This is a genomic window from Streptomyces sp. NPDC048415 (assembly GCF_040651675.1).
Lineage (GTDB): Bacteria > Actinomycetota > Actinomycetes > Streptomycetales > Streptomycetaceae > Streptomyces.
In genome coordinates this window covers 1-47,819 of record NZ_JBEZKJ010000048.1, presented here as the reverse complement: position 1 = coordinate 47,819, position 47,819 = coordinate 1, and the positions used below count along the sequence as shown (strand labels likewise).

General features: G+C 71.0%; 42 protein-coding genes. 23 read left to right on the top strand and 19 right to left on the bottom strand.

Annotated features, from left to right (window positions below; translation table 11 throughout):
* Nucleotides 1–553: 553 nt before the first annotated feature.
* Nucleotides 554–1,621, top strand: a complete 1,068-nt coding sequence (locus AB0D27_RS27460) for an RNA ligase (ATP) (protein ID WP_362513991.1) — start codon at nt 554–556, stop codon at nt 1,619–1,621.
* A gap of 57 nt (nt 1,622–1,678) precedes the next feature.
* Here the strand turns inward: AB0D27_RS27460 and soxR are convergent, their stop codons facing one another.
* Nucleotides 1,679–2,191 carry a redox-sensitive transcriptional activator SoxR gene (soxR, locus tag AB0D27_RS27455; RefSeq protein WP_362513988.1) on the bottom strand — a complete coding sequence of 171 codons (513 nt, stop codon included), beginning with the start codon at nt 2,189–2,191 and terminating at the stop codon, nt 1,679–1,681.
* A 107-nt stretch (nt 2,192–2,298) separates the two neighbouring features.
* Between soxR and AB0D27_RS27450 the strand changes: the two genes are divergently transcribed.
* On the top strand, nt 2,299–2,760 hold the full coding sequence (locus tag AB0D27_RS27450) for a MaoC family dehydratase (protein WP_362513986.1): 462 nt from the start codon (nt 2,299–2,301) through the stop codon (nt 2,758–2,760).
* Between the two features lie 10 nt (nt 2,761–2,770).
* Here AB0D27_RS27450 and AB0D27_RS27445 read toward each other — a convergent pair whose 3' ends face one another.
* The 3 genes from AB0D27_RS27445 to AB0D27_RS27435 all read right to left on the bottom strand — a co-directional run bounded on the left by AB0D27_RS27445 (nt 2,771) and on the right by AB0D27_RS27435 (nt 4,983).
* Nucleotides 2,771–3,397, bottom strand: coding sequence for a TetR/AcrR family transcriptional regulator (locus tag AB0D27_RS27445; protein ID WP_362513983.1), 627 nt, complete (start codon nt 3,395–3,397; stop codon nt 2,771–2,773).
* A 95-nt stretch (nt 3,398–3,492) separates the two neighbouring features.
* Nucleotides 3,493–3,747 (bottom strand): YiaA/YiaB family inner membrane protein, encoded by a 255-nt coding sequence (locus AB0D27_RS27440; protein WP_362513981.1) that lies wholly within the window; start codon nt 3,745–3,747, stop codon nt 3,493–3,495.
* Between the two features lie 84 nt (nt 3,748–3,831).
* The gene (locus tag AB0D27_RS27435) at nt 3,832–4,983 is read right to left on the bottom strand and encodes an acyl-CoA dehydrogenase family protein (RefSeq protein WP_362513979.1); all 1,152 of its coding nucleotides are present in this window, start codon (nt 4,981–4,983) and stop codon (nt 3,832–3,834) included.
* An 89-nt stretch (nt 4,984–5,072) separates the two neighbouring features.
* Between AB0D27_RS27435 and AB0D27_RS27430 the strand changes: the two genes are divergently transcribed.
* The 4 genes from AB0D27_RS27430 (at nt 5,073) to AB0D27_RS27415 (ending at nt 7,844) form a co-directional block, all read left to right on the top strand.
* Nucleotides 5,073–5,714, top strand: a complete 642-nt coding sequence (locus AB0D27_RS27430) for a TetR/AcrR family transcriptional regulator (RefSeq protein WP_362513976.1) — start codon at nt 5,073–5,075, stop codon at nt 5,712–5,714.
* A 124-nt stretch (nt 5,715–5,838) separates the two neighbouring features.
* The gene (locus tag AB0D27_RS27425; RefSeq protein ID WP_362513974.1) at nt 5,839–6,564 is read left to right on the top strand and encodes a winged helix-turn-helix domain-containing protein; all 726 of its coding nucleotides are present in this window, start codon (nt 5,839–5,841) and stop codon (nt 6,562–6,564) included.
* 64 nt (nt 6,565–6,628) lie between these two features.
* Complete coding sequence (locus AB0D27_RS27420) at nt 6,629–6,799, top strand: hypothetical protein (protein ID WP_362513971.1); 171 nt, start codon at nt 6,629–6,631, stop codon at nt 6,797–6,799.
* Between the two features lie 85 nt (nt 6,800–6,884).
* Complete coding sequence (locus tag AB0D27_RS27415; RefSeq protein WP_362513969.1) at nt 6,885–7,844, top strand: DMT family transporter; 960 nt, start codon at nt 6,885–6,887, stop codon at nt 7,842–7,844.
* 146 nt (nt 7,845–7,990) lie between these two features.
* Here AB0D27_RS27415 and AB0D27_RS27410 read toward each other — a convergent pair whose 3' ends face one another.
* The 10 genes from AB0D27_RS27410 to AB0D27_RS27365 all read right to left on the bottom strand — a co-directional run bounded on the left by AB0D27_RS27410 (nt 7,991) and on the right by AB0D27_RS27365 (nt 19,990).
* Nucleotides 7,991–9,073: a Zn-dependent alcohol dehydrogenase gene (locus AB0D27_RS27410; RefSeq protein ID WP_362513966.1), complete on the bottom strand. Its 1,083-nt coding sequence runs from the start codon at nt 9,071–9,073 to the stop codon at nt 7,991–7,993.
* Nucleotides 9,074–9,085: 12 nt separating this feature from the next.
* Nucleotides 9,086–10,474 carry an aldehyde dehydrogenase family protein gene (locus AB0D27_RS27405; RefSeq protein WP_362513963.1) on the bottom strand — a complete coding sequence of 463 codons (1,389 nt, stop codon included), beginning with the start codon at nt 10,472–10,474 and terminating at the stop codon, nt 9,086–9,088.
* Between the two features lie 99 nt (nt 10,475–10,573).
* Nucleotides 10,574–11,917, bottom strand: coding sequence for an ABC transporter ATP-binding protein (locus AB0D27_RS27400; protein ID WP_362513960.1), 1,344 nt, complete (start codon nt 11,915–11,917; stop codon nt 10,574–10,576).
* Nucleotides 11,918–12,130: 213 nt separating this feature from the next.
* Nucleotides 12,131–12,883 carry a class F sortase gene (locus tag AB0D27_RS27395; RefSeq protein ID WP_362513958.1) on the bottom strand — a complete coding sequence of 251 codons (753 nt, stop codon included), beginning with the start codon at nt 12,881–12,883 and terminating at the stop codon, nt 12,131–12,133.
* The gene (locus tag AB0D27_RS27390) at nt 12,870–13,481 is read right to left on the bottom strand and encodes a hypothetical protein (protein WP_362513955.1); all 612 of its coding nucleotides are present in this window, start codon (nt 13,479–13,481) and stop codon (nt 12,870–12,872) included. The genes AB0D27_RS27395 and AB0D27_RS27390 overlap by 14 nt, the downstream gene beginning before the upstream one ends.
* A gap of 98 nt (nt 13,482–13,579) precedes the next feature.
* On the bottom strand, nt 13,580–14,824 hold the full coding sequence (locus AB0D27_RS27385; protein ID WP_362513953.1) for an MFS transporter: 1,245 nt from the start codon (nt 14,822–14,824) through the stop codon (nt 13,580–13,582).
* Entirely contained in the window at nt 14,824–16,227 is a 1,404-nt protein-coding gene (locus AB0D27_RS27380) for a citrate:proton symporter (RefSeq protein ID WP_362513950.1), read from the bottom strand. The genes AB0D27_RS27385 and AB0D27_RS27380 overlap by 1 nt, the downstream gene beginning before the upstream one ends.
* Nucleotides 16,228–16,349: 122 nt before the next feature.
* Entirely contained in the window at nt 16,350–18,602 is a 2,253-nt protein-coding gene (locus AB0D27_RS27375; protein WP_362513947.1) for a molybdopterin oxidoreductase family protein, read from the bottom strand.
* Nucleotides 18,603–18,752: 150 nt separating this feature from the next.
* Nucleotides 18,753–19,370, bottom strand: coding sequence for a TetR/AcrR family transcriptional regulator (locus tag AB0D27_RS27370; protein WP_362513944.1), 618 nt, complete (start codon nt 19,368–19,370; stop codon nt 18,753–18,755).
* Complete coding sequence (locus AB0D27_RS27365) at nt 19,367–19,990, bottom strand: nuclear transport factor 2 family protein (protein ID WP_362513941.1); 624 nt, start codon at nt 19,988–19,990, stop codon at nt 19,367–19,369. The genes AB0D27_RS27370 and AB0D27_RS27365 overlap by 4 nt, the downstream gene beginning before the upstream one ends.
* A 228-nt stretch (nt 19,991–20,218) precedes the next feature.
* Between AB0D27_RS27365 and hmgA the strand changes: the two genes are divergently transcribed.
* Genes hmgA through AB0D27_RS27350 form a run of 3 tightly spaced genes read left to right on the top strand, consistent with a single transcriptional unit; the run spans nt 20,219 to nt 23,557 of the window.
* Nucleotides 20,219–21,535: a homogentisate 1,2-dioxygenase gene (gene hmgA, locus AB0D27_RS27360; RefSeq protein WP_362513938.1), complete on the top strand. Its 1,317-nt coding sequence runs from the start codon at nt 20,219–20,221 to the stop codon at nt 21,533–21,535.
* 49 nt (nt 21,536–21,584) lie between these two features.
* Nucleotides 21,585–22,334, top strand: coding sequence for a GntR family transcriptional regulator (locus AB0D27_RS27355; RefSeq protein ID WP_362513935.1), 750 nt, complete (start codon nt 21,585–21,587; stop codon nt 22,332–22,334).
* Nucleotides 22,335–22,375: 41 nt separating this feature from the next.
* A complete protein-coding gene (locus AB0D27_RS27350; RefSeq protein ID WP_362514026.1) occupies nt 22,376–23,557 on the top strand; it encodes a type ISP restriction/modification enzyme in 1,182 nt (393 codons plus the stop codon).
* On the opposite strand, the gene AB0D27_RS27345 is transcribed toward AB0D27_RS27350, so the two are convergent.
* Entirely contained in the window at nt 23,554–24,267 is a 714-nt protein-coding gene (locus AB0D27_RS27345) for a TetR/AcrR family transcriptional regulator (RefSeq protein ID WP_362513933.1), read from the bottom strand. The two genes, AB0D27_RS27350 and AB0D27_RS27345, sit on opposite strands and share 4 nt — an antisense overlap.
* Before the next feature lie 63 nt (nt 24,268–24,330).
* On the opposite strand from AB0D27_RS27345, the gene AB0D27_RS27340 reads away from it, so the two are divergent.
* From AB0D27_RS27340 to AB0D27_RS27330, 3 genes are read left to right on the top strand one after another with little or no spacing between them, the layout of a single operon-like run.
* A complete protein-coding gene (locus AB0D27_RS27340; protein ID WP_362513930.1) occupies nt 24,331–25,332 on the top strand; it encodes an ATP-binding cassette domain-containing protein in 1,002 nt (333 codons plus the stop codon).
* Nucleotides 25,329–26,111, top strand: a complete 783-nt coding sequence (locus AB0D27_RS27335; protein ID WP_362513927.1) for an ABC transporter permease — start codon at nt 25,329–25,331, stop codon at nt 26,109–26,111. The genes AB0D27_RS27340 and AB0D27_RS27335 overlap by 4 nt, the downstream gene beginning before the upstream one ends.
* A 49-nt stretch (nt 26,112–26,160) precedes the next feature.
* Entirely contained in the window at nt 26,161–27,381 is a 1,221-nt protein-coding gene (locus AB0D27_RS27330; RefSeq protein WP_362513924.1) for a CaiB/BaiF CoA-transferase family protein, read from the top strand.
* 505 nt (nt 27,382–27,886) lie between these two features.
* On the opposite strand, the gene AB0D27_RS27325 is transcribed toward AB0D27_RS27330, so the two are convergent.
* From AB0D27_RS27325 to AB0D27_RS27315, 3 genes are all read right to left on the bottom strand, one after another.
* Nucleotides 27,887–28,156, bottom strand: coding sequence for a hypothetical protein (locus AB0D27_RS27325; RefSeq protein WP_362032658.1), 270 nt, complete (start codon nt 28,154–28,156; stop codon nt 27,887–27,889).
* 115 nt (nt 28,157–28,271) lie between these two features.
* Nucleotides 28,272–29,072: an anti-sigma factor gene (locus AB0D27_RS27320; protein ID WP_362513921.1), complete on the bottom strand. Its 801-nt coding sequence runs from the start codon at nt 29,070–29,072 to the stop codon at nt 28,272–28,274.
* 64 nt (nt 29,073–29,136) lie between these two features.
* The gene (locus tag AB0D27_RS27315; RefSeq protein WP_362514024.1) at nt 29,137–29,679 is read right to left on the bottom strand and encodes a sigma-70 family RNA polymerase sigma factor; all 543 of its coding nucleotides are present in this window, start codon (nt 29,677–29,679) and stop codon (nt 29,137–29,139) included.
* Between the two features lie 241 nt (nt 29,680–29,920).
* Between AB0D27_RS27315 and AB0D27_RS27310 the strand changes: the two genes are divergently transcribed.
* The 4 genes from AB0D27_RS27310 to AB0D27_RS27295 all read left to right on the top strand — a co-directional run bounded on the left by AB0D27_RS27310 (nt 29,921) and on the right by AB0D27_RS27295 (nt 36,794).
* Nucleotides 29,921–31,459, top strand: a complete 1,539-nt coding sequence (locus AB0D27_RS27310; RefSeq protein ID WP_362513919.1) for a DUF4331 domain-containing protein — start codon at nt 29,921–29,923, stop codon at nt 31,457–31,459.
* Between the two features lie 110 nt (nt 31,460–31,569).
* Nucleotides 31,570–33,279, top strand: coding sequence for a tetratricopeptide repeat protein (locus tag AB0D27_RS27305; RefSeq protein ID WP_362513916.1), 1,710 nt, complete (start codon nt 31,570–31,572; stop codon nt 33,277–33,279).
* Nucleotides 33,276–35,120, top strand: a complete 1,845-nt coding sequence (locus tag AB0D27_RS27300) for a nickel transporter (protein ID WP_362513915.1) — start codon at nt 33,276–33,278, stop codon at nt 35,118–35,120. The genes AB0D27_RS27305 and AB0D27_RS27300 overlap by 4 nt, the downstream gene beginning before the upstream one ends.
* Before the next feature lie 45 nt (nt 35,121–35,165).
* Complete coding sequence (locus AB0D27_RS27295; RefSeq protein WP_362513912.1) at nt 35,166–36,794, top strand: serine/threonine-protein kinase; 1,629 nt, start codon at nt 35,166–35,168, stop codon at nt 36,792–36,794.
* A 62-nt stretch (nt 36,795–36,856) separates the two neighbouring features.
* Here the strand turns inward: AB0D27_RS27295 and AB0D27_RS27290 are convergent, their stop codons facing one another.
* Complete coding sequence (locus AB0D27_RS27290; RefSeq protein WP_362513910.1) at nt 36,857–37,666, bottom strand: SGNH/GDSL hydrolase family protein; 810 nt, start codon at nt 37,664–37,666, stop codon at nt 36,857–36,859.
* Nucleotides 37,667–37,979: 313 nt separating this feature from the next.
* Between AB0D27_RS27290 and AB0D27_RS27285 the strand changes: the two genes are divergently transcribed.
* The 7 genes from AB0D27_RS27285 (at nt 37,980) to AB0D27_RS27255 (ending at nt 47,689) form a co-directional block, all read left to right on the top strand.
* A complete protein-coding gene (locus AB0D27_RS27285; RefSeq protein WP_362513908.1) occupies nt 37,980–39,188 on the top strand; it encodes a S8 family peptidase in 1,209 nt (402 codons plus the stop codon).
* Between the two features lie 251 nt (nt 39,189–39,439).
* Complete coding sequence (locus AB0D27_RS27280) at nt 39,440–39,790, top strand: hypothetical protein (RefSeq protein WP_362513906.1); 351 nt, start codon at nt 39,440–39,442, stop codon at nt 39,788–39,790.
* A gap of 1 nt (nt 39,791) precedes the next feature.
* Nucleotides 39,792–40,886, top strand: coding sequence for a GNAT family N-acetyltransferase (locus tag AB0D27_RS27275; RefSeq protein ID WP_362513903.1), 1,095 nt, complete (start codon nt 39,792–39,794; stop codon nt 40,884–40,886).
* Nucleotides 40,887–41,261: 375 nt separating this feature from the next.
* Nucleotides 41,262–42,080 (top strand): glycosyltransferase family 2 protein, encoded by an 819-nt coding sequence (locus AB0D27_RS27270; RefSeq protein WP_362513901.1) that lies wholly within the window; start codon nt 41,262–41,264, stop codon nt 42,078–42,080.
* Nucleotides 42,077–43,090 (top strand): glycosyltransferase family 2 protein, encoded by a 1,014-nt coding sequence (locus tag AB0D27_RS27265; protein ID WP_362513898.1) that lies wholly within the window; start codon nt 42,077–42,079, stop codon nt 43,088–43,090. The genes AB0D27_RS27270 and AB0D27_RS27265 overlap by 4 nt, the downstream gene beginning before the upstream one ends.
* 20 nt (nt 43,091–43,110) lie before the next feature.
* On the top strand, nt 43,111–43,887 hold the full coding sequence (locus AB0D27_RS27260; protein WP_362514022.1) for a polysaccharide deacetylase family protein: 777 nt from the start codon (nt 43,111–43,113) through the stop codon (nt 43,885–43,887).
* A complete protein-coding gene (locus AB0D27_RS27255; protein ID WP_362513896.1) occupies nt 43,880–47,689 on the top strand; it encodes a lipopolysaccharide biosynthesis protein in 3,810 nt (1,269 codons plus the stop codon). The genes AB0D27_RS27260 and AB0D27_RS27255 overlap by 8 nt, the downstream gene beginning before the upstream one ends.
* The last annotated feature ends 130 nt before the right edge of the window (nt 47,690–47,819 follow it).

Genomic DNA, 47,819 nt, shown 5'->3' with positions numbered 1-47,819 from the left:
AGTGGGAGTCCGCGACGGGGTGCGGGAGCCACAGGTCGAGGAGCGGGCACAGTTCGTCGATGCGCTGTTCGCGCGCTGCGCGAAGTGGGAGTCCGCGACGGGGTGCGGGAGCCACAGGTCGAGGAGCGGGCACAGTTCGTCGATGCGCTGTTCGCGCGCTGCGCGAAGTGGGAGTCCGCGAGGGGGTGCGAGAGCCACAGGTCGAGGAGCGGGCCGGCCGTTCCCAGGCTGGCGGCGCATATCTCGAAGAGGTCGTACACGGGAGACGGCGGCTCGGGAGTTGTGAGGACGTCCTGACACGCGTGGACGATCGTCGCGGCCTGTTCGGCGGCCCAGGAGCGCCAGTCCACCCGGCTCAGCCCGTGGCTCCCCAGCCGACGCCGCCCAGGCTGCCGTCCGTCATCTCGGGCGCCCCCTGCGGCAGCAGTCGGCGGGCCGGCGAACCCGTTGCCGAAGATCCCGACGGTACCAGCCGCAAATTCCCTCGCTCCAGTCCTTTCCCCTGCGGAGAGTTGGGACGATGGAACCCAGCTGAGGAGCCCGAGGAGTCCCGATGTCGACGCTGCGCGTCACCGCCGAAGTGCTGACCATCCATGAACACCCGAACGCCGACGCACTCGAACTGGCCCAAGTGGGCCTGTACCGAGCCGTGGTCGCCAAGGGCGCCTACCGCACCGGCGAGCGGGCCGTGTACATCCCTGAGCAGTCCGTGCTGCCGGCCGAGCTGATCCAGGAGCTGGGCCTGACCGGCCGGCTCGCGGGAAGCGGGTCGGACCGGGTCAGGGCCGTACGGCTGCGCGGGGAGCTGTCGCAGGGAATCGTGTGCCGCCCGAACGCGCTCGCGGACGTCGACCTGGCGAAGGCCGCCGAGGACGGGACCGACTTCGCCGAGGCGCTCGGCATCGTCAAGTGGGTGCCGCCGATCCCGCCCACGATGAACGGCGAGATCGAGTCCGCGCCCGACCTGCTGCCTTGGGTCGACATCGAGAACATCCAGCGGTACCCAGACGTCTTCACGCCGGGCGAGCCCGTCGCCTTGACCGAGAAGTTGCACGGTTCGGCCTGTCTGCTGACGTACCTCGCCGACGAGGACCGGGTGCATGTCTCCTCCAAGGGCTTCGGCGCCAGGTCCCAGGCGCTGAAGGAGGATCCGCGCAATCTGTACTGGCGGGCCGTGCACGGTCACGGGGTGGCGCAGGCCGCGGCCCGGCTCGCGGAACGGCTGGGCGCGCGCCGGATCGGAATCTTCGGCGAGGTATACGGAGCGGGCGTACAGGATCTGTCGTACGGCGCCGACGGCCGCCGCCAGACGATCGGCTACGCCGTGTTCGACGTGTCCGCGGAGATCGACGGCGAGATCCGCTGGCTGGACGCGGCGGCGCTGCTGGACGGCGAACTCCCGCTGGTGCCGCGGCTGTACGAGGGGCCGTACGACATCGAGCGTGTCCTCGAAGTCGCCTCCGGCCGTGAGACCGTGTCCGGGCGCGAGCTGCATCTGCGCGAGGGCGTGGTGATCCGCCCGGCCATCGAGCGCTACAGCCCGGTGACCGGCGGCCGGGCGATAGCGAAGGCGGTCAGCCCGGCGTATCTGACGCGGAAGGGCGGCACGGAGTACGAGTAGTCGGACGTACGGAGCCCGGGGCGCCGCTCAGCGGCAGTCCTCGGCTCCGTGTGCTGCTCAGCGGCAGTCCTCGGGCTCTCTCTGCTGCTCTCGCGGCGTGTGCTGCGCTGAGGCGGCGCGTTCCACCAGGAGCCGGGAGCCAGTCAGGCGCTCGCCGAAGACGTCGTCGGGGTTGGAGAGCACGCAGTTCTCCAGGGACAGACAGCCGCAGCCGATGCAGTCCGTGAGGTGGTCCCGCAGCCTGCCCAACTGCTTGATGCGTTCGTCGAGTTCGGAGCGCCAAGCCTCGGAGAGCCGGGCCCAGTCCTCCCGCGTGGGGGTGCGCTCCTCGGGGAGTTGGGCGAGGGCCTCGCGGATGGTGGCGAGCGGGATGCCGACGCGCTGCGCGGCACGGACGAAGGCGACGCGGCGCAGCGCGTCCCGGTGGTAGCGGCGCTGGTTGCCTGTGGTGCGGCGACTGGTGATCAGACCCTTGGACTCGTAGAAGTGCAGGGCGGAGACGGCGGCGCCGCTGCGGGCCGCCAGCTGGCCGACCGTGAGTTCGTGGATCTTCTCGGGAATCTGGGGCACTCCTCGAACCTTACCGACCTCCTCCCAGCCGTGGAGCGTTGACAGGAGCCCTCCCCCCGACCATGCTAAGCAGTTGCTTAGACATAGCGACGCGGGAGGCCGGGAACATGGCAGAGCCGAGGATCTTCACGTCCGCCGACGATCTGAAGGCGGCGGTGGGCGAGCAGTTGGGTCACAGTGAATGGCTGGAGGTCGACCAGAAGCGGATCGACCTGTTCGCGGACGCCACGGGCGACCACCAGTGGATCCATGTGGACCCGGAGAAGGCGGCGGCCGGTCCCTTCGGAACGACGATCGCGCACGGCTATCTCACGCTGTCGCTGCTGCCCGCGCTCGTACCGCAGGTGATGCGCGTCGAGGGCATGAAGATGGGCGTCAACTACGGCTCGAACAAGGTCCGTTTCCCCGCACCGGTGCCGGTGGGGTCGCGGCTGCGCGCGACGGCCGTCCTCACGGAGGTCGCCGAGGCCGGCGGTGGCATCCAGGTCACGGCCGCGGTGACCGTGGAGCGCGAGGGCGGAGACAAGCCAGTGTGCGTGGCGGAGTCGGTGTCTCGGTACTACTTCTGACAGACCCGGCTTACTCCTTGGCCCCGACCATCCTCAAGACGAGGTCGGCATAGAGCGCGCCGACCTCGTCCGGGGTACGGGGTCCGTTCACGTTGAACCAACGCGCCACGTCGATGCAGAGCGACAGCACCGCGAGCGTGGTTCCCGGCACGTCCGGGACATCGAAGTCGCCCGCCGCCACGCCGTCCTGGATGATCCCGCGCACCTCGGCATCGACCTGACGGCGCAGGGCGATGATCTCGGCGCGCGCGTCCGGGCCGAGCGAGTCCAGTTCGTACTGCACCACCCGTGCGGTGGTGCGCCCCCCGGCGTGCCACCGGACGAAGGAGCTCACGGCGTCGGCGAGCCGCTCGGCCGCGCCGCCCTCGCCCTGCGCTGCCGTCCGCAGGATCTCGAGGGCCTTCTCGTGGCCGATCCTGCTGATCCGGTGGAGCAGCTCTTCCTTGGTCTTGTAGTGGATGTACAGCGCGGCCGGGCTCATGCCCGCACGGCCCGCGATGTCCCGGGTCGTCGTCGCGTGGTACCCGCGCTCGGCGAAGGCCTCCACGGCGGCGACGAGCAGCCGCCGGGCCGCGTCCGGGGTGACCTCGGCCCACGGCTGCATCTCGCCGCCGGGCGTCTCCTCCGCCGTACTCATCGCTGTTCGCCCCTTCTCCACTGGCAGGGTGAACACCATACCCCTGAACCTGAGCGGGCGCTTAGATTCCCCGCTCAGTCCCGGCCGCGCCCGGGTCAGAGCTTCTCGAAGGGGTCGTACACCCGCCCGCCGGGGCGGGTGGCGTCCTGACGGTCACGGATCACCTTGGCCAGTGTGAAGGACGACGTCACCAGGTAGAGGACGGCGATGGCCAGGAAGGCACGCACCCAGGCGTCGGCCTGCAGCCTGAAGATACCGAGGGCGGTCGCGGCCATCGCGACCGAGAAGGAGGCCACGGCCTGACCGTAGAAGGCGGCCGTGTTCTGCTGTTTGACGGGTGTCTCACTCATGGGACAAGAGTCGGCGGACGTGGTCGCCGCCACATCCGCCGGGATACTCAGAAGCGGACGCGGACGTACTGAGTACGACGTCGCTCAGAACGCCGAAACCCCCGTCAGCGCACGGCCTATGACCAGCTTCTGGATCTGACTGGTGCCCTCGTAGAGGGTCATCACGCGGGCGTCGCGGAGCAGCTTGCCGGCCGGATACTCGTCGATGTAGCCGTAGCCGCCGAAGACCTGGAGGGCGTTGTTCGCGGCGCGCACGGCGGCCTCGGAGGCGAACAGCTTGGCCGTCGAGGACTCGGTGGCGAACGGCAGCCCGCGGTCGACGAGATCGGCGACCCGCCAGGTGAGCAGGCGCGCGGCGTCCACGTCCACGGCGATGTCGCTGATCAGCTCCTGCACCAGCTGGTGATGGGCGATGGACTTGCCGAACTGCTCGCGTTCGGCCGCGTACGTCACCGCCGCGTCCAGGGCGGCCTGGGCGATGCCGACACAGCCCGCCGCGACCGACATCCGCCCCTTGGCCAGCGCGGACATCGCGACGGAGAAGCCCTTGCCCTCCGGCGCGATCATCGCCGAAGCGGGCACGCGCACGTCTTCGAGGACCAGTTCGGCGGTGGTCTGTCCGCGCAGCCCGAGCTTGCCGTGGATGGTTCGGCGGGTCAGGCCCGGGGTGTCGGTCGGCACGAGGAAGGCGGAGACACCCCGGTGGCCGGGCGCGTCGGTGGAGCGGGCGAAGAGGAGGACCACGTCGGCCCAGGTGCCGTTCGTGATGAACATCTTGGTGCCGTTGATGACGTAGTCGTCGCCCTCGCGCCTGGCCTTCGTCGACAGGTTGCCCGCATCCGATCCGGTGCCGGGCTCGGTGAGGCCGAAGCAGCCGACGTACTCGCCGGAGGTCAGCCCCGGCAGCCACCGCCGCTTCTGCTCCTCACTCCCCCACTGCGCGATCGACTTGGCGACCAGGCCCAGCGAGACGGAGACGATCCCGCGCACGGAGGAGTCGCCGCGTCCCAGTTCCTCCGTGACAAGGCAGTACGCGAGGTGGTCCCCGCCGCTGCCGCCGTACTCCTCGTCGATGGTGAGCCCGAGGAAGCCGACCCCGCCGAGCTTCTTCACAAGGGACTGGTCGACCTCCTCGGCGCGGTCCCACTCGATGACATGTGGGGCGATCTCGCGGTCCACGAAGTCCTTGGCGAGCTGCCGGACGGCCGACTGCTCCTCGCTGAGCTCCAGGTTCATGCCGAGTCACCCCACAGATAGCGGACATTGAAAGCCGTACATTTAAATTAGCACTGCTAGTTTCCGAGCGCAGCCCTACTATGTGCGCCATGGCCCGACCGCGCAAGCCCCTCCTCAACACCGACCGCATCGTCGAGACGGCACGGGCGCTGGTGGACGCCGAGGGCCTGGCGGCCGTCTCGACGCGCCGGCTCGCGGCGGAACTCGGGGTGAGCGGGCCGTCCCTGTACAACCACTTCCGCACCAAGGACCAGATCCTGGAAGCGGTCGCGGACTCGGTGAGCGCGCAGGTCGATCTGTCGATGTTCGAGGACGGGCGTGAGTGGCGTACCGCGCTGCACGACTGGGCCGTCTCCTACCGGGCGGCTCTGCGCGACCACCCCAACATCGTGCCGGTGCTGGCACGCGGGCCCGGGCGCCGGCCTGCCGGGCTGCGGCTTGCCGACGCGGTGTTCGGGGCGATGGTCGACGCGGGGTGGCCGGCCGCGCAGGCCACGTCGATCGGGGCGCTCATGCGGTACTTCATCATGGGGTCCGCGCTCGGATCGTTCGCCGGGGGATTCGTCGACGACGCGACCGCGTACGACCCTGCCGACTATCCCCATCTCGGGCAGGCCCATCTCCTTGCCGAGCAGCAGGAGAAGATCGACGAGCGGGCCTTCGAGGCGGGGCTCAGCGCGCTGCTGGACGGATTGGCGTCACAGTTCGAGCGGATGATGGGGCGGCGTTAGCCCGTCCGGCGTTTGAGGACGAGCGCGAAGCGCGACAGGGGGGTCTGGGGGCGCAGCCCCCAGGGACGGGCAGAGGCGGCGGGGGCGAGAAACCTTTCGGTGAGCGCCGAAGGGTTCGTGTCGCATGCTGGGTGGCATGACGAGGTCGAATGATCCGGTGGGGCCGGGGCTCGCGGCGCTGGCCGCTCTGATGGCGGACGAGACGCGGGCCGGTTTTCTACTGGCCCTGCTCGACGGACGGGCGTGGACGGCAGGCGAACTGGCACGGCACGCCGGAGTCGCACCGTCGACCGCCACCGAGCACCTCGGCAAGCTCGTGTCCGGAGGCCTGCTCACCGAGGAACGGCAGGGCCGGCACCGCTATGTACGACTGGCCGGCAGCCGGGTGGCGCAGCTCGTCGAGGACCTCGCCGCCCACGTCAGGCCGGACACCGCGCAGAGCCCCCGCACCCTGCGGGAGGCCGGCGCGGGGTCGGCGATGGCACGCGGGCGCACCTGTTACGACCACCTCGCCGGACGGCTCGGCATCGCCGTCACCGCCGCGCTGACCGGCCGGGGGCTGCTGCGCCAGGACACCGGGTTCGCGCTCACGGACGCCGGACTGGGGTGGTTCGACAGCGCGGGAATCCGCCTCGACCGCACCGGCCGACGCCCGCTCGCCCGCGCCTGCCTCGACTGGACGGAACGCCGCCCGCACCTCGCCGGTAGCGCCGGCGCGGCGCTGTGCCGGCACGCCCTGGACGCCCGCTGGTGCGTACGCATCGGCTCGGAGAGGGCGGTCAAGGTGACCCCCGAAGGCGAGCACGCGTTCGCGGAACTCCTCGGCATCGAGGCGATGGCGCTCCGCTGAGCGAGCGGTGTCCCACTCGCCGCCGGTGACCACCGCGCGGCAACCGGCCTCCCACTCGCGACCGGTGACCACCGCGCGGCAAGCGGCCTCCCACTCACCACCGGTCACCACCGCGCGGCAACCGGCCGACCACTCACCACCGATCACCACCGCGCAGCAACCGGCCGACCACTCACCACCGATCACCACCGCGCAGCAACCGGCCGACCACTCACCACCGATCACCACCGCGTGACAAGCAGCCCCCCCACTCGCCAGCGGTCACCGCGGCGTCCGGAATCCGCCAGATCTCCTCCCCTGTCCCGCCTAGCCTCAGGAGCATGATGAACACGCCCCGAGCTCTGCCCTCCCTCCGCCGTACGGAGCTGCTCGCGGCGGGAGCGGCGACCGTCACCGTCGGGCTGTGGGCCTCCGCCTTCGTTTCGATCCGGAGTGCGGGCGGGGCGTACTCGCCGGGTGCGCTGGCGCTCGGGCGGCTGTTGGCGGGAGCCGTCGTGCTCGGGGCCGTCTGTCTCATACGCCGGGAGGGGTGGCCGCCGCGCGCTGCCTGGCGCGGGATCGGTCTGTCCGGGGTGCTGTGGTTCGGCTTCTACATGGTGGCTCTCAACTGGGGCGAGCAGCGGGTGGACGCCGGGACGGCGGCGCTCGTGGTGAACATCGGTCCCCTCCTCATCGCCCTGCTCGGATCCCGGCTGCTCGGTGACACCATGCCGCCGCGGCTGCTGGCGGGCATGGGGGTGTCGTTCGCCGGAGCGGTCGCCGTCGGGCTGTCGATGTCCGGTCAGGGCGGTTCGTCGGTGCTCGGGGTGGTGCTGTGCCTGCTCGCCGCCGTGGGCTACGCGGCCGGGGTCGTCGCGCAGAAGCCGGTGCTCGGGCGGGCGAGCGCGCTGCAGGTCACCACGTTCGGCTGTCTGGTCGGGGCCGTCGTGTGTCTGCCGTTCGCCGGGCAGCTCGTTGCCGAGGTCGCCGACGCGCCCGTCTCCGCGACGCTGAACATGCTCTATCTGGGGGTCTTTCCGACCGCATTGGCGTTTACGACCTGGGCGTATGCGCTTGCGCGCACCAGCGCGAGCCGGATGGGGGCGACGACGTACGCGGTGCCCGCGCTTGTGGTGCTGTTGTCCTGGCTGTTCCTCGACGAAGTTCCGGGGCTCGTCACGCTGGCGGGTGGGGTGCTGTGTCTGGCGGGGGTGGCGGTGTCTCGGTCCCGGACGCGGCGTCCCGCGGCGCCGGCGCCGGTGCCGACGCCCGACCTTCGGCCCGAACAGGAACAGGCGTGATCTCAGTCGGCGTCAGCGTGTGCGGCTGAGGACCAAGCGGTTTTCGCCCCCTCCGCCCCTACCCCTCCCGAGTCTGGGGGGCTGCGCCCCCCAGACTCCCTCTCTCGCGCTTCGCGCTCGTCCTCAGACGCCGGACGGGCCGAAAGCTAGAAGACCACCAGCGCCCGGCCGCCCTTTCCCGCCAGCATGTTGTCGAATGCCGCCGGGATGCCGTCCAGGGCAATGTGGTCGGTGACCAGGGCGGCGAGGTCGAGGTGGCCCGCGCGGATGTGTTCGGCCAGCACCGGGAGGTCCCGGGCTGGGTCGGAGTTGCCGTATACGCAGCCCGAGAGGGTCCTGCCCCAGTGGAAGATCTCCAGGGCGTTGAAGGTGACCTGCTGGTCCTTGCCGCCGATGCCGACGACCGTGGTGCGGCCGCCGCGCCGTGTGGAGTCCCAGGCGGCTCGGATGGTGACGGCGCGGCCCACGCACTCGACGGCGACGTCGACGCCCTGTTTGCCGGTGAGGGCGCGGATGTCGCGCGCGGTGGTGTCGGAGGCGACGACGTAGTCGGTCGCGCCGGCGCCGCGCGCGAGGGACTCCTTCTCGGGCGAGACATCGACGGCGACGATTTTCGAGGCGCCGGCGATCCTGGCGGCCTGGAGGGCGGCCAGTCCGACCCCGCCGACTCCGAACACCGCGACGCTCTCGCCGGGCTGGACCCTCGCCGAGTGATGGACGGCCCCGTACCCGGTGAGGACGGCGCAGCCGAGGAGGGCGGCGTCGGTGAGGGGTACGCCGTCCGGTACGGGCAGAACGCATCCGGCGGCCACGACGGTCTCCTCGGCGAACGCGGCGACGTTCAGACCGGGGTGGAGGTCACTTCCGTCGGACACGCGTCGGGCGTACACGTCGCCCGCGCCGGTCAGCGCGTTGGCGCACAGCCACACCTCGCCCAGTGAGCAGGCGTGACAACTTCCGCAGGACGGGGCCCAGTTGAGGACGACTCCGTCGCCGGCTGAGACATGGGTGACGCCCTCGCCGACGGAGACGACGGTGCCCGCGCCCTCGTGGCCGAGGACGGCGGGGACCGGTACCCGCATGGTGCCGTCGGACAGGGACAGGTCGGAGTGGCAGACCCCTGCGGCGGCGAGCCGGACGCGGACCTGGCCGGGGCCGGGTTCGGGAAGGTCGATCTCGGCGATCTCCAGGGGAGCGCCCACGGCGGGAAGGACAGCGGCGCGGATCACGGGAAGGCTCCTTTAGAACTGAAGGGACTTGGTCTGGAGGTACTCGGACAGACCGTGTGAGCCCAGCTCGCGTCCCACTCCCGACTGCTTGTAACCACCGAAGGGGGCGAGGGGGTTGAAGCGTCCCCCGTTGATGTCGACCTGCCCCGTGTCGAGCCGCCGCGCGAAGGCGACCGCCTCGCCCTCGTCGCCCGCCCACACCGCGCCCGCGAGCCCGTACACCGTGCCGTTGGCGATGTGCAGAGCCTCCTCCTCGTCCTCGTACCGGATGATCGACAACACCGGTCCGAAGATCTCCTCCTGGGCGATGGTCATGTCAGGTGTCACGTCGGCGAAGACGGTCGGGCTGATGAAGTAGCCGTGCTCACGGGGGGATTCGGGGCCACCCGCGACGACGCGGGCGCCCTCGGCGACGCCCTTCTCGATGTAGCCCCGCACCCGCTCCCGCTGCTTGGCGTTGACGACCGGGCCGATGCGGTCGCCGTACTTCGTGGCCGCGGCGGCTGCCAGCTCTACCGCCTCCTCGTACCGCGCGGTGTGCACCAGCATGCGCGTCCAGGCGCTGCATGTCTGCCCGGAGTTGGACATCACGTTGGCGACGCCGACGTTGACGGCCTTGGCGAGGTCGGCGCTCGGCAGGATGACGTTGGCGGACTTGCCGCCGAGTTCGAGGGCGACCCGCTTGACCGCGGCGCCGGCGGTCGCGCCGATCCGCTTGCCGACCGCCGTGGAGCCGGTGAAGGAGACCAGGTCCACGTCCGGGTGCTCGGCGAGGGCCTGGCCCGCGACCGGCCCGAGCCCGGTGACGAGGTTGAAGACACCGGCGGGCACGCCCGCCTCCTCGACCGCCTCGGCGAAGAGCTGGGCGGTGAGCGGGGTGTCCTCGGCGGGCTTCAGCACGACCGTGCAGCCCGCCGCGAGCGCCGGGGCGACCTTGGCGACGATCTGGTGCAGCGGGTAGTTCCAGGGCGTGATCGCGCCGACGACACCGACGGGTTCCTGATAGACGGTCGAGTTGCCGACCTTCTCCTCGAAGGCGTACGTCGCCGCCAGTTCGGCGTACGAGCCCGCGACCAGGATCGGCACGCGCGCGTGCACCGTCTGCGAGAACGGCAGCGGTGAGCCGAGCTCGGCGGTGACGGTCTCGGCGATCTCGTCCTTGCGGGCCACGAGTACGTCACGCAGAGCGCCGAGCTTCGCGGCCCGCTCGGCGGGCGCCGTCGCGGCCCAGGCCGGGAAGGCGGCACGGGCGGCCCGTACGGCGGCGTCGACGTCCTCGGCGGTGCCCGCCGGCACCCGGCCGATCACCTGCTCGTCGGCCGGGTTCACGACCTCGATGGTGTCCGTGCCGGCGGCGGGGCGCCAGGCCCCGTCGATGTACATGCCCTCGTGTGCCTTCATCGTTTTCCCTCCGGGCGGGCCGCGTCGTCCGGACCCCAAACTAGCGATGATAGTTTTCGGGCGCCAGAGGGGCCCGCCCACACTGGTCTCCCAGGGAACTCACTCCTCCAGGTCCGGCAGCCGCTCCGGTGCGGGGCAGATGCGCACGCCGTGCTGGTCGAAGACGAACAGATGGGCGAGGTCGACGAGGAGGGGGACCTGCATGCCGTGGCGGAGCTCGAGGTCGGGGGTGGTACGGACGACGAGGTCGCCGGGCAGCCGGCCCTCGGGCGGCACCTGGTCGGGGTCATCGGGTTCCGCGTCCGCCGGGTGCTCCAGGACCACGACCGGGCCGGCCCGCAGGGCTCCGGCGCGCTCCCGCAGCCGGTCCAGGACGGTGCCCTCACGGCGCCGTCGCCGCGCCGGGCGGGTCGGACGCGGTGCCTCCAGCTCGGGTACGACGGCGGGCCGCGAGCCGGTGTTGAAGTGGACGAGCACCTCGTGCCCCTGGAACTCCACATGCTCGACGAGACCGCTGATCGCCACCTCGCCCGGCCGAGCCGCGGACGGCTTGGCGAGCCGGACGGCCTCGGAGCGCAGCCCGACGATGACCTCACGGCCCTGCTGCACCCGCAGCAACTGATGGTCCAGGATGAGGGGTTCGGGCAGCCGCAGGTACTGCTTGCCGAGGCTGATCGACATGGCTCCGTCGAGCGGGGCCCGGACGAGGCCCCGCAGCAGGTTGATCCGCGGGGTGCCGATGAAGGCGGCGACGAAGACGTTCGCGGGCAGCGCGTAGACCGTGCGGGGAGTGCCGAGCTGCTGGAGGACGCCACCGCGCAGGACGGCGACCCGGTCGCCGAGCGACATCGCCTCGGCCTGGTCGTGGGTGACGTACACCGTCGTGGCGCCCAACTCCCGGGTGAGCCGGGCGATTTCGGCCCGCAGATAATTGCGGAGTTTGGCGTCGAGGTTGGACAGCGGTTCGTCCATCAGGAAGGCGGACGGGTGACGCGCGATCGCCCGGCCCATGGCGACCCGCTGGCGTTCGCCGCCGGAGAGCTGGTTGGGGAAGCGGTCGAGGAGGTCCTGGATGCCGAGCATCCGGGCGGTGGCGTCCACGCGCGGGCGGGGATCCTCGCCGGGTGTCTCGATGCGCAGCGGGAAGCCGATGTTGTCGCGGCTGGTCATGCTCGGATAGAGGGCGAAGTTCTGGAAGACCATCGCCATGTCCCGCCCGGACGGCGGCAGATCATTGGCGTACTCGCCGTCGAGCCGCACCTCGCCCTCGGTGACCTTCTCCAGCCCGGCGATCATTCTCAGCACGGTCGACTTGCCGCAGCCGGACGGCCCGAGCAGCACGAGGAACTCGCCCGGCCGGATGTCGAGCGACAGCCGCTCCACCACGCGGGCGCCGCGGGTGTAGGACTTGCTGACGTTGTGCAGAGAGATGGCGCGTGTCATGAGGGGCCCCCGGGGGCTCACAGCGTGCTGGTGCTCCGCGGTCGAACGTCCCGTGCGGGCCGCATGGGACGTATGAGTCACGGAAGTTAACGGACCGCACACGCCCGGGGGAAGACGCGCGCCGGGATCGGAGGGTCCGGTTCTCCCCGGGAGAAAGCGGACGCTTCGGTTCAGCGGGTGGAAGGGGTCCGATTCCGCCGCGTACTTGCCCGTTCACCTGCCGTGCGACCGCCCCCGGGTCTCCGTCAGGTGGGCGAACACGATGATGTTGCTGGCGTAGCCCGTCTTCCGGTCGTACACGCCACCGCACGTGATCAGACGCAGCTCGGGGCGCCCCCTGTCGCCGTACACCTCCTTGTTGGGGAAGTGCGCCTTCTCGTACGTCCGCACGGCGTCCACCGTGTAGACGGCGGTGCGTCCGTCGGCGCGCCGGGCCTCGACGAGTCTGCCGGGTCGGAGCTGTCCGAGCGCGGCGAAGACGGCCGGTCCCGTCCTGGTGTCCCGGTGGCCGACGACGACGGCGGTGCCTCGCTCGCCCGGCGTCGGCCCGTCCACGTACCAGCCGACCAGTTTCGGATCCTCCACGGGCGGTGCGGTGAGGCGCCGGTCGCGATCGAGCCGTAGCGCGACGACCGGCGCCTGGAGGCCGAAGTACGGGATCCGCAGCGAGGTCGCCGGTGAGCGGGGCAGCGGTGCGGGCGGGGGCGTCGGCCGGGCCGGCCGGGTGGGCGGGGAGCGATGCGGCTTCGCGCCGCGGGCGTCGCCGCCGGGCGGGTGGGAGTCCGCGTGTGCTCCGGCCCCGGTGGAGCCGAAGGACGCGGCGCCGGCCGTGACCGGGGTCGCGGGTTCGTCGTCCCCCGCCCACCAGACGCCGCCCACCACCAGACCGACGATGATCATGAAGGTCCGCGTCAGGCGGTAGGCGCGCGTCCGGTACCAGGGCCTGCGTCGCCTACGCCGCGCCATCGGTGCGGCGGCGCAGCCGCAGGTACACGACTCCCCCGGCCACGACGAGGCCCGCGGCCGCGGCGCCGGCGACCGGCGAGAAGTCCTGCGGGTGGGCGAGACCGCCGCCGCCCGCGGGGGGCCCGCCGTGCGGTCCGCCGGGACGGATGAGCGTCGGGGCCGGGGTCGGGGTTCCGCAGTCGACCCTGAAGACCTTCTGCTTGCCCGGGCTGGTGGGGTGGAGTTTCCACGTCAGCTTGTACTGACCGTCGGGCAGGCCCAGCGTGTCCGGGAATGCGGGGGTCCGGCCATGGCCGGAGGGGGGGAGGTCGAGGCTGCCCGCGAGGGTGGTGCCGCCCACCACAAGGGGCTGGGTCACGATGGACCAGGTGATGTGCTGCACCGTGTCGAAGTTGAAGCCGTCGAGGTAGAAGCGGCAGACCCTGGGATCGTCTCGCTGATTGTCGACCGACGTGCCCGAGTCGTGGACCTTGACGTCGCCGTTGTCACCGGGAGCAGCGACGGCGGCCGGGGCTCCCAGCAGGGCGGTGCCCGCGACGGTGAGTGCCGCGAGTGCGGCGGTGGCTCCGGAGCGGCGTGGGAGGGGCGAGGTGGGCATGCGGGTTCCTCCGAGTCGGATTGTCATACAAACTCGCGTGTAACTGACTCCCTTTCACATTCGGCTTCCCGCAGGCCGTAACAGCGCCCTACGCCCCGTCAGATATCGCTCTTCCGGCGCAAGACAACCCCGGACCGCCGGGGCACACCGCGCACCCCGGCAGACTTCGACGGAGCGCGCAGCGCGACCCCCGACGACAGCAGCAACAACGCGCCGAGCATCAGGAACGGCGCGGCCACGCCCGCGACTCCGGCGACCAGGCCCGCGCCGGCGGGCGCGGCGACCTGGCCGAGCCGGTTGCCGGTCAGCCGCAGGGCGAGGGCGGTGGAGCGGGCGTCGTCCGGGGCGGCCTGGACGACCGTCGTCATGGACAGCGGCTGGCCGACACCAAGGCAGAAGCCGAGGACGACGAGCATCACTGCCAGGGCCCACACCGGCACCGGCAGCGCGATGCCCGCGCACAGCACACCCGCCACCAGGCACGTCGAGGTGAGCAGCGCGGCCCGGCCGAGCAGTCGCAGCATCGGTGTCATCACCAGCCGGCAGGCGATGGTCGCCGCCGCGCGCAGACTCAGCAGCATGCCGATCACCGAGGGCGTGATGCCCCGGTGCTCGCCGACCACCGGCAGGTAGGCGGTGAGGATGTCCGTCGCGGACAGCACGGCAAGGCTGATGAAGATACCCGCGGGCACGCCCCGGGTGCGCAGGATGCGGTGGACGGGGACGCGGTCGGCCGGCCCCGCAGGGGACTTGGACGTCGTACGGCGTTCGATGCGCCACAGTGAGGTGAACGAGATCGCGGCCGCCGCGCCCGCGACGAGAAGTGCCAGCGCGCTGGTGCCCGCCATGTCGGGGCCGCCGATCAGGCCGCCCGCCGCGATCGGTCCGATCAGCTGGCCCAGTGACGCGCCGATCGTGAAGTGGCCGAAGTTGCGGTCCTGTTCGTGGGGTGCGGACTGGCGGGCGACGATCGACTGGGCACCGATGACGAAGCAGAGGTGGCCGAGGCCCATCACTCCGCTCCACGCCGCCATCGCCGCGAGCGAGTTCGCGCTACCGCTGAGCGCGCAGCCGCCCGCGATGAGCACGACACCGACGGGCAGCAGCGGGGCGCAGCGGCCGTGGTCGGTGCGACGGCCCAGCGGTACGGCGGCGAACAGCGGCAGCAGCGCGTAGACGCCCGCGATCACACCGATCGCCCGTTCGTCGGCGCCCAGCGCGAGGGCCCGGTAGGAGACGGCGGGCCGCGCCATCGACACCGCCGCCTGCGCGAAGCTGAAGGCGATGACGAGGCGCAGCAGCCAGCCCCTGCCGGGCCGCTCACTGGTGGAGGCGTCGGGCATCAGATGATGCCGAAGAGGATCCCGGACCCGAGCACGACCAGTGAGGTGAGCGCAGCCCACTTGACCACGAACCTGGTGTGGTCGCCGAACTCGACCTTGGCCATGCCGACCAGCACGTAGACGGCGGGCACCAGCGGGCTCGACATGTGCAGCGGCTGGCCGACGAGCGAGGCGCGGGCGATCTCCAGGGACGAGACGCCGTGCGCGTGGCCCGCCTCGGCGAGGACGGGGAGGATGCCGAAGTAGAAGCCGTCGTTCGACATGAAGTACGTGAGCGGGATGCTCAGGACGCCGGTGACGAAGGCCATGTGCGGGCCCATGCCGTCGGGGATGTTGGAGACCAGCCACTTCGCCATGTGGTCGACCATGCCCGTGCCCTGGAGCACACCCGTGAAGACGGCGGCGGCGAAGACCATGCCGGAGACGTTGAGGACGTTCTCGGCGTGGGCGCCGAGGCGGGCCTTCTGGTCGGGCATGTACGGGAAGTTGACCGTGAGCGCGAGCGCGGCGCCGAGCAGGAAGAGGACCGGGATCGGCAGCCACTCCATGATCATGGCGGTGAGCAGGGTGACCGTGAGAAGCGCGTTGAACCAGTAGAGCTTGGGGCGCAGGGTGGCGCGGTTCGGGTCGAGGCCCCGGAAGGCCTCGTCGTCCGCCTCGGGGGCGTCGGCGTCGGTGCCGGAGCCCGAACCGCCCGTGCGCGCAGGCTTCTTGCCCTCGCCGCCGCCACCGGCGGCGACGAGAACCGTCTCGGCCTCCTGCGGCTCCAGCACCTCGTCCAGCGTCAGCACACCGAGCCGCTTGCGCTCGCGGCGGCCGAGGACGTACGAGAGGGCGAGGACGCCGAGCAGGCCGACGGCGAGCGCGGGGATCATCGGCACGAAGATGTCGCTGGCGTCCAGCTTCAGCGCGGTCGCGGCGCGGGCCGTCGGGCCGCCCCAGGGCAGCGTGTTCATCACGCCGTTGGCCATGGCGGCGACGCCGGTCATCACGACCAGGCTCATCTTCAGGCGCTTGTAGAGCGGGTACATCGCCGAGACGGTGATCATGAAGGTTGTCGAGCCGTCGCCGTCGAGGGAGACGATCGCGGCGAGGACCGCCGTGCCGACCACGATCCGCAGGGGATCGGCCTTGCAGAACTTGAGAATCCCCCGGACGATCGGGTCGAAGAGACCGACGTCGATCATCACACCGAAGTAGACGATCGCGAACATCAGCATCGCCGCCGTGGGGGCGAGGCTGGTGACGCCGTCGATGACGTAGTCACCGAGCTTGGCGCCCTTTCCGACGAAGACACAGAAGAGTGCCGGGATCAGCACGAGCGCCGCGATCGGCGACATCTTCTTCAGCATGATCAGGACCAGGAAGGTCGCGATCATGGTGAAGCCGAGGATGGTCAGCATGAGTGGATTACCTAACGTTCGCCCTTGAACTCCCACCAGGGCCGGCGGTAGGGCGACGTTAGGTCGGTCGTGCAAGCGTTAACAAGATGTTGACACGCGAGCAATAAGCGCAAAACTCCAGGTCACAGCCTTGTCTCGGTGAGCGTGAGCTCCACGGGCACGCCATTGAGCACCGCCGTGCCCGACAGCGGGTCGAGCAGCGAGCCGTCCAGGAGCTGGTTGACGTTGACGCCCGGATCCAGCGCGGCGTGGCTCATCCGGGTGCCGGGGCGGTCGTGTCCCCAGCCGTGCGGCAGGCTCACCACACCACGCCGTACGGCGTCCGTGATCTCCGCGGGGGCGGTCACCTCGCCTCCCGCGCCCTTGACGCGTACAGCCGTTCCGTCGGCGAGTCCGAGCCGTTCGGCGTCGTCGGGGTGGATGTGCAGGGTGCAGCGGTTGGAGCCGCCGGTGAGGGCGGGCACGTTGTGCATCCAGCTGTTGTTGGAGCGCAGATGACGGCGGCCGACGAGGACGATCGCCGCCGGGCGTTCGCGCAGCGCGTCGCGCAGCCGCGGCAGATCGTCGACGATCGGTTGCGGCAGCAGCTCGAGCTTCCCGCTGCGCGTCTTCAGCGGCTGCGGCAGGCGGGAGCCGAGCGGCCCCAGGTCGATGCCGTGCGGGCGCTCGAGCAGCTTCTCGAGGCTCAGGCCGTCCGGTCGGGCGCCGAACCCGTCGCCGTACGGGCCGAGCCGCAGCATCATGTCGAGGCGCCGCTCGGGGCCGCTCTCGCCGGTGAGCGCGGCGGCGAGTTCCTTCGGGTCGCGGCCGTGCACCGGCGAGTGCTCCTCGGTGACGGCCTTGCCCAGGGTGGTGTCGATGACCATCGCGTCCACGGCGGAGGGGTCGGCGCCGTGCATGCCGGTCGCGGCGAGGACGAGCCGGGCGAGGATCTCGGTCTCCGCCATACGGCCCGGCTCCAGCGGGATGGCGGGGCGGGTGTAGCGGACCTGGTTGCGTACGGCGAGGGTGTTGAAGGCGAAGTCGAAGTGCGCGCTCTGCGCGGGCGGGGGCGGCGGCAGGACGACGTGCGCGTGGCGCGAGGTCTCGTTCAGGTACGGGTCGACGCTGACCATGAAGTCCAGCGAGTCCAGCGCCTTGTCGAGGCGGTCGCCGTCGGGCGCGGACAGTACGGGGTTGGCGGCGACGGCGATGAGGGCGCGGACCGGGCTGCCCTCGTTCGTCGCGGTGTCGATCTCCTCGGCGAGGGCGGCCAGCGGCAGTTCGCCCTTGGCCTCGGGGTGGCCGCTCACCCGGCTGTGCCAGCGGCCGAGCGCGAAGCCGTGGCCGGGGCCCGCGGGACGGGGTGTCCTGTCGGTGGCGGACAGCGGGAAGAGGGCGCCGCCGGGCCGGTCGAGGTTGCCGCTGAGGATGTTGAGGACGTCGACGAGCCAGCTGGCCAGGGTGCCGTGCGGGACGGTGCAGCTGCCGATGCGGCCGTAGACGGCGGCGGTGGGTGCGGCGGCCAGCTCGCGTGCCAGCGCCCGGATGGTGTCCGCGTCCACGTCGCACGCCGCGCTCGCGGCCTCGGGGCTGAAGTCCCGTACGGCGTCCGCGAGTTCTTCCACGCCCTCGACGTGCGGGGTGAGGGCGCCGAGGTCGACGAGCTTCTCCTCGAAGAGGACGTACGTCATCGCCGCGAGCAGCGTCGCGTCGGTGCCGGGGCGGATGGCCACGTGCCGGTCGGCGAGCTTGGCCGTACGGGTGCGGCGCGGGTCGATGACGGTCAGGGTGCCGCCGCGTGCCCGCAGCGCCTTGAGCTTGCCCGGGAAGTCGGGGGCCGTGCACAGGCTCCCGTTGGATTCCAGCGGGTTGGCGCCGATGAGCAGCAGGTGGTCGGTGTGGTCCAGGTCGGGTACCGGGATCGCGTTGGCGTCGCCGTACAGCAGGCCGCTCGACACGTGCTTGGGCATCTGGTCGACGGTGGAGGCGGTGAAGAGACTGCGGGTGCGCAGGGCGGTGAGCAGGACGGGCGGGTAGAGGGCGCCGGCCATGGTGTGCACGTTCGGATTGCCGAGGACGATGCCGACGGCGTGCGGGCCGTACCGCTCGACGACCGGGCGCAGTCCGGCGGCCACCGCGTCGAAGGCCTCCTGCCAGGTGGCCTCCCGCAGCTCGCCGTCCTTGCGGACGAGGGGGGTGCGCAGCCGGTCCGGGTCACTGTCGACCGCCCCGAAGGAGGCGCCTTTCGGACAGATGAAGCCCTTGCTGAACACGTCGTCGCGGTCGCCCCGGGCGCCGGTCACCCGGGTGCCCTCGATGGTGAGCGTCAGCCCGCAGGTGGCTTCGCACAGGGGGCAGACGCGCGGGGCGGTGCGGGAGTCGGGGGTGGGCACGGGTCCTCCCGGAGGGCGGTGACGGCGGTGGCACACGAATTGAGCCGAGCATACCGACCGGTACGGATGGAGGGGAGCGTCTGCCGGGGGTCAGGTCAGAAATTCGCGAAGCGTGCGGCCGGCGCTACCCCCGAGCACCTCGTGGGCCGTTCAGTCGAGCACCCTGGCGAGATAGGCGCGCAGCAACTGGCGCGTCTCCTCGATGATCCGCCCGTCTCCCTCCGGGGCGACCCGGAAGGCGAGGTGGACCAGGGTGTCGGCCGCCTCCACCGCGACCAGGAAGGTACGCCGGAGATCCTCGTCCGGTGTGCGGTCGAGGTAGCCGGAGAGCAGTGCGGTGAGGCGGTCGGCGACCCGGGTGTTGGGCTCGGCATAGCGGGAGCCGACCGGTATCTGGTTGCCGAAGTCGACGAGGGAGAAGCCGGGCGCGGTGCGCTTCATCGCGAGGTACTCGTCGAGCACGGCGTCCATGGCCGCGCGCCAGCCACCGCCCTCCGTCTCCTGGAGGCGCTCGGTGACGCGCTCGGTGTAGCGCTCCAGGTTGCGCTGGGCCAGCGCGTCGGCCATCGCGCGCTTGTTGCCGAAGAAGCGGTAGACGGAGCCGATGGGCACGCCGGCGCGCTGGGCCACGGCCCGGGTGGACAGGTCGTCGTAGCCGACCTCGTCGAGGAGGTCGGCGCAGGCGTCGAGGATTCTGGTCAGTCGTTCGGCACTGCGCCGTTGTACGGGCGCTCTGCGCAGCGAGGTCGCATGGGGCACAGGCTTCATGATGCCTTTCCGCCGGGATCCGGTGAACCTCCCGGATCAGTACGGGCCCCGCCGCCGCTTCCACTCACCGTGTCCGTCGCTGTCGCGGTCGGTGTCGTGGTCGCCGCCGCTGTCGGCGTCGGACCCGCCTCCGACGCCGTGATGTCGGCCGTGCTCTCGACGGGCTTGCCGTGGACGGCCCACACGGTGCCGTCGTCCGCGTACAGGCGCGCGGTGACGTGATGGGTGCCGCGCGGGACGAGGCCGCCGTCGAGGTGGTACTGGTCCGAGCGCAGCCGCACGATGGTCCGGCCGTCCACGGAAAGGTGGGCGATGCCGCGTCCGGCCACGGGCACGGAGCGCGTACCGGTGGCCGAGAAGCGGAAGTTGTGGACGGTCAGCGTCACGTCCCAGCTGTCGTCGGAGTCGGGCTGGACCTCGATTCCGACCTCCGGCGCACCCTTCTTGTCCACCTCACGGTAGAGCCGTCCTTCCTCGTCCGTCTCCTCCAGCAGCTTGCCCACGGGCGAGGCCGACGCTCCGTCCCTCCGCTCGTGCGCATCACCCGTGCCGCAGCCCGCGGATCCGCCGAGCAGGGCGCACACCGCGAGCGCGGCGAGCAGTCCACGCGTCCACCGCATGCCGGGGAGCGTAGAACACGGCTCTGACCGTCGAATCCCCCTGTAGTCGGGTTCTGGGGTGCGGCGGCCACCCCTGAGTAGTACGCCCACAGGCCGGTCCCCACCGGTCGGACCGAATCCGTACGTCGAATCGTGGCCGATCTCTTGCGGTGCCCGCTGTCGCCCCCTTGCGCGCGGAAAAGCTGAATCCTACGGTGATGCATAGGAATCAGGCGCGAGGGAGCGATCATGAGCGGGGACGCGAGGAAGACGGCCGAGGGGCTGACCTACCTCTCCGGATTCGGCAACGAACACAGCTCGGAGGCGGTCCCGGGGGCCCTGCCGCACGGCCGCAACTCACCGCAGCGGGCACCGCTCGGGCTGTACGCGGAGCAGCTGAGCGGTACGGCGTTCACCGAGCCGAGGGCGCACAACCGGCGCTCGTGGCTGTACCGCATCCGCCCGTCGGCCGCGCATCCCGCCTTCATCCGCACGGCCAACGGCGCGCTGCGCACAGGCCCCTTCACGGAGACGGAACCCGACCCCAACCGGCTGCGCTGGAACCCGCTGCCCGAGCCCCCCGAGGGGACGGACTTCCTCGCGGGCCTGTGGACCCTCGGCGGCAACGGCGACGCGACCCAGCGGGCCGGCATGGCGGTGCATCTGTATCACGCCAACTCCTCGATGAAGCGGGTGTTCAGCGATGCCGACGGTGAACTGCTGATCGTGCCGGAGCGCGGCGGACTGCTGCTGCGCACCGAGTTCGGTCTGTTGCATGTGGAGCCCGGCCATGTCGCGCTGGTCCCCCGTGGCGTCCGCTTCCGTGTGGAGCTGCTCGATGAGTCGGCGCGCGGTTATGTGTGCGAGAACTACGGTGCGGCCTTCCGGCTGCCCGATCTCGGCCCGATCGGCGCGAACGGTCTGGCCAACGCCCGCGACTTCCTCGCGCCCGTCGCCGCGTACGAGGACGTCGAGGGCCCGGTCGAGGTGGTGAACAAGTTCTGCGGCAACCTCTGGACGGCGACGTACGACCACTCGCCGCTGGACGTGGTCGCCTGGCACGGCAACCATCTGCCGTATGTCTATGACCTGCGCCGTTTCAATGTCATCGGCACGATCAGCTACGACCACCCGGACCCGTCGATCTTCACGGTGCTGACCTCCCCGTCGGACACTCCGGGACTCGCCGGTGTCGATTTCGTGGTTTTCGCGCCGCGCTGGCTGGTGGGCGAGGACACCTTCCGGCCGCCCTACTTCCACCGGAATGTGATGAGCGAGTACATGGGGCTCATCGAGGGCGCCTACGACGCGAAGGCGGAGGGCTTCGTTCCCGGCGGCGGCTCGCTGCACAACATGATGTCGGCGCACGGTCCCGACCGGGAGACCTTCGACCGGGCCGGCGCCGCCGAACTGCGGCCGCAGAAGGTCGACGACGGGCTCGCCTTCATGTTCGAGACGCGCTGGCCGGTGACCGCGACGGCCCAGGCGGCCCGGGCGGAGCATCTGCAGCGGGCGTACGACGACGTGTGGCAGGGCCTCCAGCGGCACTTCCGCCCGGCCGACTGAGATTCACCACCCGTTGCCTTCCACGCCCGCGACCGGTACGGATACCCTCGTGACCTCCTTCGCCCCGGACTCGATCGTCCTGAACCGCAAGCTGCCGCTCTGGTATCAGGTGTCGCAGTCCCTGCGCGCCTCGATACTCGGCCGCTCGCCGCAGGACCCGCTGCGCCTGCCCACGGAGGAGCAGCTGGCGGGCCACTACGGAGTGAGCGTGCTGACCATGCGGCAGGCGCTCAAGGAGCTGGAGGACGAGGGTCTCATCACCCGCCATCGCCGGCGTGGCACCTTCATCGAGCCGAGCGCCCAGCGGGGTGCGCCCGTGCGGCTGCTCGGCTCGGTGGACGCGATCGTCGCGCAGCAGTCGGGCATGACGACCGAACTGCTGGAGCACGGCAGGGTGCCCGTCTCCGCCGAACTCGCCGAGTACTTCCCGGACGTGCCCGAGGTGGCGGCGTACCACCGGCTGCGCAGTGACGAGAAGACCGGTGAGCCCACGAACCACGCGCGCAACTACGTCCGTCCCGAACTCGCGGCGCTGATCGACCCGGAGGACCTGGTGCGCTGGCCCATGACCAAGGTGCTGCGGGACGTGGTGGGTGTCCGCATCAGCCGGATCACCGACACGGTGGAGGCGCGGCTCGCGGACCCGGAGACGGCACGGCTGCTCCAAGTCCCGCTGCTCAGCCCGATCCTGCACTACACGGGCATCGTCCACGGCGAGGACGGCCGCGCCCTGGACGTGGCCAGTATCCGCTACCGCGGTGACCGCTTCTCCTTCACGGTCACCCTCGACGCCCACTGACGATGCCGTACGAGGACGGCGCCCACCGCCCGCGTCGTACGATGCCGGGCGTGACGCACGACGACGCTCCGCTGCTCGCGGACCTCATGCCGTGGTCCGTCGCACCGCCGAGGCTGGGCCGGGGGTGGCCGACGGCGCCCGACGCGGCGTCCCTCAAGGCCCGGTGGGACGCCCTCATGAAGGCCGAAGGGGCGGACCGCGAGGTGCTGCTGGGCCCGACGCGCTCGCGCACCACGCACTCGGCGGTCGCCCAACTGCCGGGTCAGTCGAGCGGGACGGGCCGGCTGGCGCGCGAGTCGGGGCCCTGCCCGGAGCCGGTACGGGTGCTGCGTGCCCCCTTCGACGAGCAGTGGCTGATTCCCGACCACCGGCTGATCGACGCGGCGCGGCCCGAGTTGTGGCGGGTGGCCGACGAGCGGCAGGCGTTCGTGGTCGAGCAGACGGCGGTGCCGGACTCGTCCGGGCCGGTGCTGCTGGCCGCCTCCGTCCTGCCCCTGACCGCCGGTCGGGGAGGCCGCCTGCGCCCCCTCTTCCGGCGCCCCGGCGGCCTCGAACCGAACCTGGTGCCCGGCCTGTTGGACCATCTGAGCACCCGCCTGGACCACTCCCCCGACCCGCTCGACGTCCTCGCGTGGACGGTGGCTGTGGCGCGCCACAGCCGGAACGGATGCGCCGTCCCGCTCACCGCCGACACCGAAGTATGGGAGCGCGGGGTCGAGTTGGGCCGCCAAACGCTGTGGCTGATGCGCCGCGACGGCGAGCGGCCCAAACTGCCCGGCGGACGCCGCCCCTACGTCCGTGCCCCGCTGCCCGCGCGCCCCCTGGAGCTGCACTACGACCGTGCCGAGGAGTCCCTGTACCTCGACGAGGGCAGGATCTCGCCCGTACCTCCCGCGGCCTGGGACTTCGAGGTGGGCGGAGTGCGCGTACTGGAGCAGTGGTTCGCGGCGAGGACCGAGCCTGCCCAGCCGGGCACCCTGGAGTCGATCCGGCCCGCCCGCTGGCCGCAGGCCTGGACGTCCGAGCTCCTGGAACTCGTCACGGTGCTGGCACTGCTCGCGGAACTTAGGCCTCGACGCGGCGAGTTGACGATCGAATCACCGATCACTCAGGCCGAGCTGCGCAAGGCGGGGGTACTTCCGGTACCGGAGGCGGCGCGTCGGCCCGCCTCCGTTCTGGACCACCACGAAGAGGGCCCGGAAGGCCAGTTCGCGCTCCTCTAGCCCCGGGGCTCGAACGCGTCGAGGACTCGGCCCAGCGCCCGCTCGAACACCGCCTCCAGGTCGATCGGCCCGGCGTCCTCCATGAAGGCCGCCGCCATCCGCGGATAGGCGCCACTCGCCACCTGGCCGCCCAGATAGGCGATCCGGATCGCGTTCTCCTGCTCCGCGGACCAGGGCAGGGACCGGGTGCGTTCGGCGGTGGCCAGTTCGTTGCCGACGTACGTCGTCACGACGCCGTTGAGCATCGCGATGAGCTCCAACTTGGTGCCGTACGGCGCGTCGAGCGGGTCGAGGCAGGCGAGACAGTGCTCCAGGTAGCGCAGGGCGTTGGGGCTGAAGCCGTACACCGGGGACATCAGGCGCGGCAGCCAGGGGTGGCGGTGCATGAGGGCGCGGGTCTGGTGGGCGAGGTGGAGCAGGTCGGCGCGCCAGTCGCCGGAGGGTGCCCGAATGTCGTGCTCGCCGCTGATGGCGTCGACCATCAGCTCGTACAGGTCCTCCTTGCGCGGCACGTAGTTGTAGAGCGACATCGTGCCGCAGCCCAGCTCGGCGGCCACGTGCCGCATCGAGACCCCGTCGAGCCCCTCCGCGTCGGCGATCCGCACGGCGGCGGTCGCGATGTCCGCGCGGCTGTACGCCGGCCGCGGACCACGGCCCGCGCGCTCGGGACGGGCCCAGATCACTTCGGGTACGGCGTTGCGCCCTGCCATTGGTCGATCACCTCGTGACCATCCTAGTTACGTACGGCGTACGTAGTGCGCTATGGTCGCCCTATGGCTACTACGTACGCTGTACTTAGTGAGGGTCTGGAGAAACGCTTCGGTTTCCGGGGTTCCCGAGGTTCACCAAGCTCCCGAGGTTCACGGGTGGAGGTCCACGCGCTGCGCGGACTCGACCTGGCCGTGGCACAGGGCACGGTCTGCGGATTGCTCGGTCCGAACGGCGCCGGCAAGACCACGGCCGTACGGCTGCTCACCACGCTGCTGCGGCCCGACGCGGGGTCCGCGCGCGTCGCCGGGCACGATCTCCTGAGGGAGGCCGCGGCCGTCCGCCGGAGTATCGCGGTCACCGGGCAGTACGCCTCGGTCGACGGCGACCTCACCGGGGGGCAGAACCTGCGGCTGTTCGCGAAGCTGCACCGGATACGGGGCGCCGGGGCGCGCGCCGCCGAACTGCTCGACCGTTTCGGGCTGACGGAGGCCGCCGACCGGCCCGCCGCGACCTACTCGGGCGGTATGCGGCGCCGTCTCGACCTGGCGGCGAGCCTCATCCGCCGCCCCGCCGTGCTCTTCCTGGACGAGCCCACCGCCGGGCTCGACCCCGCGAGCCGCAACCAGATCTGGGCAGCGGTGCGCGAGCTGAAGGACGACGGCACCACCGTCCTGCTGACCACGCAGTATCTCGACGAGGCCGACCAACTCGCCGACGACATCGCGCTCATGGACCGGGGCAGGGTCGCCCACACCGGCTCACCCGCCCAGCTCAAGGCCCTCATCGGCTCGTACGCGGAAGTCGTCGTCGCCCATCCGGAGGCGCGGGGCAAGGCGGCTGCCGTTCTGGACCGACTGACCGGCAGCCGCCCCTCGTTCGACGACGAGCGGAGCGCGGTGGGCGCCGTCACCACCGATCCGACGCTGACGCTGCCCCGCCTGGTCCGTGAACTCGACGCCGCGGGCGTGCCGTTGCTCGACGCGAGCCTGCGTCCGCCGACCCTCGACGACGTCTTCCTCCGGCTGACCGGAGACCCTGCCGACAGCGAGGAGTTCGCGGCATGAGCACGTTGGCGTACGACGGCACCGTGATGCTCGGCCGCCAGCTGCGGCGGATTCGCAACAATCCGGGGCTGCTGATCCTCACCCAGACCATGCCCCTCACCATGCTGCTGTTCTTCGGCTATGTCTTCGGCAGCGCCCTCGCCATGCCGGGCGGGGAATACCGGTCCTTTCTGGTGCCCGGCCTGCTGGTGGCGACCGCCGCCAACGGGATCATGACCGGGATGTTCCAGGCCGCCCAGGACTCGCACCGGGGCGTGACGGATCGCTTCCGCACCCTGCCGATGAGCCGGGCGGCGGTGCCGCTGGGCCAGGCGGTCGCGGACCTGGTGGTGACGGCCGCCGGGACGGTGCCGCTGCTGCTGGTCGGGCTCGCGGTGGGCTGGCGTATCGAGGGGTCCGCGCTCGAAGCGGCGGGCGCCCTGGGGCTGTTGCTGCTCTTCCGGTTCGCGACGACATGGATCGGGATCCTGCTGGGGCTCGCCTCGCGGAGCGAGGAGGCCGCCGGTCAGCTGGGCAGCGCGACCTTCATGCTGCCGCTGCTGTCGAACGCGTACATCCCGACGGATCATCTACCGGGCTGGCTGCGGACGGTGGCGGAGTGGAATCCCATCAGCGCGGTGACGACGGCGCTGCGGGATCTGTTCGGGAACGCTGCGGTGCCCGAGGGGGCCGCCTGGCCGGTGGCGCATCCACTCGCCGGGTCGCTGGCCTGGTGCCTCGTGCTGATCGCGGTGTTCCTGCCGCTCGCCGTCCACCGGTACGCGACCGGCGAGGGGTGAGCGGGCCCCGGGCGGCATCCGGGCATGACAAAGGTGTTTCACACAGGACATGATCCCCCGCATGCGGTCACACCCTCAGCTCCAGCCTCTGCCCCTGGAGGGCATCACCGTCGTCGCCGTCGAACAGGCCGTCGCCGCGCCCTTCGCCACCCGCCAGCTGGCCGATCTCGGCGCCCGCGTCATCAAGATCGAGCGGATCGACGGCGGGGACTTCGCCCGTGGCTACGACACCGCGGCCGCCGGTCTCGCCTCGCACTTCGTGTGGTGCAACCGGGGCAAGGAGTCCGTCGCCCTCGACCTCAAGGACCCGCGCGGACTCGATGTCGTACGCCGTCTCGTCGCGGACGCGGACGTGTTCGTGCAGAACCTCGCGCAGGGGGCGGCGGCGCGGCTGGGCCTGGACGCGGTGGCCCTGTGCGCGAGGCACCCCCGGCTGATCGCCGTGGACATCTCGGGGTACGGGGCGTCGGGGCCGTACGCCGGCAAACGCGCCTACGACATGCTGGTGCAGTGCGAGGCGGGGCTGGTGTCGGTGACGGGGACGCCGGAGCAGCCGGTGAAGGCGGGGATTCCGGCGGCGGACATCGCGGCGGCCATGTACGCGTTCTCGGGGGTGCTCGCGGCGCTGGTGCGGCGTGGCACCACCGGGCTCGGGGGCCCGGTGGAGGTGTCGATGCTGGAGGCGCTCGCGGAGTGGATGGGGCATCCGCTGCACCATGTGATGCATGGGGGAACACCCCCGGCGCGCACGGGTCTAGCGCACGCCGTCATCGCCCCGTACGACGCCTATCCGACGGCGGACGGCGGGCGGGTGCTGTTGTCTGTGCAGAACGACCGGGAGTGGCGGCGTCTGGCCCAACGGGTGCTGGGGCGGCCCGAGTTGGCTGAGGACCCTGCGTACGCGACGAACGCGGCGCGGGTCGAGAACCGGGACCGTACGGATGTGCTGGTGGCGAAGGCGCTGGGTGTGCTCGGCGCCGACGAGGCCGTGGCCCGGCTGGAGGGCGCGGGCATCGCGTGCGCACGCCTGAGGGACGTACGAGAGGTGGCGGAGCATCCGCAGCTGGCGGCCAGGGACCGGTGGCGGGACGTGGCGTCACCAGTGGGCCCGCTACGGGCACTGCTGCCGCCGATCACCCTGCCGGGCGGGGAGGAGGCACGCATGGGGGCCGTCCCCCGGCTCGGGGAACACACCGTGGCGGTGTTGCGGACGCTGGGGATGACGGACGCGGAGGTCGCGACGTTGCGGCGGGACGGGGTGGTCCGCTGACCGGGTCACCCGCCGGGCGCGGCTACCTGCGGCGGGGCTGACGAACTCGGAGGTCGCGAAGCCGCCGCGGGACGAGGCGATCCGCCGAGCGGGGTGCGCCGCGCCCCAGCGTGGTGCGCCGCCAGGTGCCGCTGTCCTCGGGGCGGAGACGACGGACGCGGAGGTCGCCGACTTGCGGCGGTCCGGGATGATCCACTGAGCCGGGTGCGCGCCGCCGGGCGCCGCAGCGTGCGGTAGCGATGACGGACGCGGATGCCGCCGACTTACGGCGGGCCGGGATGATCCGCTGAGCGAGGCTCGCGCCGCCGGGAGCCGCTGCCTGCCGTGGGGATGGCGGACGCGGACGTGACGGAGGTGCGGCGAGGTGGGGTGACCCGCGCCCGGTAGGTGGCTCCGCCGGGCGCCGCTGCCTGCCGTGGGGATGACGGACGCGGAAGTGCAGCGCTGCGCCGGGTCGGTGGGGCCGCCGGGACGCGGGTCGAGGAACGCCAGTGCCGATGGCTGCTCAGCGGCCACCGAACAGCGAACGGCGCAGCCGCTTCAGCGGTGCGAAGAGCGAGACTCGCCTCACCCGCGCGCCCCTGCCGCTGCTGTCGTGCGCGGTGTCACGCGCGGTGAGCTCACGCATCAACGACGTCGCCTCGGCCGTCTCACGCTGCGGGATGGCAGGGCCGCCCAGCACCGCGAGATGGCGGTCGAGGCGCGAACTGGTCGCACTGCTCCCGCAGGTGATCGCAGGGACGCGTGCCCTGCTGCGCACTGTTATCTGTTCCATGTCACTCCCCACCCGTACGAGTCCACCCGGCCCGGGCAGGCTAACCCTATCGCTCCCTCGTGGCACTCGTGTATCGCGGGCGCAGGATTCACCTTCTCTGTAAGGGTGTTGACGATTACTCTCCGAATCCAACCGATTCCAGGGCGAGTTGGACAACAGGCGTGGTAGTGGGCTGTGCTGAGCCACCGTGAGGCTCGACCGTCACAGCGAGTGACGTCGCATTCGTATTCAGTTCGTCGGCGACCAAGGGCGTGTCGCCGTCGAAGAGCCCGAGGGAACGCGGATTCTCCTTGGGGCCCATGAGCCACAGCTGATGCACCCGCCCTCCGGAGGGGGTGCCGAGCCCGCTCACTGTCACGACGGCGCGCCGCTCCGATGCGGAGGCGACCACTCCGATTCCGCGCCCTCGCGCGTCCCGCTCACTGGTCGCGCGCGCGTCGGGCGCCGCGAGAACGTGGGCGATCTCACGTGCCTGGGCGCGCTCCTGGTCGAGCGTGTCCTGGGCCCGGTTCGCCTGTACGGCGAACAGGGAGGCGACGACCAGGGCCGCGGCGGCCGTGGTGGTGGCGAGCGGCGCGAGGAGGGGGCGGAAGCGGGGGGCACGCGCGCGTGAGGGCTGCCGGTCTCCCCGCCCGCCCACGTGGGCGCGGGGAAGCCGCTGAGCCGACGGTTCCTGCGGTGTCGTGCGTACGGCGGTCAGCACCCGGTCGCGCAGCGCGGCCGGCGCCGGTGCCGCGGTCGACCAGGCGAGCCGCACGGCGTCCTCGGTCAGCGCCCGCACCTCGGTGGCGCAGCGCGCACACCGCCGCAGGTGGTGCTCGAAGCGGCGGCGCTCCTCGGGTTCGAGGGCGTCGAGGGCGTAGGGGGCGGCGAGGGAGTGCAGATCGCGGCGCAGCAGGCGGTCGAGCACGCTCATGCGGCACCTCCCCGGGGGAAGCCGTCCCGGGGGCCCTGAGCGCCGTCCGGCTGGTACAGGGCGCTCATGCGGCACCTCCCAGGCAGTTGCGCAGGCGGGTGAGGCCGTCGCGCATACGGGTCTTGACGGTGCCGAGGGGCAGGGAGAGCCGTTCGGCGACTTCACGGTAGGTGTAGCCGTCGTAGTAGGCGAGGGTGACGGACTGGCGTTGCAGGGCGGTGAGCCGGTCCAGGCAGCGGCGCACCCACTCCCGTTCGAGTCCGGCCTCGACCTCCTCGGCGACCTGGTCGAAGGCGGGGTGGTGCGCGCGCCTTCCCTCGCGCTGCTCGCGCTCGGTGGCCGCACGGGCGCTGCGGACCCGGTCGACGGCGCGGCGGTGCGCCAGGGTGAGGATCCAGGACAGGGCGCTGCCGCGTCCGGGGTCGAACCGCGCGGCGGAGCGCCAGAGTTCGAGCAGCACCTCCTGGGCCACCTCCTCCGTCTGGGCGGGGTCCCGGACCACCCGGCGCACCAGTCCGAACACCGGCCCGGACACCAGTCCGTACAGCTCCTCGAATGCCTTCTGGTCGCCTCCGGCCACGAGCACCAGAAGTTCGTCCGCCTCCACCCGTCCCCCTCTCCGACCGCGCACGGCCCGTCCTTTCACCCACGTGTTCGCAGCGAGCGTGTCCACGGATGGGGTTACGGATCACCGATCCGAAAACGCGGGTCCGCCGCCGAACAAACGCGCTCGTCGATGAAACAAGCCGAGCGGGCCGCCGTAAAGACGTGTGGGATTCGACCAATCCACCCCGGCGAGCGCTCCGAATGGCGTGCGTCAGGCAAGTTGGGACATGAGGACGGACGGCATGACACCTTTCTTCAGGAGTGGCGCGGGACGCAGGAGCCTCGCGACCCTCGTCTGCGGTGCGCTGGCCGCCGGGGGGCTCGCAGCCGCCGGTGTGACCGCGCTGGAACCGGGGGTGGCCTCCGCCTCCAGTCACCGGGAGGCCCCGCTGATCTCGGGGACCCCCCAGTACGACAACACCGACGTGTACGCCTTCGTAAGCCCGGACAAGCCGGACACGACGACGATCGTGGCGAACTGGATCCCCTTCGAGGAACCGGCCGGCGGACCGAACTTCTATACGTTCGCCGACGACGCCCAGTACGACATCCACATCGACAACAACGGGGACGCGCAAGGCGAGTTGGTCTACCGCTACACCTTCAAGACGCACCGCAAGAACGGCGACACGTTCCTCTACAACACCGGGCCGGTCACCAGCCTCGCCGATCCGGACCTGAACATCACGCAGACGTACGACATCGATCTGCTGCGGCTGCACAACCAGAAGCTGGTGTCGCGGACCAAGGTCGCCGACGACGTTCCGGTGGCGCCGTCGAACGTCGGCAAGGCGTCGATGCCGGACTACGGCAAGCTGCGCGACCAGGCCGTGTACAAGCTCGCGAGCGGATCGACGACCTTCGCGGGGCAGGCGGACGATCCGTTCTTCCTGGACCTGCGCGTCTTCGACCTGCTCTACGGCGGAAACCTGACCGAGGTCGGGCGGGACACCCTCAAGGGCTACAACGTCAACTCCATAGCCCTGCAGGTGCCCAACGACATGATCCGCGAGTCGGCCGGACAGCCGATCGTGGGCATCTGGTCCACCACCCAGCGCAAGGACGCGCACGGCGACTGGACGCAGGTCTCCCGGCTCGGCAACCCGCTGGTCAACGAGGTCGTCAACCCGCAGAAGGACAAGGACAAGTTCAACGCGTCCGCGCCGTGGAACGACGCCCAGTTCCTGAAGAACGTGACCAACCCCGAGCTGCCGAAGCTCATCGAGGCGATCTACAAGATCAAGGCACCGGCCGAGCCCCGCAACGACCTGGTCGACGTCTTCCTGAAGGGTGTGAAGGGCCTCAACCAGCCGCCCCATGTGCGCCCGGCGGAGGAACTGCGGCTCAACACCTCGATCAAGCCCACCAAGTATCCCAAGAGGCTCGGTGTGCTCGACGGCGACAACGCGGGCTTCCCGAACGGGCGCCGGCTCACCGATGACGTGATCGACGAGGCGCTGCAGGTCGTCGAGGGCGAACTGGTCGGCTCCAAGAACGACTTGGGCGACGCGGTCGACAAGAACGACAAGAAGTTCGAGAACTACTTCCCGTACGTGGCCGAGCCGACGTCGGGTTCGCGCGGGGCGCTCGCCAAGGGCACGACCAGCGGGACCGACGTGCGCAACCAGCTGGGCGACGCGCTGAAGCCCGCCGGTTCCTCCGGCAACGGCACCGACACCGTGCTGATCGCGGGCTCCGCGGCGGCGGGCGCGGCCGGCTTCCTGCTGATCGCCACCGGCCTCATGTGGTGGCGCCGCCGGATGCACAACCGGGCCTACTGACCCGGCTCACCGACTGGCGCGGCCCGCATCCACCCATCCCCCACGGCGCGGGCCGCGCCGCCCCGCACCACCGCCACGACCGTTCGGGCCAAGGACTTTGAGGAGAGGGCATGTCCCCGCGTAGGAACGAGAGCGCGCCACCGGAGACCGAGGAGGCCACGGCCGAGGCAGGCGGCTTGGACGCTTTGGAGCCCAGGCCCGGGGTAAGCGCCGTGGACGCCGGGGAAGCCACGCCGGGGGCGGCCACCGTGGACGCCGGGCAGGCCACGCCCGGAACAGGCACCGCGGACGCCGGGCAGGCCACGCCCGGGGCAAGCACCGCAGACGCCCGGGAGGCCACACCCGGGGCAAGCACCGCAGACGCCCGGGAGGCCACACCCGGGGCAAGCACCGCAGACGCCCGGGAGGCCACGCCCGGGACAGGCACCGCAGACGCCGCCGAAGCGCACGAGGACGAGCGGGTCGCCGCCGTCCGGCGGGTGTCGGTGGCGCAGCGTCGCTGGCGTGCGGCCCAACTCGCTGCCTGCGCCGCCTCGTTGGCGGTAGCGATCACCGCGGGAGCGGTGGTGCTCGGGGCCGTCAGGGACGGCGGAACCTCCACCGTGGCGTCCACGCCCGGCGGTCTGTCGCCGCAGTTGCTCGCCAGTGGGGACCTCGACACGAGCATCGCCTCGCTACAGGCCCATCTGCGGGCCCAGCCGAAGGACTTCGACGGCTGGGCGACCCTCGGGCTCGCCTATGTGGAGCAAGCCCGTACGAAGGGCGATCCCTCCCGCTATCCGCAGGCCGAGCAGGCGCTCGACCGGTCCCTCGGTCTGCGGCCCGACAACGAGTCCGCGCTCGCCGGACGCGCCGCCCTCGCCGCGGCGCGGCACGACTTCACCGGCGCCCTGAAGTACGCGGACAAGGTGCTGAAGCAGAACCCGTACAGCGAGCGCGCCCTCTCCTCCCGGATCGACGCGCTCGTCGAACTCGGGCGCTACGACGACGCGTCGAAAGCCGCCGACGTGGCGGACTCGCGTCGCCCGGGCATACCCGTATTCACCCGGTACGCCTATGTGCGCGAGCTGCGCGGCGATGTGAAGACCGCCCGCCGGGTGCTTCAGCAGGCGCTCGGCACGGCGACGGCCCGTGGCGACGTCGCGTACGTGGCGAGCGCGCTCGGCCAACTGGCCTGGAACCAGGGCGAGTACGACACTTCCTTGAAGTATTACGCGCGAGCGCTGGCCGCCGACGACACCTACCTCCCCGCACTCGAAGGCCGCGCCCGCGCCCAGGCGGCACAGGGCGACCGCGCCGCGGCGATCCGCGGTATGGAGCAGGTGGTGAACCGCTATCCGCTGCCCCAACCGCTGGTGGAGCTGGGCGAGTTGTACGAGGCGCGCGGCAAGGCGGGCGACCTGTCAAAGGCCCGCGACCAGTACTCCCTGGTGAACGCCTGGATCGCGCTGGCCCGCGCCAACGGCGTACACGCCGACCTCGACACGGCTCTGGCCGCCGCCGACCACGGCGACCACGCGGCGGCACTGAAGGCGGCCCGCGCCGAGTGGGCCCGCCGCCACACCGTGCACACGGCGGACGCGCTCGCCTGGGCCCTGCACGTCGGCGGCTCCGACGCAAAAGCGCTGCCGTATGCCCGGCGGGCCACGGCCACCGGCTACCGCAACGCGTCCTTCCTCTACCACCGCGGCATGATCGAGCACGCCACCGGCCACGACAAGCGGGCCCGCGCCTCGCTGAAGTCGGCCCTGGACCTCAACCCGGGCTTCTCACCGCTGGGCGCCCGCGAGGCCCGCGAGGTTCTGGAGGCCACCAAGTGACCCGTAGCGCTGGTGGATGCCAGGTCGGAACGCGTCGTCTCTTCGGAGCCTGCGCGGCTGTCCTCACCGCCGCCTGCGCCCTTGTCCTGGTCCCCGCCCACGCCGCGAGCGCGCATCCGCTCGGGAACTTCACCGTCAACCGGTACGACGGACTCGTCGCCGCTCCCGGGCAGTTGCGGGTCGACCATGTCGAGGACCTCGCGGAGATCCCCGCCACCCAGGCCCGGCCGGAGATCAAGAAGCTCGGGATGACGGACTGGGCCGAGGCTCGGTGCGCGTTTGCCGCGCGCGGCAGCGAGGTCACCGTCGGCGGGCGGGAGGTGCCGCTCACCGTCGGCGCGAGCCACGCGCGCGTGCGGCCCGGGCAGGCGGGGCTGAACACCCTGCGCGTGGAGTGCCGGCTGACGGCGCCGCTGCCCGAGGGCGAGTCCGTCGCCGTGGGCTTCCACAGTGCGGGCGCGGACCGGGGACCCGGCTGGCGGGAGATCACCGCGCGCGGCGACCGGATGACGCTCACCGCGTCGGACGTACCGAAGAAGTCGGTGTCGACGGAGCTGACCGAGTACCCCAAGGCGCTGCTCTCCTCGCCGGCCGACACCGCCACCGCGTCCCTGCGGATCCGCCCCGGCGGCCCCGCCCTCGCCGAGGAACAGCGGAACGCGCCGGCCGCCTCCGTGCTGCCGCGCGGCGCCGATCGCTGGACCGAGGCCCTGAACAACCTGGTGGCTCGCCATGACCTCACCGTTGGTTTCGCCGCGCTGGCCCTGCTCATCGCCGTCGCCCTCGGTGCGATGCACGCGCTCGCGCCGGGCCACGGCAAGACGCTGATGGCCGCGACGGCGGCGGCCCGCGGCGGCCGGGCAGGCCTGCGCGACGTGCTTCCGCTGGCCGCGTCGGTGACGGTCACTCACACCCTGGGCGTGGTGGCCCTGGGCCTCCTGGTCACGGCCGGTTCGGCCGCGGCCCCTTCGGTGATCGCCTGGCTGGGCGTGGCGAGCGGCGCCCTGGTGACGACGGCGGGCGCCACCCTCGTACGACGGGCATGGCGGAACCGCGGACGGGGGCACACCCACGAACTCGGACACACCCACGAAGACGGTCACCCCCACGGCCATGGACACGACCACGACCACGGGCACCCCCACGACCACGACCACAGGCACCCCCACGGCCATGGACACGGGCACGACCACGACCATGGACACGGCCACGGACACACACACGACCACGGACACACGCACAGCCACGAGCCCGCCGACCACCCGCACGAGCCCGCGGAACAGCCCGAACGCCTCCTAGTGCTCGCACACGCCACCGCACACGCCACCGCCACCGTCACCGCACCCGCACCCGCACCCGCACCCGCACCCGCACCCGCACCCGCACCCGTAAATCACAGCGCTCACGCCGCACCCCCCACCCATGACCCCGGCCATGAACACACCCCCGCCCTCGAACACACCCACGGCGGCTTCACCCACACCCACACCGTCGCTCCCACCCTTCGCGGCACGATCCTGCTCGGCTTCGCCGGAGGGCTCGTGCCGAGTCCCTCCGCCGTGGTCGTACTCGTCGGGGCGGCGGCGCTGGGACAGGCGTGGTTCGGTTTTCTGCTCGTGCTCGCGTACGGCGCCGGGCTGGCCCTGACGCTCACGGCGGCCGGGTTCGCCGTCGTCAAGCTGGGCGGCGGGATGAACCGGGCGCTGGCCAGGCGCCCCCGGTGGGCCGGGGGACGAACCGCGGCCCTGATCCGCGGGGCCGCGCCCCTGGGATCGGCGTTCGTCGTCGTAGCCCTTGGGGCTGGATTGGTGTTCAGGGGGGCGGCATCCGTACTCGGTTGAGCTACTTTTGGGGAGAAATCGCGCGGATGCGAATGGGGGACGCACGTGTCCGAAGATCCGGGCAGTGAACGTGTGATCGCGGGACGCTACCGCCTGCTGTCGCCGCTGGGTGAGGGAGGCATGGGGACGGTGTGGCGCGCCCGCGACGAAGTGCTGCAGCGCGAGGTCGCCGTGAAGGAGGTCCGCGCCCCGGCCGGGCTTCCGGCGCACGAGGTGGAGCGGATGTACGCCCGCCTGGAGAGGGAGGCCTGGGCCGCCGCCCGTATCTCGAACCGCAATGTGGTGACGGTGTACGACGTGGCCACCGAGGACGGCCGCCCCTGGATCGTGATGGAGCTGGTCCGGGGCATCGCTCTGTCCGATCTGCTCGACGCCGAGGGCCCGTTGCCGCCGCAACGCGCCGCGCACATCGGCGCGGAGGTGCTCTCCGCGCTGCGTGCCGCGCACGAGGCGGGGGTCCTGCACCGCGATGTGAAGCCGGGCAACGTCCTGATGGCGAACGACGGACGTGTCGTCCTCACGGACTTCGGCATCGCGCTGGTCGAGGGCAGCTCTGCCCTGACCATGACGGGCGAGGTCATCGGCTCACCCGAATTCCTCGCTCCGGAGCGCGCATTGGGCCGCACACCTGGGCCCGAGTCCGATCTGTGGTCGCTGGGCGTGCTCCTGTACGCGGCGGTGGAGGGCAACTCGCCCTTCCGGCAGAACACTCCGCTGAGCACCCTGCGGGCCATCGTCGACGAGCCGCTGCGGCTCCCTCACCATGCCGGCCCGCTCGAACCGGTCATCGAGGGACTGCTGCTCAAGGACCCGGCCGAGCGCCTGAGCGCCGAACAGGCCGAGCACGAGCTGCGCGTCGTCGCCGCGGGCGGCACACTGCCCGCCCGGGTGCTGGGCCCGGCCTCCCCCGACCTGCTCAACGCGGAGGCGCTCACGGCGTTCACTCAGCCTCCGCCCGGACCACCGCCCTCGCCCCACCAGTTCGGGCCGCCCCCCGACACCCTTCCGGCGACCACCACCAGGCAGGAGCCCGACCGCAACCGTCGCGCCGCCGCCGTCCTGATCGCCGGTCTGGTCGTGGTCGCGCTGGCCCTCGCCGGACTGACGTACGCCCTGTTGAACCGCGACGGCGGAAACGGCGGCCAGGGGACCGCGAGCAGCAGTAGCAGCACCAACCACGCTGCTGGTGGCGGGAGCTCGAAGACCGGGAGCAACAGCACCGCTGCGACCGGCGGCACCTCGTCCACCAGCACTCCGAGCGCGAGCCACACGACCACCACCCCGCCCGCTCAATCCGTGCGGGTGACGGTGACGGGTCAGCACACCGACTACTCCGGTACCTGCCCGCCGCCCGGCACTCAGGCGCCGTCCTTCACGGCGACGTTCACCGTGGGCCGCGTGCCGGTGGACGTCGAGTACCGCTGGGTGACGAAGACCGGTGAAGTGACCGACCCCGGCTGGAAGACCCTCTCGTTCCCCGCGAACGGCGGCAAGACGCAGCAGAAGACGGTTGTGGCGACGACGTACGACTCGAGCGGGGCCTTCCAGAACGAGATCAGCGTGGAGGTGCGGGGCCCCGTCCGCACGACGTCCAACTCCGTGTCCTTCTCGATCACATGCGCGACGGAGACCCCGACGGACGGGGCCTCCGCCTCCGTGTCTTCTTCTCCTTGAACGGTCAGCCGCTCCTTTGACGGTCAGCCGCTCTTTGAGCGGTCAGGCCGCTCCCTGAACGGTCAGGCCACCATGCCGAAGACCGGCAGGTAGCCGCCCGACTGACCAGGCGCGGTCGGGTGGTACGACTCTCCGATGTTCAGCCAGTTCACGCTGTGCAGCCAGGGGTCGCCGGAGCAGATCTCATGTCCGGTGAAGGTGCCCCTGACATCGCCGAAAGTGAAGCCGTGGGCGGCGGCACGCTTGGCGATCGCGCTGTCCAGGTAGTCGGCGGCGCTGTTGATCGCCGACCGTTCGGTCTCCGAAAGGCCCGCTACACAGCTGCCGTTGAGCTGGTAGAAGCGGGGGTAGCCCAGGACGACCACATGGGCGGCCGGGGCCTTGGCGCTGATCGCCGAGTAGACGGTGTCGAGGTTGCCGGGGAGTGTCGAGTCGACGTACGCCTTGGCCGTGGCGATCCGTGCGAGGCAGGAGCTCTCGGACTGGAGCACACACGTCGTCATCACGTCGGAGAAGCCCGCGTCGTTGCCGCCGATGGTGATCGAGACGAGGCCTGTCGAGGAACTCAGAGGGGTCAGTTGGTTCGCCGTGACATCACCCGTACGAGCGCCCGAGCAGGCGGTGAAGTTGAACGACGAGGGTGAGTGGGCGGCTGCCCACAGGTAGGGGTATGCCTTGGTGCTGCGCTTGCAGTCGCCGCTGGCACTGAGGTAGCTGCCCGCGCCGACGCCGGAGGAGTAGGAGTCGCCGAGGGCCACATAGCCGGTGCCCACAGCGGCCCCGGACGCCTGCGCCGTCGCCGCCCCGGTGAGGGCGAGGCCGACGGCGAGGAGGAGTGAGGTCACGTATGCCGTAATTCGGGAACGTCTCATGGAACCTCCCTTTAGCAGGATCTCTGCCACAACTTTCGTAGCAGCTACGCGTGTTGACAGGAAGTGTCCATGCCAAGACTTTTCGGTTCTTACCGGGAGTCACACAAGGCGTTCATCGCTCCGTTGATTGCGTGCTCATGACAGACCCGTGACAAGGCCCCAACTCCCTTGAGCTACACCCGTAGATGGCCGAGCCTTTACTCAGCCGCGAGCGGAACGCGACGCTCCCGGCCGTGCTCGCGATCCCGTGCGCACCCCCCACAGCGCGCGCCCCCACCCGGGCGCGCGCCGCCTTGAGGAGGACTCCCTCGTAATGGCACAACTGCGTAGCAAGAAGATCCGGATCGCCGCCATCACCTCCGTGGCGGCCGCCGCCCTGGTGGGCGGCTTCACCGCGCTTCCCGCCCAGGCCGCCCCCGCCGAGGGCAAGGTCCTCGCGGCCGGCTCCCCCACCGCCATCAAGGGCAGTTACATCGTCACGCTCAAGAAGGGAGCCGGCTTCAAGGCCACGTCCAGCAAGGGCAAGGGGCTGGTCAACGAATACGGCGGCACGGTGAAGAAGACGTTCGGCGCCGCGCTGAACGGCTACACGGCCAACCTCTCCTCGGCCGAGGCCCGCAGACTCGCCGCCGACCCGGCGGTGGCCTCCGTGGAGCAGAACCAGACGGTGCACCTGACCGACACCACGCAGTCCAGCGCCCCTTGGGGTCTGGACCGCATCGACCAGTCGGCGCTCCCGCTCTCCGGCACGTACACCTACCCGGACACGGCGGGCAGCGGCGTGACGGCGTACGTCATCGACACCGGCGTCCGCATCACACACGCGCAGATCAGCGGCCGCGCCTCGTACGGCTATGACGAGGTGGACGGCGACACCACCGCCCAGGACGGCAACGGCCACGGCACCCATGTGGCCACCACCATCGCGGGCTCGACCTACGGCGTCGCCAAGAAGGCGAAGATCGTGGCGGTCCGCGTGCTCGACAACAACGGCTCGGGCACCACGGCGGGCGTCATCGCGGGCATCGACTGGGTGACCGCGAACCACAGCGGTCCCTCCGTCGCCAACCTGTCGCTCGGCGGCGGCACCTCCACCTCTCTCGACACGGCCGTCCGGAACTCCATCTCCAGCGGCGTGACCTACGCCATCGCGGCGGGCAACAGTGGCGCCAACGCGTCCACGTCCTCGCCGGCCCGGGTCACCGAGGCGATAACGGTCGGCGCCACGAGCAACACCGACGCCAAGGCGAGCTGGTCCAACTACGGTTCGGTTCTGGACATCTTCGCCCCGGGTGTCTCGATCACGGCCGGCTGGAACACCAGCGACACGGCGACGAACACCATCTCCGGTACGTCGATGGCCACCCCGCACGTCGCGGGCGCGGCCGCCGTCTACCTCGCGGGCCACACCTCCGCCACCCCGGCGCAGGTCGCGACGGCCCTGGTGAACGGCGCCACCTCGGGCGTGGTCACCAGCCCGGGCACCGGCTCGCCGAACAAGCTCCTGAAGATCGTCCCGTAGCGCCCCGCCTCGCCTGACACGTACGCGAGTTCCCCGGAGGCAGTCGGCGCCTCCGGGGAACACAGGTTTAAAGGCGTCCAAGAACCCCCATGAACGCCTTCCGCACCTTGACGGCCCCCCGCCCGCTGCGCGACATTGAAGCCCGGCATCCGGCGCTTCAGGGGGCAAAGTCGCCAATGCAAACCATACGCATCAAGACACCTTCATCAGACAGTGCGCAGCGATCGCGGCAGGGGCCGGGGAGGGACCTGTTGCCGCTGCTCGCGGGCGCCGCGACCGTGGTCGCGGTGGTCGGCGCGGTCCTCGCGCTCGCCGACGTGGACTCACCACTGCGCGGCCCGTTCACCTTGTTCTTCCTGCTCGCGGCGCCCTCGGTCGCCATCGCGGCCGCGCTGCGCGGGCTGGATCCTTTCGGCCGTCTCCTGGCGTCGGTCGCCGGCGCGATCACCGTCGACATGCTGGTGGCCCAGGGCATGCTGGCCGTGCACCGATGGTCGGTCCGCGGCGGGATCGCGGCCGTGACCGCGCTCAGTTCCGTCCTTCTTCTGCTGGTGGTGGTACGACGGCTGCGCGGTCGTACGGCGAGTAGACGGACCTCCTGACGTGGACATCAGCGTGTACCGGCCCGGCGAGCTCAGCGGCGCCGACCGGGCGGTGTGGACGGCCCTGCAGTCGAAGGCCCATCTGAACGGCTCGCCGGAGCTGGCCAATCCGTTCCTGTCCCCGGAGTACGCGCTCGCGGTGGGCCGCTGCAGACGCGGCGTGCGGATCGCGGTCGCACGCGAGGACGGCGAGCCCGCGGCGTTCTTCCCGTTCCAGAGAACCGCCACCGGCGTCGGCCGGGCCGTCGGTCTCGGCGTCTCCGACTGCCAGGGGCTGGTGTACCGCCCCGGCTTCACCTGGGACGCCCAGGAACTGCTGCGGGGCTGCGGGCTCAGCGTGTGGGAGTTCGACCACCTGGTGGAAGGCCAGGCTCCGTTCGAGGCGGGAGCCTCCGGCACCTTCCCGTCCCCGGTCATGGATGTCGACCAGGGCTACGAATCGTATCTGCGCCAGTTGCGCGCCCAGGCGCCGAAGTTCACCCGGACCACGCTCGCCAAGGAGCGCAGGCTCGGCCGGGACGCCGGCGGCGTGCGGTATGTGCACGACGAGCGCGACCCCGCGGTGCTGCGCACGCTGATGGACTGGAAGTCCGCGCAGTACCGAAGGACCGGGCGCAGTGACCGCTTCGCGCACGCCTGGATCAACCACCTGGTCCAGCAGCTCTACCACACCCGCTCCGAGCCGTTCGCGGGCATCCTCTCGGTGCTGTACGCGGACGGCAGACCGGTCGCCGCGCACTTCGGGCTGCGCACCGAGCGGGTCCTGGCGTGCTGGTTCCCGGCGTACGACCCGGCGTTCGCGAAATACTCCCCCGGGCTGATCCTGCATTTGCGCATGGCCGAGGCGGCCGCCGCCGACGGAATTGCGTATCTGGATCTTGGGCGGGGCCAGAAGGAATACAAAGACTCCCTGAAGACACGGGACCTCTCCGTGTCGGAGGGGTGGGTGACACGACGTCATCCCGTCGCATTCGGTCACCGGGCGCGCCGCGCCCCGGTCCGGGCACTGCGCAATGCGGTGCTGTCACGACCGGAGTTGTTCGAGCCCGCCGACAAGATCCTCAAACGGATGGGGAAAATCCGTTCGAGTCGTTAGGTAACGCGCAAACCAACAAAAACGTGAGGCCTCGTTCCAGGTCTTGCCATACAGTCTCATTCGTCAATACCGTCGTACATCTCACCCGCATCGGTCCATCAATGCACATGCGATCTAGGGGAGGGCTCAAGATCGCGACGACGGACCGGCGCGGGGCGCGGTAGGGGGGTGCCGTACTCGGTGACCACATCTGTGCCGAGTCGTGCCGCGCGACCGGCTTCCGCTTTTTCCGAAAGCCGGCCAGCTTTGCCAGCTCACCCGGCATGCACGGAGATCCATTTCGTCATGCCGTGAGTGAGAACCCCCCTTTCGAACCGGACAAAGAGCCGGACCGCCCAGGGGCGGGCGGTCCACCGGACGAGAGGGACCAGACTCATGAGCTCAGTCCTGCGCCCAGCCATTTCGGGCCAAGATCCGTTAGTGACCAACAAGTACCGGCGCATCTCCTCTCACCTGGCCATTGCGCCTCCGGTGAGTGTCGTGATTCCCGCCATGAATGAGGCGGAGAATCTCCCGTACGTCTTCAAGACACTTCCGGACTGGATACACGAAGTGGTTCTCGTCGACGGGAATTCCACCGACAACACCGTCGAAGTCGCCCGTGATCTCTGGCCGGACGTCAAGGTCGTCGAACAGCACGGAAAAGGCAAGGGCGATGCCCTGATCACCGGGTTCGAGGCATGCACCGGCGACATCATCGTGATGGTCGACGCGGACGGCTCGGCCGACGGCGAGGAGATCGTGTCGTACGTCTCCGCGCTGGTGTCCGGGGCGGACTTCGCCAAGGGCTCGCGCTTCGCCAACGGCGGCGGCACCTCCGACATGACGCTGATCCGCAAGCTCGGCAACCGGGTGCTGTGCGCGGTCGTCAACGCCAAGTTCGGCGCCCGCTACACCGACCTCTGCTACGGCTACAACGCGTTCTGGCGGCACTGCCTGGACAAGATCGACCTCGACTGCACCGGCTTCGAGGTCGAGACCCTGATGAACATCCGGGTGGTCAAGGCGGGTCTCAAGGTGCAGGAGATACCCAGCCACGAGTACCTCCGCATCCACGGCACCAGCAATCTGCGTGCCGTGCGGGACGGGCTGCGGGTGCTCAAGGTGATCCTCAGGGAGCGCTCCAACCGACGCGCGCTGCGCCGCACGCCGCACGCCGCTCAGCTCAACTCGGGGCGGGGAGAGGTGTCTTGAGCGAGCCGGACATCTCCGTGGTGGTCTGCGTCTACACCGAGGACCGCTGGGAGGACATCCTCGCGGCGGTCTCCTCGGTGCGGGCGCAGTCCCTGCCCGCGCTCGAGACGCTCCTGGTCGTGGACCACAACGCCACGCTCCTGGAACGGCTGACCAGGCAGTTCAAGGAAGTCGGCGAGGTGCGGGTGCTCGCCAACGGGGGCCCGCGCGGCCTGTCCGCGGGCCGCAACACCGGTATCGCCGCCTCGCACGGCGAGATCATCGCCTTCCTCGACGACGACGCCGTGGCCGAGCGGGACTGGCTGCGCCACTTCGCCGAGGGGTACGCGGATCCGCGGGTCATGGCCGTCGGCGGCCGTACGATGCCGATCTGGGCGTCGGGCCGCCGTCCGGCGTGGTTCCCCGAGGAGTTCGACTGGGTGGTGGGCTGCACATACAAGGGGCTGCCGCCGGGCCGCGTACGGGTCCGCAACGTCCTCGGCGGAAACGCCTCCTTCCGTCGTACGGCGTTCGACGCGGCGGGCGGCTTCGCGACCGGTATCGGCCGCGACGGCGACAAGCGCCCGCTGGGCTGCGAGGAGACGGAGCTGTGCATCCGCCTCACCCGTGCCCGGCCGGACGCGGTCCTGCTGATCGACGACCGGGCGGTCATCCACCACCGGGTGCCCGAGGCGCGCGAGCGCTTCGGGTACTTCCGCGCCCGCGCGTACGCCGAGGGCCTGTCCAAGGCGCTCGTTGCCCGAAGTGTCGGTGCCGACAAGGGACTTGAGTCGGAGCGCCGCTATGCGACCCGCGTGCTGCCCGTCGGCGTGCTGCGCGGGCTGCGGGACGCGGCGCTGGCCCGCCCGGGCGGCGCGGGCCGTGCGGGCGCCATCGTCGCCGGGGTTCTGACGGCTGCCGGAGGATACGTACTCGGGAGCGTCCGAGCACGCGGGGGTGGCACTGCATTCTCGGTGGTCTCCGTCGTGGAGATCGAGGGGCTCCCGGACGACGAGGGGGCGGCAGCGTGAGCGAACCCGTGCCGATCTTGATGTACCACTCGATCGCACGCTCGCCGGGCGATGCGACGCGGGCGCTGTCGGTGGCGCCCGAGGCGTTCGCCGAGCAGATGGCACTGCTCGCCGACCGGGGATTCACGCCCCTCAACACACGGGGCCTGGCGGCGAGTTGGCGCCCGGGCGGCGGCCCGCTGCCCGAGCGCCCGGTTCTCATCACCTTCGACGACGGCTACGAGGGCGTGCACCGGCACGGACTCCCCGTACTCGCCCAGCACGGCTTCGCCTCGACGCTGTTCGTGTCGACGGGCTGGATCAAGGGCGCGTACGACACCGGGCGCGGCCTGGACGCCATGCTGGACTGGGACCAGGTGCGGGGGCTCGCCGCGGAGCAGGCGGAGATCGGCGGGCACAGCCACACGCACCCGCAGCTGGACCAGATCCCGGACGACGCGCTCTGGTTCGAACTGCTGCGCTGCAAGGAGATCATCGCCGAGGAGCTGGGCGCCCGCCCCGTCTCGTTCGCGTATCCGTACGGCTACAGCAGCCGCCGGGTGCGCCGTACGGTGCGCGAGGCGGGGTTCGCCCAGTCGCTCGCCGTCGGCAACGGCCTCGCGCGCCGCCGCCAGGGCCCGTACGCCCTGCGACGCGTCACCGTGCGCCGTACGACCGGAATCGAGGAGTTCGAGCGGCTGGTCGAAGGCCGCGCGATCGCCCGCAACTTCGCCCGGGACCACGCCCTCACCAAGGGGTACGCCATGGTCCGAAGAGCACGACAGGTCCGCCGGAAGGCCATCCGTTCCCGTGTCTGACACGACGACCACAACCCAGGCTTCCACGCCCACGACCGAGGCGCCCGAACAGCAGCCGGGACGCCGCCTCCGCCTGCCCGGCAGGAGCCGCAAGGGTGCGGAAGGAGGCAACCAGCTGTTCCGCAACGCCTACGCCCTGATGCTCAACACCGGGATCTCCGCGGTGCTCGGGCTCGCCTACTGGCTGGTCGCCGCACGCTACTACTCCGACTCCGCGGTCGGCCAGGGCTCCGCCGCGATCGCCGCCATGAAGCTCCTCGCGGGAGTGACCGCGGTGACGCTGACGGGCGCTCTGGCCCGCTTCATCCCCGTCGCGGGCCGCGCCACGGGCCGCCTCATCTTCCGTACGTACGCGGGCAGTTCGGTGGTCGTGGCGCTGGCCGCCGTGGTCTTCCTGCTCACGTTGAACCTGTGGGGACCCTCGTACCGCTTCCTGCACGGTCCGCTCAACGGGCTCGGCTTCATCCTCGCGGTCATCGCCTGGTCGCTGCTGACGCTCCAGGACGGGGTGCTGACCGGGCTGCGCAGCGCGCTGTGGGTGCCGGTGGGCAACACCGTGTTCTCCGCGGTGAAGCTGACGCTGCTCGTCGGGCTCGCCGCCGTGATCCCCACGTCGGGCGTCTTCGTCTCCTGGGTCGCCGCGATCGCCCTCTCGGTGGTGCCGCTCGGACTGCTGGTCTTCCGGCGGCTGGCTCCCCGGCACATGAAGGCGACCAAGGAGCACGCCAAACCGCCCTCGCTCAAGGAGATCGGGCGCTTCCTCGCCGGCGACTACACCGGCTCCCTCTTCTCGCTCGCCGTGGTCTATCTGGTCCCGGTGCTCGTCGCCTCGCAGGTCAGCTCCGCCGACAACGCGTACTTCTACATCACCACGACGATCGGCGGCACGGTCAACCTGCTCGCCATCAACATGGGCGCCTCGCTGACCGTCGAGGGCTCGCACGACCCGGCGCGGCTCGCCGCCAACACCCGGTCCGCACTCAAACGCATGGCCCGGATCATGCTGCCGGTGTGCGGGCTGCTGTTCCTCGGCGCTCCGATCATCCTGCACGTCTTCGGCGAGGAGTACGCGCACGCGGCGACGCCGCTGCTGCGCTGGTTCGCCGTCGGCGCGCTGCTGCGGGTCGTCATGGAGACGTACTTCGCGGTCCTGCGCGCCCAGAGCCGCACCTCAGGACTTGCCTACCTGCAAGGGCTGTTGTGCGCCCTGGTGCTCAGCCTGACCGTGATCCTGCTGCCCCGCATGGGCCTGACCGGCGCGGGCGTCGCGGAGATCTCCAGCCTCGCGGTGATCGTGGCGATCGCCGCGCCCAAGCTGTACAAGGTCCTGAGCACCGCGCCGCCCGCCGCAGTGCCCGAGGACGCGGCGCCGGACGGGGACCTCGCCGACCTGGGGGCGCGCGAGGTCCCCGTCGCCAAGTCCCGTGAGCCGAAGCGCGGGCCCGCATGGGCGCTGGACTCGGACACTCTCGCGCTGGGCGTCCACGTCGACTTCGACCACCAGGAACGCCGGCCGGATGTGCGGCCGGGGCCGGGGACACCGCCGGCCGGGACACCGGCGGTTCGGCGCCCGACGTGGGCACTTCGACCGGGACCTTCCGTAGGTCTGCCCGTCGAGGCACGGGAGCCGGGTTCGGAGGCCTCCCTGGGCCCGTCCGAGGCCCCGGAGATCGACGCCCCCTTCGAAAAGGACGCTCTGGACAGCGCCCCGTCAGGAGCGCGGGGCGTGCCATCAAGCGGCTCCGCCGCGGAGGCGCGGCCGGCCACGACGGACCCGCGTCCCACGAACAACCCGTCCACACCGGGTGTCGTCCTCGGCTGTCTGCTGGTCTCGGCGCTGCTGTTGTACTGGGTCCCGGCCCTCAGCCTGAACGACGGCTCACTCGACCGCATGGGCGGCCTGGGCCTGATCTCCGTACTGCCGCTGCCGACCCTGATCGGCGCGGCCCTGCTGATCACGGTCTTCGCCTCACTGCTGTGGACGGCCCGCGAGCACAAGGGACTCCTGCTCGTCACCCTGCTCGCCACCGTGGTGTCGCTGCATGCGCTGCCCGCCGTCATCGAGACCGAACCACGGTTCGCGACGGCCTGGCAGCACCTTGGGTTCCTGGACTACATCGACCGCACCGGATCGGCCGTGCCCAACCTGGACGCGCGCTGGAGCTGGCCCGGCTTCTTCGCGGCGGCCGCGTTCGTCGCCAGGGCCTGCGGGGTCACCGACCTCACCGAGGTCATCCGCTGGTGGCCACTGACCATCCAACTGCTCTATCTCGCCCCGATGCTCCTGCTGGTGCGCTCGATGCGGGCGAGCTGGCGCGCCAAGTGGACCGGCATCTGGATCTTCACGCTCAGCAGCTGGGTCGGCCAGGACTACTTCTCGCCGCAGGGCTTCACCTATGTGCTCTACCTCGTGTTCGTGGCGGTCCTGCTCGTCTGGTTCCGGGCGCCGCGCGTGCTGTGGGCGAAGTGGCGTCCGGGCGAGGCCGAGGTCGAGCCGACCAACCGCCGTCAGCGAGCCGTGCTTCTCATGCTCCTGATAGGTCTGTTCGCGGCGAGCGTGCCGGCGCACCAGCTGACGCCGTTCGTGATGCTGGGCGTCCTCGCCGTCCTCGTTCTCATCGGCCGCTGCGAACTGCGCGGCCTGCCCATCCTGTTCGCCGTCCTGGTCTCCGTCTGGATCGCCTTCATGGCCGAGCCGTACTGGTCGGGCCACTTCAACGATCTGTTCGGCGGCGTCGGCGGGGTCGGCAGCAATGTGTCCACCTCGGTCTCCGGTCGTATCCAGGGCGGCAGTTCGACACACAAGCTCGTGCTCTACACCCGGGTGCTGCTGGCCGGCGGTGTGATGGCCTTCGCCTGCTGGGGCTGGTGGCGGCGGCGCGACCACAAGTACCGCGAGCGTTCACTGCTGGTGCTGACCTTCGTGCCGTTCCTGGGCTTCGGCATGCAGTCGTACGGCGGCGAGATGGCCCTGCGCGTCTTCATGTTCGCCGTCCCTGGCGCGGCCCTGCTCGCCGGACTCGCTCTCTTCCCGCGCACCGGCGTCACCGCGAAGGAACGCGAGCGGGACCGGGTGAGCCTCGCCCCGATCGCCGCCCTGATGGCAGGCCTTCTCCTCATGGGCGGCTTCCTGGTGGCGCGTTGGGGCAACGAGCCCTTCGAACGGATCAGGCCGGGCGAGGTCGCGGCCATGAACTACGTGTACGAGCACGACGATCCGACCGTACGGCTGCTGTGGATGAGCAACGACACGCTCGACAACGTCACGCCCGCGATGCCGTGGGGTGCTCGTGACATGGAGAAGGTGCAGTACGTGCCCACACTGGCGCCCGCCGACCCGGTCCTGGTGTCCGGGCTCGTCAAGGCGCTCAAGGACGCGGGCCCGAACTCGTATCTGATGATCAACCGCAGCCAGGTGGTCTATCTCCAGATGGACGTGGGCTACTCGGCGACCTGGGAGTCGAGGCTGATCAGCAACCTCGACGACCGGCAGGAGCTGAAGAAGGTCCTCGTCAACGACGACGTGACGATGTACGCGCTGCGCAAGCAGCCCGCGGGCAAGGTCCCCAAGGCCGATCCCGGGCCGATCGGACCGCAGGTGACCTGGACGCCGTGGTCGGTCGTCGGTGGCCTGGCGGCCGTCGCGCTGATCGTGCTGCTGACGGCACGGGAAGTCGTACGGGTCGCGGTGCGGCCGGGCGTGCGGCAACTGCGGTGGCTGCAGAGCAGCTTCTGGTTCTCGCTGCCGCTGCTGGCGGTGCTGCTGGCCTCGATGGTGCAGCGGTTCCTCACCATGAAATAGGGCGCGTACGCGGTGAAGTGGCCGCCGGCGAGGGTGGACGGTCCGGCGGACGGCGCGGAGGGGGACGCTGCGGGGGTGGTGCGCGGTCCCGGAACACTGTCGGCTGATGTATCGGTGGGCTCACTCATGC

What these genes read in the sequence shown, in the direction of transcription:
- AB0D27_RS27460 (WP_362513991.1), top strand. Translation starts at nt 554, where the DNA reads ATGTCGACGCTGCGCGTCACCGCCGAAGTGCTGACCATCCATGAACAC.
- AB0D27_RS27450 (WP_362513986.1), top strand. Translation starts at nt 2,299, where the DNA reads ATGGCAGAGCCGAGGATCTTCACGTCCGCCGACGATCTGAAGGCGGCG.
- AB0D27_RS27445 (WP_362513983.1), bottom strand. Translation starts at nt 3,397, where the DNA reads ATGAGTACGGCGGAGGAGACGCCCGGCGGCGAGATGCAGCCGTGGGCC.
- AB0D27_RS27440 (WP_362513981.1), bottom strand. Translation starts at nt 3,747, where the DNA reads ATGAGTGAGACACCCGTCAAACAGCAGAACACGGCCGCCTTCTACGGT.
- AB0D27_RS27435 (WP_362513979.1), bottom strand. Translation starts at nt 4,983, where the DNA reads ATGAACCTGGAGCTCAGCGAGGAGCAGTCGGCCGTCCGGCAGCTCGCC.
- AB0D27_RS27430 (WP_362513976.1), top strand. Translation starts at nt 5,073, where the DNA reads ATGGCCCGACCGCGCAAGCCCCTCCTCAACACCGACCGCATCGTCGAG.
- AB0D27_RS27425 (WP_362513974.1), top strand. Translation starts at nt 5,839, where the DNA reads ATGCTGGGTGGCATGACGAGGTCGAATGATCCGGTGGGGCCGGGGCTC.
- AB0D27_RS27415 (WP_362513969.1), top strand. Translation starts at nt 6,885, where the DNA reads ATGATGAACACGCCCCGAGCTCTGCCCTCCCTCCGCCGTACGGAGCTG.
- AB0D27_RS27405 (WP_362513963.1), bottom strand. Translation starts at nt 10,474, where the DNA reads ATGAAGGCACACGAGGGCATGTACATCGACGGGGCCTGGCGCCCCGCC.
- AB0D27_RS27400 (WP_362513960.1), bottom strand. Translation starts at nt 11,917, where the DNA reads ATGACACGCGCCATCTCTCTGCACAACGTCAGCAAGTCCTACACCCGC.
- AB0D27_RS27395 (WP_362513958.1), bottom strand. Translation starts at nt 12,883, where the DNA reads ATGGCGCGGCGTAGGCGACGCAGGCCCTGGTACCGGACGCGCGCCTAC.
- AB0D27_RS27390 (WP_362513955.1), bottom strand. Translation starts at nt 13,481, where the DNA reads ATGCCCACCTCGCCCCTCCCACGCCGCTCCGGAGCCACCGCCGCACTC.
- AB0D27_RS27385 (WP_362513953.1), bottom strand. Translation starts at nt 14,824, where the DNA reads ATGCCCGACGCCTCCACCAGTGAGCGGCCCGGCAGGGGCTGGCTGCTG.
- AB0D27_RS27380 (WP_362513950.1), bottom strand. Translation starts at nt 16,227, where the DNA reads ATGCTGACCATCCTCGGCTTCACCATGATCGCGACCTTCCTGGTCCTG.
- AB0D27_RS27370 (WP_362513944.1), bottom strand. Translation starts at nt 19,370, where the DNA reads ATGAAGCCTGTGCCCCATGCGACCTCGCTGCGCAGAGCGCCCGTACAA.
- AB0D27_RS27365 (WP_362513941.1), bottom strand. Translation starts at nt 19,990, where the DNA reads ATGCGGTGGACGCGTGGACTGCTCGCCGCGCTCGCGGTGTGCGCCCTG.
- hmgA (WP_362513938.1), top strand. Translation starts at nt 20,219, where the DNA reads ATGAGCGGGGACGCGAGGAAGACGGCCGAGGGGCTGACCTACCTCTCC.
- AB0D27_RS27350 (WP_362514026.1), top strand. Translation starts at nt 22,376, where the DNA reads ATGCCGGGCGTGACGCACGACGACGCTCCGCTGCTCGCGGACCTCATG.
- AB0D27_RS27345 (WP_362513933.1), bottom strand. Translation starts at nt 24,267, where the DNA reads ATGGCAGGGCGCAACGCCGTACCCGAAGTGATCTGGGCCCGTCCCGAG.
- AB0D27_RS27340 (WP_362513930.1), top strand. Translation starts at nt 24,331, where the DNA reads ATGGCTACTACGTACGCTGTACTTAGTGAGGGTCTGGAGAAACGCTTC.
- AB0D27_RS27335 (WP_362513927.1), top strand. Translation starts at nt 25,329, where the DNA reads ATGAGCACGTTGGCGTACGACGGCACCGTGATGCTCGGCCGCCAGCTG.
- AB0D27_RS27330 (WP_362513924.1), top strand. Translation starts at nt 26,161, where the DNA reads ATGATCCCCCGCATGCGGTCACACCCTCAGCTCCAGCCTCTGCCCCTG.
- AB0D27_RS27325 (WP_362032658.1), bottom strand. Translation starts at nt 28,156, where the DNA reads ATGGAACAGATAACAGTGCGCAGCAGGGCACGCGTCCCTGCGATCACC.
- AB0D27_RS27320 (WP_362513921.1), bottom strand. Translation starts at nt 29,072, where the DNA reads ATGAGCGTGCTCGACCGCCTGCTGCGCCGCGATCTGCACTCCCTCGCC.
- AB0D27_RS27310 (WP_362513919.1), top strand. Translation starts at nt 29,921, where the DNA reads ATGACACCTTTCTTCAGGAGTGGCGCGGGACGCAGGAGCCTCGCGACC.
- AB0D27_RS27305 (WP_362513916.1), top strand. Translation starts at nt 31,570, where the DNA reads ATGTCCCCGCGTAGGAACGAGAGCGCGCCACCGGAGACCGAGGAGGCC.
- AB0D27_RS27290 (WP_362513910.1), bottom strand. Translation starts at nt 37,666, where the DNA reads ATGAGACGTTCCCGAATTACGGCATACGTGACCTCACTCCTCCTCGCC.
- AB0D27_RS27285 (WP_362513908.1), top strand. Translation starts at nt 37,980, where the DNA reads ATGGCACAACTGCGTAGCAAGAAGATCCGGATCGCCGCCATCACCTCC.
- AB0D27_RS27270 (WP_362513901.1), top strand. Translation starts at nt 41,262, where the DNA reads ATGAGCTCAGTCCTGCGCCCAGCCATTTCGGGCCAAGATCCGTTAGTG.
- AB0D27_RS27260 (WP_362514022.1), top strand. Translation starts at nt 43,111, where the DNA reads ATGTACCACTCGATCGCACGCTCGCCGGGCGATGCGACGCGGGCGCTG.